This is a genomic window from Algoriphagus kandeliae (assembly GCF_004571135.1).
Lineage (GTDB): Bacteria > Bacteroidota > Bacteroidia > Cytophagales > Cyclobacteriaceae > Algoriphagus > Algoriphagus kandeliae.
In genome coordinates this window covers 1-57671 of the sequence record NZ_SPSB01000003.1, presented here as the reverse complement: position 1 = coordinate 57671, position 57671 = coordinate 1, and the positions used below count along the sequence as shown (strand labels likewise).

Sequence of the window (57671 nt, the reverse complement as noted above, 5' to 3'; positions counted from 1 at the left end):
TCAAGAAGGTATTACGGGTTGGTGGATTTTACTTTACCTTTTGTAAGAACTCCTTATGAAGCACCGAGTCCGCTTTATCGAACAGGAATTGCCGTGGGAGATTATACCATCGATCATCATCATAAAAAGAACCCGGATGCGCCTGAAATAGATTTTATCAAGATTCGCGTCCCTTCTTACAATGTTCCTTTGGGAGCATTGATTCCCAAAAATCATCCTGCATTGATCCTTGCCGAAAAAAGTATTTCTGTTTCCAATATTGTCAACGGAGCTTCTCGCCTCCAACCGGTGGTTTTGGGAATTGGCCAAGCTGCTGGGGTATTAGGGGCATTGGCTTCTCAAAAAGGGATTCGATTAGAATCCATTTCTGTCAGAGATGTACAGCAAGCATTATTGGATCAAAAGGCCTTTATCATGCCCTTTTTAGACACGAATCCCGAGGATATGCACTATCAAGCTATGCAGCGAATAGGCGCATGTGGAATCATTCGGGGCGAGGGGGTTCCTTACCTTTGGGCTAATCAAACATGGTTTTATCCTGACAGAAAAGTTACTGAATACGAATTATTGGTTGGTTTGAGACCATTTTACCCAGACTTGGAAAGCTTTTGGGGAGCAAGTGGAGACTATTTGACAGGAGGGCGTCTTCAAGCTTTACTTAGTAGGGTAGAGAAAATTTCGCTAGACCAAATTTCAGATACATGGAAGGAGGGAGGATTAGAAGGGGATTTTACAATAGAGCGTCAATTGAATCGAAGAGAAGTTTCCGTTTTATTGGATCAGTTGCTTCATCCCTTTTCTCGGTCGGTCCAATGGGACGGCAACTTGAAATAATTTTAGCTGAATTTGTAGCGTTTCAAACAAAGCATCCGTTTCATCCACGTGGATGCTTTTTTTATTGAGGGTTTTTGAAAAAAAATCAAAATAAAGAGGCATCATAGAACCAAAACCTAGGTAAATGGGATATTTATGAGGTCTTATCTTTGGATTGAAATCCGAGTTAAATCAGCCTCTAAATCAAAAATTGAAGATTGAATTGGACTGACGAGGAGTTGATTGACGGTTGCAAACGTCAATCCCCCAAGCATGAAGAGTTATTTTTTAAAAAATACTATGGCTATGTCATGAGTATCAGCTTATCCTATGCCAAAGATTCGGATTTGGCAAAGGAGATAGTCCATGATTCATTTTTAAAATTTTTTGCCTCAATCGAAAGTCTGGATGGATATCAGTCAGTCAAAGCCTGGCTTAGACGTATTACCGTGAATGCAGCAATTGATTGGTATCGGAAAAATAAGAAATACGCCATGCAGCAGGATATAACGGAGCAAAATGAGGTCTATCATGAGGTTCATGCTTTGAGTTCTTTGGCCTATGAAGACTTGGTCAATTTGCTACATCAGTTACCGGAGGACCACAAATTGGTCTTTAATCTATACGAAGTAGAGGGATACAGTCATCGGGAAATAGGAGAAAAACTTGGTATTACAGAAAGCTCCTCACGTGTGTATTTGGCTCGCGCCAAATCCCGACTGCGTCAATTAGTTCACACACATTTGAAAGAATATGCAGGAAGATAAGCTAGCTCAAGAAATAGCAAAATCCCTCAAGAAATATCAGGAGGAAAGCTTTCATCCTTACGAAATTGGGGCATGGGAGGTCTTTGATAAAAAGAGAAAAACAGGAGGGATTCCCTGGTGGAAAATATTTTCTGCAGGGGTCGCAGCCTCTATGGTGATTGGTGCGGCCTGGTGGTGGTTTGCAAGTTTGAATGGTTCCCAAATTGAATTGAATCAAACGCTTTCCGAATTAAACCAAACCGAGTCTGCTTCTTCAGAAACCAATATTTCCAATGATTCAGGAACTGAAATAAAGGGGAATAATTCCATTCAGGAATTTTCTGGAAATAAGGAGAACTCCATAGGGGATCAATTAGCTGATAAGAGTCAAACCAAAGCAAATGGTCCCAGCGAAGATTTTGGTGAAAATAATCAAAATGTCAATTTAGGAATTTCAGAAAGAAAAGGAGATTTGGTTTTCCTCGCTGATACCAAGGAAGATGATTTCTTAAGACCTCAAGATAAATCGTCTTTAGATTTTGCTTTAAAAATTGAAAAACCAGGCTTAAATCTTTTAAATCCAATATTATCTGTAGCAGGTCCTGAGACTGATTTTCCAACGTATGCATTCAATAACTACCCTGTTATCGAACCCTCTAAATCAGAATCCAAATTAGGATGGGAAGTAGGTCTTTCGCCTGCGTTTGGAGGAAGCAATTCTAGCCAAAATGCGGAAGTAACAAGTAATAGTTTGGGATTTGGAATGGCAATGGCTATGGAAGTGTCTGATAAAATTCAGATTGGAACAGGTCTGGCTTTTAATTCACTCAATCAGCAGAGTCAATTTGCGTCTAGTCCAGGAAATATGTTTGCAAGTTCCATGGCTCCAAGTAAGGATAAAATCACTTTAAGCCAGGCCCAGTTGGATCTTCCTGTTTTTGTCCAATATCCTCTCACTCGAAGTCGTTCGGTTTCTCTTAGGGCTGGTTTTTCCAATATCTATTCCTTCAATCAGGAAGTTGACTTAGAATCGACGGTAAATCGCCAAGTGGTGGTTTCTGGAAATGGGATTAATAGTTCTGTTGTTAGACAGGAATCTGTTGTTCAAAAAACTAACTTAGAAAGCTCAAATCAACGATTTTATCCTTTTGCTACTTTAAATCTGGGACTGAATGTAAGGCTGTTTGAAAACCAACGAGTAAATTATGTTTTGATGCCCTTTTATAACTTCCCCATGACGGATTTTTCAGGATTTATGGAGAATCCGGGAATGGTGGGAGCTTCCTTCAAAGTACATTTTCTGTCAGGGAAAAGTAAATAGAGTAAATCAAAAAACAAGAATTTGTCAGACTGAGGGAAGAAAAGTCACCCTGAGCGAAGTTGAAGATTTTCAACTCTGCTCAGGGTGAAAATAATCTGGATTACTCCTTTTTTGCGGTATTTATAATTCGAAATAGTTGGTAATTAATTGCAAGTCTAAAGAGTTTTGATTTGTAGGTTCTTCATACAAACCTCTAAGAAGCAAGGTGTACACATTTTTTTCTTTGATTTTTACATTTTTGATTTCGATGAGGGTTTCACCATTTTCCACAGACTTGATTAGAATATCATAAGTACCTTTTTCTACTTCCCCAAAACCTGTCACATCTTTGAATAAGGTATTCGCAGTAATTGGGGCTTGCAAACCTGAAAGTTCGACGAATACTTCTCCCGCATCGGGGGAAAGATGGGCAAATCGGATTTGAGCGAAATCAGCTTTGGTATCCTCCCAATCATCTTTGACAAGTTTTGCATCAAGGTCCGTGGCATGGTCCAATACAAATACAGAGTAAATTTCATTTACTTCAAGCTGGAAATTTTTCTCCAATAGTGTTCCCCCATTGATAGAATTTAGAAAGCGGAATAATCGCTCACCAGTAAAAAAAGGACTATATGCGATAAACTCAGAAAACCCAAGTGGTTGGGATGTTACGCGATTGGCATCTGCGAAAATTTCCATGTCTGGAGCATCCGGTGAGCTTTGGTAAATGGAGACATAGGCTGCAGGGGTACTAATTGGGGTTTCAATGTCATTCAAACAGGAAGTTCCTAAAATTGCAATTGAAGCGACTGCTGCTAGTCTGATTTTGAATGAATGAAATCTTGATAGTGTGGATTTAAACATAGTTGTGTTAATTAATTTATTCTTCCTGAGGACGAAAAAAAGCCGTGATTCGCTTCAATCACGGCTTATAAATTTTTGATTTGTCTTTTTATTCCTCAGGATAAGGGATATATACAAAACTTGTAAAGGCTCCATCCATCACAAAAAGACAACAGAATTCATCCGGATCCTTGTATGCTTTTTTGAAATCCTCCAAAGCATCTTCTGCAATCAATTTTCGTTGGACGAATTCGTCTATGTATGTGATGTAATAATTCCACTCAAGGTTCTTTTCTTCCTTGCCTAGAAATAACTGACCAATGGGTTGTTTTTCTTTAGAAATAGGAAAAATAGGAAAGTCTGAAAATCCCCTTGACTTGACCTGATAGGCAGCCTCTTTTAATACATCTGAGATTTTGACAAAGTCACTGGAAATAGTCCCCAAATATTTCCCGTTCAATTCGGGATCGTTGAAATCGGAAATCATGATTTGAGTGTTAAGCGTACAACATTTTCTACATGGTAGGTCTGAGGAAACATGTCCACAGGCTGAATTCGTTCCACTTGGTATTTTTCAGCAAGGAAAGCCACATCACGAGCTTGTGTGGCAGGATTACAGGAAACATAGACGATAGTTGGCGCTTCCAGGCGTAAAAGCATATTTACCACGTCCTGATGCATGCCTGCACGTGGAGGATCAGTAATGATGACATCAGGCTTTGCATGATTTGCTATAAAATCTTCATTTAGAATGTCCTTCATGTCTCCAGCGTAGAATAAGGTATTCTCTATTCCATTGATTTTGGAATTTAGCTTAGCATCCTCGATTGCAGCCTCTACATATTCTACCCCAATGACTTGCTTGGCCTTTTTTGCTACAAAATTGGCAATGGTGCCTGTCCCGGTATAGAGGTCATAGACCACTTCATCTCCTTTTAATTCGGCAAAATCCCTTGCAACTTTATATAACTCGTAGGCTTGTTTGGAATTGGTTTGATAAAATGATTTTGGGCCAACTCTGAATTTCAAACCCTCCATTTCTTCCTCTATATAAGGTAAGCCTGCATAGGTTACAAGTTCTAAATCGTGAAAAGTTTCATTGCCTTTTGTATTGATTACGTACAATAGGGAAGTGATTTTAGGGAATTTGGTTTTTAAAAACTCCATCACGAGAGGAATTGATTCAGGATCATTCTCTCCAAACTGCACAATCACCATCGTCTGCCCCGTACTGGTTGTTCGGATGATTAGGTTTCGTAGTAGCCCAACCTGATTACGGATATCATAAAAGCTCAACTGATTAGTCAAAGCAAATTCCCGTAGTGAATTTCGAACATCATTGGAAATTCCACCCTGCAAGTAACAATGTTCGATATCCACGATCTTATCAAACATTTTTGGGATATGGAATCCTAGTGCATTTCGTTCAAACTCTTCCCCAGAATTGATTTCTTCTCTTGTAAGCCACCTAGAATTTGAAAATGTAAAGTCGAGCTTGTTTCGATAATATTTTGTTTCTGATGAGCCTAGAATAGGTGCCACTTCAGGAATGGGAACTTTGGCAATTCGCTGAAATTGATCCACCACCTGCTGTCGCTTGTAGGTTTTTTGAAGGTCGTAATTGATGTGCTGCCACTTGCAACCTCCACAGACCCCAAAATGAGAGCAGAAAGGTTCGATTCGGTCTTTGGAGTATTCATGAAAATTAACGGCTTCTCCTTCCATAAAGGAGCTTTTTCCGCGAGTAATTCGTACATCAACCAGATCTCCCGGGGCCACATTGGAGACAAAAACAACCTTACCTTCATGATGTCCCACACATTTTCCTTCAGAAGCGATTCGCTCGATTAGAAGGTTGGTGATGACCTTATTCTTCATTTTTCTCGACATGGCTGCAAAATTAGGGAAAAAGAGGAGATGAAAAGAGACGAAACAGTTTTGAGTTTAGCTAGATGAGCTTTGAGAAAATTAAATCTTTAATTAATTTTTGAAATTCTTTCCCCTTCTTATAGGTAATGATGCAACACGTTTAAGATATGGCAGATACTTACCATCAGATTTTTGTTCATTTGATTTTTGCGGTAAAGGGTAGGAGAAGTCTATTAAAAAAAGAATTTAGGCAGGACTTTTTTAGGGTTTTATCATCAAAGGTCAAAAATCTCGGGCATTTTCCAATTATCGTGAACGGAATGTCCGATCATGTTCACTGTTTAATAGGTTTAAATCCTAATCAGAAATTATCAGATTTGGTAAGAGATTTGAAAACCAAATCAAACCAATTTTTAAGGGATAAGGATTGGGTGGCTGGAAGATTTGAATGGCAAACTGGATATGGAGCTTTTTCTTACTCAAAATCACAGATAAATACAGTTTATAAATACATTTTGAATCAAGAGGAGCACCATCGTAAATTATCATTTAAGCAAGAATACATTGGGTTTTTGAAAAAGTTTGAAATTGAATTCAAGGAAGACTATTTATTTGAGTTTTACCCTGAGGAATAATTCCAATTCATTTTCTTGATCGAATCGCTTCTCCGAAGCTCTTTTGACCATAACATCATTATTTCTACAATCAAAATGCTTCTCCGAAGCATTTTTTATCGTGCTCATTGAAATCACAATTGATTTTTTAAATCTAAAAAAGCGCCTGTGGCGCGTTCTGATTGTAGGATTTGGTTATAAATAAAAAATTTGAGTCCCGGAAGGGCGATTTGATTCAGATTCATCCTTTCCTTCCTAATCCCTATCTTTACCCAACAAATTTTATCCATGAAATTCAAAGACAAAGTTGTAATCATTACCGGTGCCACATCCGGAATCGGTGAAGCCTGTGCAGAGGTTTTTGGAAGGGAAGGAGCCAAATTGGCTATCACAGGAAGAAATTCAAATAAACTCGAGAAAACAGCCGAGAATCTTAAAGCTAAAGGCTTTGAGGTGCTACCTATCCTTGCTGATGCTTCTTCTGAAGCCGATAATCAGCGAATGGCAGAAGACACATTAAAGCATTACGGAAGGATTGATATTCTCATCAATAATGCAGGGATATCTATGCGCGCTTTGTTTCAGGATTTGGATTTGGAAGTTTTCCGAAAGGTGATGGATACAAATTTTTGGGGAACAGTCTATGCGACTAAGTTTTGCCTTCCAGCGATTTTGGAATCGAAAGGATCAATTATCGGCGTTTCTTCCATCAACGGTTATCGAGGAACTCCTGCCCGAACAGCCTACACGGCAAGTAAATACGCCATGAATGGATTTTTTGAAGCTCTTCGCACAGAGGTGATGAAAAAGGGAGTTCATGTCTTGGTTGTTGCTCCTGGATTTACAGCCTCCAATATTCGTAATACGGCTTTGACTGCCGATGGGACCTCTCAAGGGGAGTCTCCACGAGATGAATCAAAGATGATGACTTCTGAGGAGGTAGCGGAGCATATTTTGAAAGCTACCGTAAAACGAAAGAGAGATATTGTTTTGACTTCTCAGGGAAAATTAGCGGTGTTTTTGAATAAATGGATGCCGGGAATTCTCGACGGAATTGTCTATAATCAGATGGCAAAAGAAAAAGACTCGCCATTTAAATAAATGCCAGAATCGATATTCCAGACTTATCTCCATAGGCTGACAGACCTGTCTACCAAAAATAGGTCCTTGTATTTGCCTAAGCTGGAAGGAGCTGGAATGATCGATTTAATGAGTCTCGATTTTTTGAATGGAGAATCCTCCTTTGAAATTATTAGAAAACTGATTCAGGGGAAAAAGGAAATTCCAATCTTACCCGAATATGATCCTCGATTAGGGGAAGTAAACCAGCTTTCAAAATCATTGTCAAGATTAGCTTTTCGGGATCAAATGACCCAAGAAGAGACGGGAGAGCAAAGCCTTTACATAGCTTGGCTTTTTGCAGAGGGCAAATTGATAAACGGGCAAGTGGTGAGAGCTCCTTTGCTGCTCAAATCAATTCAACTAAAAAAAGACAAAGGCCAATGGAAACTTCAGATTCAAGGGAATTGGCAATGGAATCCAGCTTTTTTTCTTGCTTGGAGACAGGCAACCAAGCAGGACCTCTCCGAATCTTTATCTGATGATTTGCTGGAAAGCCTATCCAATGACTCTTTGGAGTTTCGAACCGCTCTTGCCCGCCTCATTCCAGAAAACCTAGCAATTCAAGTTCAGTCAAATTTATTGGAAGACCGACTGATTCCTTTTCCAAATTCCCAACTATCTCTAGATCAGCAACAGTTTTCAGAAGGGAAAATCAGCTTGAAACCCTACGCGGTTTTGGGTCAATTTGCTCAAAAAGGAAGCTTCCTTTTTTCTGATTATGAAAAGCTCCAAAACCAATTTCCAAGTGCAACTTTAGAGCATCTATTTCAGGACCTTTTTTCAACTGATCAACAAGAACCTGAAATCCGTGAGGAGAATCTTTTTCCTGTTTTTCCATTGGATGCCTCTCAGGAATTGGCTTTGACCAAAGTCCGTCAAGGAAAAAGTTTGGTGGTTCAAGGTCCTCCGGGAACAGGTAAATCACAGTTGATCGCCAATCTGGTTTCGGATTATATTGCTCGAGGGAAAAAGGTTCTGGTTGTATCTCAAAAGCGAGCAGCCTTGGACGTGGTTTATGAGCGGCTTGCGAAAATGGGTTTTGGACCTTTTTTGGCTCTTGTTCATGATTTTAAAGCTGACCAAAAATCCCTTTTTGAAAAAATCCGAACTCAAATTGAATCCATCGAGGAATACCAAAATCAAAATCGAGGAATAGATTCAATCCAATTGGAGCGGGAGCTTTTACAACTTTCTAAGACTATTTCGAGGTTGTCTGAGAAGTTTGAAGACTTGAGAAAAGCTCTTTTCAGCGATGAGGAAGCAGGAATTCCCGTCAAGGCATTGTACCTCGATGCAAGCGTTCAAGAATCGCATTTTTCGCATCAAAGCCTAACTCAAATGAATGCTGAGCAGGCAGGTAAATTTGAGCAGGATTTTAAGGTTTATGAGCAATACCAAGAAAAGTATAAAAAGAGCTTCTGGGGAAAAAGGGTCTCTTTTTCTCAAGTGCAGCCTTCAGATTTTTCTCTAATCGCCGAATCACTTCAAGCCTTGGATCAATTTCGATTGAGAATTCCAGAGATTTTTAAAGGGAAGCCAGTTTTTGAATTGATTTCGATTCAATGGAAGAATAATGATTTTGAAAAAAAGTTTCAGGAGCTTTTAAATACTTTCCAAAATTTACCCAACAAGGAGCATAGCTTCAAGTTGATTTTTGATCTCAAGCAAAAGGAAGTTTTACTCGATATTCGGTCAGTTCTCCTAAAGGCAAAGGAGGCATCAGAATCTTGGAAGTTTCCTTTGACCGAAAACCTTGAAATTCTCCAAAAAGAATTAGACAAAGCTTTACCTCAAAGTCAAAGCCTTTGGGGCAAATTAAAGATTCACTTTTCAAAAAATGATTTTCCGCATCTTTCCCAAATTTTGAATCAAGAGGGAATGAAATTTCAGACTGGAGTTTTAGAAGAAATTCAACAGGAATGTCAGTCAAGAATCGAAATTCAAAAGTCGATTCTGGATTTACCTGAAAGTCCTTTTTTCGAGCCTTCTGGGGATTTTTCCAAGGATTTGGAGCAAGTAGAAAAGTTGGCGAACTGGATTCATGCTTGGACTGAATTAAAAGCTATTCACAATTGGGCGAATTGGTCTTCGATGAGTTTTGCTGAATTTTCAGGGAATTTGAATTCTCTAGAAAACCTCAATCAGTCCATTCATTCTCAGATTGTTTCTTGGAAAACTTGGCTCAGTCTGGAACAAGTGCAAGAGATAATTTACCATGGATTAGTCTCCGTTTTTCCAGAAAATCAACTGAACTGGCCAAAGGTATTTTCGGAATTAAAGGCCTTTGATCAGTTTTTGGAAAATTGGGAATTCAAGGAATTAGGGTGTCAGCTTTACAATGATTTTTCGGATAGTAGTCTGGAAAGCCAACTTCAAGTTTTTTGGAATAGTTGGCGACTTGCTTGGATTGGATTATTAGAAGTAAAATATCCTGAATTAGCACAATTAGGTTCTTTGACCTTGGTTCAAGAAATGCACGAGCTAAAAGAATCCTTGATCAAAAAACGTCAAAATTCACAGCATCTGGCTTTGTTGAAAGTTCGGGAACAAGTCTGCGAACATCTGGAATATAACCGATTGGGTAATCGAATTACCTACCGGGAATTACATCATCAGGTTTCTAAGAAGCGACAAAGATGGCCAATTCGAAAACTGATTGAAGAATTGGGGGAAGAGGTTTTTAGAGTGATGCCCTGTTGGCTAGGAAGTCCTGAAACCATTTCTGCCGTTTTTCCTGATGAGCAGGTAGTGGATTTGGTGATTTTCGATGAGGCTTCCCAATGTCTGGTTGAGCGAGGACTTCCGGCCATGCTGAGAGGGAAGCAAGTGGTGATTGCCGGCGATTCCAAGCAGCTTCGTCCGTCAGATTTTTATCAGATTAAATGGGAAGGAGATGAAGAAGGATTGGAATATGAGGCGGAATCATTATTGGAATTGGCTTCTCATTTCTTTGAAAATCTCAATCTACGGGGACATTATCGATCAGCAGACCCAGGATTAATTTATTTTTCCAATTCTCATTTTTATGGAAATCGGTTGGAAACCTTACCGGATTATGTGACAGTCAAGGCTGGAAAAACTCCATTTTCTTGGGAAAAAGTGGAGGGGATTTGGGAGAATCAGGTGAATAGAATGGAGGCGGATGCAGTTTTGGAGCGAGTGAAAAAAATAAAATCAGAAAAGCCTAATGATAGCATTGGGGTCGTGACAGGGAATTATTTCCAAATGGAATTGATTCGTGAGACTCTTTGGGGTGCAGGAATTCAAGGTGAAGGAATCAAAATCAGGAATATTGAAAATGTACAAGGGGATGAGTTTGATCAGGTGATTTTGTCTTTGGGATATGCGCCGAATCGAGAAGGAAAACTCGTAACCAATTTTGGATTGTTGGGTAAATCCGGAGCTGAAAATCGCTTGAATGTAGCTATCACCCGTTCAAGAAAAATGCTTCATGTGATCAGTTCGATTGAACCTGAAGACTTTAGACCTAACCAATTGAAAAATCCCGGTTTGATTTTATTGCGTGAATTCTTGCATTGGATAAAAACACAAAGTACGGATCCAGATATTCCTACTCCTGAAATTTTTGCAAAAGGTTTTGAAATCGACTGGAGTTTGAAATCCAGGCTTGAAATGGAAGATTCTCATTATTCCCGAAAAATACCTTCAGCAGTCATGGATTTAATTTGGACTGATGAGCAGGGAAATCAAAAGGCTGTTTTGACAGATGATCAGCGATTTTTTGATGCGCCTACGGCAAAGGCGGCCATGGCTTATCATCCAATCTTGTTGGAGCAAAAAGGCTGGAAATGGGAGTGGATCTGGAGTCGAAGGTTCTGATTGTCTCAATTACATGTAGCCAACCAACTTATAAACCACTATCCCAATCCATTCTTTGAACAATTTGGTCCAATATTCCAATGAAAAAGGATCGGGAAATAGCAAGGAAGGGATGTCGTATTTGACATCATGAGAATAATAATCCACGGGAAATGTTTCAGTATTCAGACTGACTTTATCAAAACAGCCCTTCGCTCGGTACATGTGGAAAGCTGATGTAATCAATAGAAATTTCTGATTGGTATCGAATCCCTTTTGCTCTAAAAATTCCTTTGAAAACTGAGCGTTTTGAGCAGTATTTTTCGCTTGATCTTCAATTAGAATATCGGATTCCGGCATTCCTGTCATCATTAAAAATCGTTTGAGTAATTCAGCTTCCGTCTGAGAATTTACAGGATTGAGTCCCTGTCCGCCAGTTATAAGTATTTTTTTGATTTTTCCCATGCGATAGAGCTGGAGCGCATGGGTAATGCGGTCAGCACCTTTGTTGAAAAAAGTCCGATCATAAGCTGTTTTGCTCATGTTGGTGACTCCGGTGAGAACAATGCCTATTTCATGGTTTTCTATTTCTTCAAAAGACTTGAAATCAGGTTCCCAAGCCAATAAAGCCAAATTGGAAAGGAAAGGGTTGGTGAAAAAGAGCAACAAAACAATTCCCGTCCAAAGCATCTTTTTGCCCCATTTTCTTCGGATAAAGATTACACCACCAAGTATCAAAATCAGCACGATGGTCAGTGGCATAGCCAAAAAACTTAAAAACTGGGAGAGGTAGAAGAACATGGGTTTTAGCTTTTGGACAAAGAAAAGCCAGATGGACTTAATTTTCAAACTGGCTTTTTATAAATAGATAAACCTTTTATTTCTATTCACTCCGTTTCTTTATTCTAGTCATAAAGCTATTTTTATCCCATGCTTTCAGACCAGCCTAACCTATTGCCTTTATTGGAAAAACTTGCCGCTCAATTGGAGGGCAGTTTGCATTTTGACCGACTCACTAAAACGCTTTATGCCACCGATGCCTCTGTTTATCGGGAGATGCCTTTAGCAGTCGCTTTTCCGAAGTCTGAGTCGGATATCCAAAAGCTCATTCAATTTGCCACTGAGCACGGTACTTCCCTGATTCCCCGCACAGCGGGCACTTCGCTAGCTGGCCAATGCGTGGGGAACGGCATTGTCGTCGATGTCTCTAAGCATTTCACTCAGATTCTGGAATTCAATAAAGAAGAAAGATGGGTTCGAGTACAGCCTGGGGTTGTTCGGGATGAGTTGAATCGCTTTCTCAAGCCTCATGGTCTCTTTTTTAGCCCGATTACCTCTACGGCCAATAGGGCGATGATCGGAGGAATGGTGGGGAATAATTCTTCAGGGACCACTTCTATTGTCTATGGCGTGACTCGAGATAAGGTGATCTCTTTGAATACCATCCTCAGCGATGGTAAAAAGGTCGTCTTTGGAGAAATTACCCAAGACGATTTTGACCGAAAATGTGGGCAAAAAGACCTCGAAGGAAAGATATATCGTCAGATTTTTGACGAACTCAACAACCCTGAAATCAGGGAGGAAATCCATGCTCAATTCCCCAAAAAGTCCATCCATAGGCGTAATACAGGCTATGCGGTGGATGAACTGTTGAAAGCAGAATTTTTTGAAGGAAATGAGAAGTTCAACTTCTGTAAGCTATTAGCGGGTTCAGAAGGAACTTTGGCTTTCACAACTGAAATCAAAATTAGTTTGGACCCGCTTCCAGATCCAATCGATATTGTAGTGGCTGCTCATTTTGAGACGATTCATGAAAGTATGAAATCCTCTCAGGTTGCCATGAAGCACCCGGCTACAGCCGTGGAATTGATGGATAAAATCATTCTCGATTGCACGAAGGAAAGCATTGAATATTCCAAAAACCGCTATTTCGTAGAGGGAGATCCTGAGGCTATTTTAATGATTGAGTTTCGAGGAAAAACCATAGAGGAAGCGATGGCAAAAGGGGAGGCATTGATTGCTGATTTAAAAAAATCCGGCTTTGGATATGCGTACCCTATCATCGGTCCAGATAAAACCTCCTCGGCTTGGGCACTTCGATCAGCGGGTTTGGGGTTATTGGCAAATATTCCCGGTGATGCCAAAGCCGTGGCCTGTATTGAGGATACTGCAGTGGATATTGAGGACTTGGCAGATTACATAGCCGAAGTCGATGAAATGATGGAGGGCTTTAATCAAAAGCCGGTTCATTATGCGCATGCGGGAGCAGGGGAAATCCACCTTCGACCCATTTTAGATTTGAAAAAAATCGAGGACGTAGAGGACTTTTACAATATCTCACTTGCCTCTGCCAAACTGGTTAAAAAGTATCAAGGTTCCCTTTCCGGAGAACATGGAGACGGGCGAGTACGGGCGGCTTTTATTCCTTTGATGGTGGGAGAAAAGAATTACGAGCTTTTCCGCCGAATCAAGTACACCTGGGATCCGAAAAATATTTTCAACCCAGGAAAAATCGTAGATGCAGCTCCGATGAACAAATTCCTGCGTTATGAGCCTGGTATGAAAACGCCTGAGCAAAAGACGCTGATAGATTTTTCTAGTGTGGGTGGAATCCTCCGAATGGCTGAAAAATGCAATGGATCCGGAGATTGTAGGAAATTACCGGGTTCTGGAGGAACCATGTGTCCTTCTTACATGGCTACCCGAAATGAAAAGGACACAGTTCGAGGCAGGGCAAATACGCTTCGTGAATTCCTGACTTTGGATAAAAAAGAAAATGCTTTTGACCATCCTGAGATCAAAGAGGCTTTGGATTTGTGTTTGAGTTGCAAAGGATGCACGGCCGAATGTCCTTCCAATGTGGACATGGCAAGTATGAAAGCCGAATTCCTATACCAATACCAAAAAACCCATGGAGTTCCCCTTCGCTCAAAAGCATTTGCTTACATCAATGAATTGAATGAACTAGGCTCTAAAATGCCTGGAATCGCCAATTTCTTTCTGAAAAACTCGGTGACAGGTGGTTTGATGAAGTCTGTTTTGAATGTAGCTCCTAGCCGAAATCTTCCGGAAATCAGCCCGATCAGCTTGAGAAAATGGTATAAAAAGCATTATGCTTCTCTGGCTGGGTCAGCAAAAATCATCAAGTCGGTTTACTTTTTTGTAGATGAATTCACCAATCACAACGACACTCAAATAGGGATCAAAGCGATTTCGCTTTTTAAAAAGTTGGGCTATGAGGTCAAGATGGTTGACCATGAGGAAAGTGGCCGTTCTGCACTTTCTAAGGGTCTTTTGCCGAAAGCTAAAAAGCATGCAGAAGCTAATGTTAAGATCTTCGAAAAATTGATTGATGGTAATACGCCGTTGATAGGTTTGGAGCCGTCCGCTATTTTGAGTTTTCGGGATGAATATCCACGAATCGTTAGTCCGGATCTAGTTCCTGCAGCTAAGAAATTAAAATTCCATGTACAATTAATCGATGAGTTTTTGGGAAAAGAAGTGGCTGCTGGAAATATTAAGGCTGAGTCCTTTACCACCCAAGCCCAGCAAATCAAATTGCATGGACATTGTCATCAAAAGGCACTTTCTTCACTGACTTGGACGCAAAAAATACTTTCTCTACCAGTCAATTATTCAGTGGAAACCATTCCAAGTGGCTGCTGTGGAATGGCGGGTTCTTTTGGATATGAAAAAGAACACTTCGAAGTCTCTCAACAAGTGGGGGAATTGGTGCTATTTCCTGCTGTAAGAAATGCTAAAAAAGATACGTTGATTTCCGCGCCTGGGACTTCCTGTCGACATCAAATAGCAGACGGAACGGGACGAAAGGCCATGCATCCGGTAGAGATACTTTGGGAAGCGTTGATTAAATAAGATTGAAGTATTTAGTACCTAGTATCAAGAAGAATAGAGGGTTAACCGAAGTTTTTTCGGAGGACAAATTCTATGCAACGAGCAGCGAGTCTTGCAGTGGCATTGTCTTGATCAAATCTTGGATTGAGTTCCACTACATCCATGGAAATCAGTTTTTTGCTTTTTGCGATTAGATCAATGACTTTAAAAGCCAGTTCTGGGCTAAATCCCATAGGAGCAGGTGCAGATACTCCCGGTGCAAATGCTGAAGAAAATCCATCCAAATCTATGGTTAAGTAAATCTTATTGACTGAATCCATAAAAGCGACTAATTGCTCCTCAATGAACTCCCAGCTTTTGGATTGAATTTCTTCCATGGTGAAAAATTTAGCATGGACTGATTTGGCAGTCTCAAAAAGTGATTTCGGATTAGCGGCTTCCTGAATTCCCCAAGCCAAGTAATGAAAGTTTTGAGGATATTCCTGAGCCAATTGGAAAAAGGGAGAGCCTGAATGTCCCTTTCCCTGTGCCAAAGGTCTAAGGTCAAAATGTGCATCGAGATTGATGATGCCCAATTTTTCACCTTTTGGAATTAAGTATCCGAAAATGCCTTTTCCATGCGCATAGGCTAGATCATGTCCACCCCCTAGGAGAACCGGGAAATGCTGGCTTAGCAATAAAGAATGAACTGATTCGGTGATTTTTTCGTGGGTTAATTCCAAGTCGTTATTGAGGGTCAGGATGTTTCCATAATCAATGGCCGGAACTTCCTTTTGAAGGTGAAAAGCTGAGCTACCCCAGAATTTTCGGATTAAATCCGGTGCATCTTTTGTCCCAGGTCTTCCTTGATTTCTTCGAACTCCCACTTCACCGGGATATCCTAGAATCCCGATCTTTTTTCTCGGCTCATTTCGAAACTTCAAATCCGATTGAAAATCAAGCCATTGATACCAATACTCCTTTTCTTCTGATTTTCTCCCCAACCAATGTTGAGGGTCGGGATTTTGGTGAAGTGGATTCATGCTACAAATTAGAAATTTGATCGATAACCTGCTGTTCTACCAAATTTGGAAGCGTAACTTTTAATCCAGGGCTTCGCTCCATTTCCCGCTGGATTGCCTCCAGAGATCCTGAATTTCTTGCCCATGCCCTTCGTGCGATTCCATTGTTTACGTCATAGAAAAGCATTAATTCCAAACGCTTTTGTGCTTCTGAAGTACCGTCTAGTACCATTCCAAAACCTCCATTGATCACTTCACCCCAGCCAACTCCACCACCATTGTGAATAGAAACCCATGTAGCGCCTCTGAAACTATCTCCAATCACATTTTGGATGGCCATATCAGCAGTAAATCTGCTTCCATCATAAATATTGCTTGTCTCCCGATAAGGAGAATCTGTGCCACTTACATCGTGATGATCTCGTCCCAAAACAATAGGGGCTGAGATTTCTCCTGAGGCAATTGCTTTGTTAAAAGCTTTCGCAATTTTTATTCTTCCCTCTGCATCGGCGTAGAGAATTCTTGCTTGAGACCCTACCACCAATTGGTTTTTCTCTGCCTCTTCAATCCAAGTAATATTGTCTTGCATCTGCTGTTGGATCGAGGAAGGGGAATGGGATTTGATTTTCCGTAGGACATTTGCAGCGATTTGATCTGTTTTTCTTAGATCTTCCGGTTTTCCTGAAGTACATACCCAGCGAAAAGGACCAAAACCAAAATCAAAACACATAGGCCCCAAAATATCCTGCACGTAGCTTGGGTAGCGGAAATCGATTCCATTTTCTGCCATTACATCTGCCCCAGCTCGAGAAGCTTCTAATAGAAAGGCATTTCCGTAATCGAAGAAATAGGTTCCCTTTGCTGTATGGCGATTGATAGCAGCAGCATGACGGCGAAGGGATTCCTGAACAGCTTGTTTAAACTGCTCTGGGTTTTCAGCCATCATCTGATTGGATTCATCAAAGGAAAGACCTACAGGGTAATATCCTCCAGCCCATGGATTGTGTAATGAAGTCTGGTCCGAACCCAATTCTACAAAAATCCCCTCCTCATCAAATCGCTCCCAAACATCCACTATATTTCCCAAGTAGGCTATAGAAACAACTTCCTCCTTGGATTTTGCTTCCTTAACTCGGTTGACTAGGCCGTTTAAATCTTCAATCAATTCGTCTACCCATCCTTGTTGATGTCTTTTCAATGCGGCAGATGGGTTGACTTCTGCGCAGACGGTGATGCAATCTGCAATATTCCCGGCCTTTGGCTGAGCTCCACTCATCCCACCCAATCCAGCTGTCAGAAAAATTTTTCCTTTAGGACTTTCTCCTGGATTCAATTTTTTCCGAAAGGCATTCATGACCGTAATCGTAGTCCCATGAACAATGCCTTGAGGGCCAATATACATATAGGAACCAGCAGTCATTTGTCCATATTGGGTGACTCCAAGGGCATTGAATCGCTCCCAATCATCAGGTTTTGAATAGTTAGGAATCATCATGCCATTGGTGACAATCACTCTTGGCGCAATAGGAGACGATGGGAAAAGCCCCATGGGATGGCCCGAATACATATGGAGCGTTTGTTCCTCAGTCATTTCAGACAAATACTTCATTGTAATTAGATACTGAGCCCAGTTTTGAAATACAGCCCCATTCCCACCATAGGTGATTAATTCTTCAGGGTGTTGGGCCACGGCTGGATCCAAGTTATTTTGGATCATTAGCATAATCGCTGCTGCCTGTTTGGATTTTGCCGGATACTCTTGAATTGGGCGAGCATACATCGAGTAATCCGGTATAAATCGATACATATAGATCCGACCATACGCATGCAATTCGTCTACGAATTCCCTTGCCAATTCTTCATGCCATTTAGCAGGGAAATATCGTAAGGCGTTAATTATTGCCAGTTTTTTCTCCTCAGCAGATAAAATATCTTTTCTCTTAGGGGCATGAGAAAGGTTTGGATTCCGTCCCTTTTTTGGTGGAAGAGTTGATGGTATTCCTTGTATGATTTGGTCTTGAAAAGTCATGCTCGTTTTGTTATTTGACTAGAGTGCTGGCGATTTAGTCTTTCGATTTTCCAGTTACTTTTTTACCTGATTTCCAGACCATTTCCGGTTTCAATTTTCCTTGTTGGTAAAGAATTTCTCGATAATCAGAGGTGGGGAATAACACAAAATCAGCAAGTTGGCCTGCAGCTAATCTTCCTCGATCCTGCAATCCTAAAGCCGCCGCCGCACGGAAGGTGATACCCGCGAAAACTTCTGCAGTGCCGAGCTTTTCAAAAGTTGCCAATATGCTTGCCTGAGTTAATAAATCTCCCATCGGAGCCGAACCCGGATTCCAGTCTGAAGCAATGGCTAAGCTTCCTCCCCGATCCAAGATTTTTCTGGCAGGGGTGAAGCCACATCCCAAACCCAGACTCGCGCCTGGTAAAGCAACTGAAATTGTATTTGATTTGGCCAATAATTCAATTTCTTTTTCTCCCGAAGCTTCCAAATGGTCCGCTGAAATTGCTCCTAGTTTTACAGCAAGTGCTGAGCCCCCAACGGAAAATTGATCGGCATGAACTGTAATATCGAATCCCAATTCCTTAGCTTTTTGGAAATAGGGGATTACCTCCTCCGGTGAAAAAGCAGATTTTTCCACAAAGGCATCCACCCGCTTACAAAGCATTTGTTTCTGTAGAAGAGGTAGAAGTTTTTCTGTAATTTCTTTGATGTATTCCTCTTTGCTGCCTTCCCAGTCTTTCGGAAGAGTGTGGGCGGCCAAACAAGTTGGAATCAAGTCTGCAGCTATTCGATTGTTGGCTTTTTGGATGGCACTGAGCATTTTTATTTCCTCCGAAATAGAAAGTCCATAGCCACTTTTTACCTCAATGGTGGTAACTCCCTCCGCAAGATGTCGCTCTGCCCTAGATTGAGTGACTTTTGCCAAATCGTTTGCCGATAAGGCTCTTGTTTCTTTTACGGTATCCCAAATTCCGCCTCCCGATTCTGCGATTTCCAAATAGCTTTTTCCTTCATTTCGCATAGCAAAATCCTTCGCCCTGCTTCCTCCAAAACAGATGTGGGTATGGCAATCGACCAATCCCGGAAGAGCTACATAATTTCCCTCAATGTATTTTCTGGCGGTTTCATTCCAATCAACTTTCTTTCGAAGGCTCTCATAACTTCCAACTTCCAGGATTTGATCATCCTTAATCCATATTCCTGCATGAGGTATTATTTCCAATTGTTCATCAGAAATAGCTCCTTTTAACGGCAGGTTATTTAAGGTGATTAATTGAGAAATCGGTCCGATTAATTGTTGGTTTTTCATGGCTCAGCTTTAATTAAAAATCAAATTTTTCTGTCCAAGGCGTCTGGTAAGGAAGGTTTTTTTCTTTTGCCAGGCTATTAGCAAGCTTGACCAACTCACCATTTTGAATTAGTTGAATTGCTTCCTCCATATCTTCAGACATGATTCTATCCTCTGTGATAGGTTGGATGCGTGATCTTACAAATTCATAAATTTTTTGAAGAATTGGCCCTGATTTTAAAGGTTGATGAAAATCCATCGCCTGAACAGCATAAAAAAGCTCGATTCCCAGGATTTTCTCTACATTTTCTAATACCCGCAGTGCCTTCCTTCCTCCAATACTCCCCATACTGACATGATCTTCTTGTCCCAAAGAAGTGGGGATAGAGTCTGCTGAAGCTGGAAAACAGAGGCTTTTATTTTCTGATGCCAAAGCTGCGGTGGTGTACTGAGGTATCATCAACCCTGAATTTAGGCCAGTTTCTTTAAGCAATAATTTCGGTACACCCGGGGTATCGCCTTCGATGGATAGATAAATTCGACGGTCTGAAATATTTCCGATTTCAGAAATGGCTAAACAGGCATAGTCAAATGTTAATGCAATGGGCTGTCCGTGGAAATTACCTCCAGAAATCGTGTGATCCTCTGTGAAAACGACAGGGTTATCAGTCACAGAATTGATTTCAATTTCGAGGGTTTCCTTCAAGTGCAGCCAAGCATTCCAACTAGCACCATGTACTTGAGGAATGCATCGAAGGGAATAAGGGTCTTGAACTCGAGTGCAGTTTAAATGAGAAACTACGATTTCAGAACCGACCAATAAATTGGCTATAGTTTGTGCAACGTGCTGGTTTCCTGCAAATGGTCGTAGCTTATGGAGATCGGAGGAGAAAGGTTTGGCAGAGCCCATCAATCCTTCAATCATCAAGGCCCCGGTAAGGGATGCATTATTCAGAAGGTTATGAAACTTTTCTACAATTCGAACACCATGGGCTGCCATAAATTGGGTTCCGTTAATCAAGGCCAATCCTTCCTTGGGCCCCAATGCTAAAGCAGTCTTATTGAATTGGCGAAGTACTTTCTCAGTAGCATGTATTTTTCCTTCAAAATAAACTTTTCCATGTCCGATTAAAGGGAGAAATAAATGGGAGAGTGGAGCCAAATCTCCTGAGGCACCTACGGATCCTTGGCTGGGAACGAGAGGGATGATTTCATGTTCGAGCATCCAATGAATCCGCTCCAAAGTTTCTAATCGAACTCCAGAAAATCCCTGAGCTAATGCATGGATTTTTAAAACCATCATCAACTTACTGATTTCCTGATCAATTGGATCACCTACGCCTACTGCATGACTTTTTAGCAAGTTTTCTTGCAAGGTAGTGGTTTGCTCAGGAGAAATGATGCTAGTACATAGCGGACCAAAGCCAGTATTGATTCCATAAACCGCTTTATCTCCTTGAGCAATTTTAGCTACTGCCTCTGAAGAATTTTTAACCTTTTCTATTGTTTCAGGGCTAAAATCACCCCGTATTTCTTTTCTGGCTAGTTTTAAAGCGATGGATGCAGTTAAATGATCTTGGCCGTAATAAAATGTATTCATCAGTGTATATGGAAGGAAATACTTTTTCTATTTTGTTGATTTTCAAGGATTTGGATTGATCCTCAGTCCTCATCAAAGATAGAGTTTTACATTGATGCTTTTTGATACTATTTTTATCAATAATTAATAATCTGTAGTTATCAATGGAACTTCGACATTTACACTATTTCCAAGCTGTGGCAGAGGAATTGAACTATCGAAAAGCAGCTGAGCGCCTCTTTATTTCCCAACCGGGCCTAAGTCGTCAGATCAAGCAATTAGAGCAAGAATTGGGAGTACAACTTTTTGAGCGGGATAAAAAACATGTGGCATGTACTGCTGCAGGGAACTACTTGAAGGAAGAAGTTGCCTTTGTGCTCAACCATCTTGAAAATGTAAAACATCAACTTCAGGAGATTTCGCAGGGGAAAATCGGAGAATTACGAATTGGATTTTTGGGATCTGCCTCTAATCGAGTGATCCCTGATATTCTGAGTCGGTTGAATGCTGAGCAATCATTGATTTCCACCAGTTTGGAGGAATTGAGCAATCAAGTCCAAGTGGAAATGATTCAGAAGGACAAGTTGGATTTGGGCTTCGTTCGATTAGCGACAGTTCCTCAGGATTTGCAGATGAAGGCGGTTTTCAGGGATAGTTTTTCCTTGGTAGTTCCTTCGGAGCATCCGATTCATCCTGATAAATTTGATTCTTTAAGTCAGTTTGCGGAAGAATCATTTATACTTTTTTCTTCAGATTATTCGAATCACTATTATGAACAAATCATGGGGATTTTCCGGGAAGCTGGTTTTAATCCTCGGGTCAAACATAAATCCGTTCATGCCTTGACAATTTTTCGATTGGTAGAAAATGGATTGGGAGTGGCGATTATACCAACCTCCCTCAAAGAGGGATATAATTTGAATGTTCGATTCATGGAGATTCCCGGGATTCCTCAATTCACAGAGCTATCTGTAATTTGGAAACCAACCAATAGAAATCCAGCTTTGAGAAAAGTGCTAGCCTTGATTTGATTGTTTGGAAAAATTTCAAACCGGTGTATTATTCCCTTATTTTAGCTCAAATCAAAGAATGTCGGGTAAATGTCGGGTTAATTCCGCCTCAATTTCGCCCTTTTGCAAATTCATATCTGAGAAATTGCCATGGTTAAATCAAAAAACTATTACAAAATGAAACAACCAGAATTAGGCAAAAAAATCTCTGAGATGAGAAAGGCCAAAGGAATGACCCAAGAAGAGTTGGTCGAAAAGTGTAATCTAAATGTCCGAACCATTCAAAGAATCGAAGCAGGTGAAGTTACGCCAAGGTCTTACACGGTTAAGGCCTTGTTCGAGGCTTTGGGTTTTCAAGGAACTGAATTAGAATTAGGGGATGAAAAAAGGTTTAAAAGCCATTCTTTCATCTATTTAGGAATTGCTGCCGGATTGGTTTATTTCTTCTCATCCATTTTTGAAATTGGATTTGAATTGGAATTTATCGGGGGCAAAGAGGAAATCAGTAGAAATGCTTTTTCAATGATAAAAGTTTTCACTTATCTGGGTCACATCCTTTTTATGCTGGCCTGGCTAAAGCTCGCTCAGTTTTTTTCAAACTCTTTCCTAAAGATTGGTGCTTGGGTGATGATAGCTGCCAATATCGTGTGGTTTTTAGCAGATATTATTGCTTTGCAGACAGATTTGTTAAGTCTAGGAGACTATTATATGGTCAAATTGAGCTCTTTCGGTCTTTTTTATGTCTTATTAGGGATGGCATTTACGGCTTTTAAAAATCGTTTTTCTACCATTCCATTAATCGTTGGAGTTCTTACCATAATTGGCGGAATGCTCATGTTCACTGGTATTGCAGCTTTTTTGAGTTTGATTCCTCTGACTTTAGCAGAAATTGGGCAGATCGGATTGATGATTTATTTGATTACAAAAATCGGGGGTAAGGATACCCCCGAATCTTCTTCTTCGGCATCAGAATTTTAAGATGAATTCCTGAAGATTTTCTGAGCGTTCCAATTGGATTTTTTTACGCAATCTATATCGAGCAATTTCCACCCCTCGAATAGTAATATTCATCAAATTGGCGATTTCCTTCGAAGAAAGATTCATCCTTAGATAGGCGCTCAGCTTGATCTCTTGAGGACTCAAATCAGGATATGCCGTTTTGAATCTACTCATGAAGTCACCATGAACTTCATCGAAGTGCATTTCAAACTGTTCCCAATCCTTATCACCGGCAATATTTTTTTCTATGCTTTGAATGATCTTATTGATTTCGTTTTTGACCTCTTGGTTTTTGCTCTTTTTGATGATGGTGTTCAAATGAGATTTGGTCTGAACGATAAACCCATTCTTATTGATCAAATGCATGGTAGCAGAAGCAAGCTCCTTGTTTTTGCTTTGAATTTCTGATTTGAGCTTTTCTGTTTTGAGGCGCTCAATTTCCTGTTTTGATGTTTTGAGGTCCTTTTCTTTTTGCTGAATGACCTTCGTCTGAGCAGCTTTGATTTGAGCGGCTTCTTTTTTCATCCGCTTATCGAGATACTTGACAAGTAAGTATAAAAGGAGAATACCAAGAATCGTGTAAAGCAAGTAGGCGATTGTGCTTCTGTACCAAGGTGGAAGAACTTTGAAGGAATAGCGATCTTCTTCAGAAATCTCCCCATAAATATTTTTGCTTCGCACATGGAAGGTGTAATTACCCTCTCTTAAATTGGTGTAGGCCTTATCTCTCTTAGTAGTCCATTCTCCATACCCATCTTCCAGTCCTTCCAGCCAAAACTGAAATTGGGTGGTGTTTTCATTGTTTGGAATGGGATTGCTGGCTTCGAATCTCAAATTAGCATGTTGATACGGTATAACTGGAAAATCTTCCCTTGTTTGGGGGTTTTCAATAGTATCGATTCTAAAATAATTTCCCTGAGAAATCAAAGAATCTGAAGCACCGGTCACGTAAACAGACCGGATCAAAGTCGGGTAGGAGATAGAAGGATTAAAGTTTTTATCTAGTTTGTACCATATAAATCCCTCATTAGCAGCAAATAACACTTCGTTAGCTCGGATGAGAGATATTTTCTGAAGATCATCATTTAGGAAAGGTTTGATCTTATTGAATATTTGATAGTTTTTGGTGTAGGTCCCATTGATTTGCTTTTCCAACACACCTACTTCTTTTTCTCCTAAGTAGAAAATATTTCCCAAAGGATCTTCGATTATGCTTGTAGCTAGAAAATCTGGCTCAAAATACCGTTCAAAATTGGGATCCTTTTCGAATTTATCTTGATCCTGATTATAGCGATACAATCCATATTCGGTGGAAAAGACTAGTTCATTATTTAGCTTCCAAACCGAATTCAAAAGTGTAGTGGGTAACCCAGATTCATTTCCATAGTATTGGTAACTGACAGAGTCCAAAGACTCATTCAGTTTTAATCGATAAATGCCCTTATATCCATGAGCCATCCAAATGTCTCCATTGCTATCCTGTTCGATTAAGCGAGAGGATTCATCAAAACCTTTCAGTTTTCGGAGAAACCGAACCGAATTATTTTTGATTTCAAAAAGTAAAATGCCGCTATAACTTCCACTGATGATGAGTTCTGGATGATCTTTTAGAGGCTGGAAATTCCAGATTCCAGTGGGGCCTCCTATGAAGCTTGCCTTTCCGTTTTCGATTAAGAATGCCCCATCATTTTGAGCGGAAAGAAGCTTATTTTGAATTTGGGTGATTTGGTAAACTTGGCCCGTTCCTCCTTCTAAAGGCGTGATTTCGTTGGTGGTATTTGGATCAAATTCTTCTACAAAAAGACCATAATTCGTTCCATAATATATTTTCTGATCTTTCAAGAATGCATCATATCCTGTTCCCGGAAGTCCTGAAAATTGATCTATAAGGCGGAAAGGAAGGCTAAGTTCTAGAAGGGTGATTCCATTATTGTGCCCGATCCAGAGATTTCCCGAAATGTCTTCAAATAGGGATAAAATGGAATTGTTCCTCAACCCATTTTCCTTATTCATTTCTAATAAATTCTCCCCGTTTTGATTAAAAATAAATAGTCCGTGTCGCTGTGTACCAATCGCGATATTTCCATTTTTTAGAAGCTTGGCTTCATTGATTTGAACTCCTTGAGGAAGTTTGGCCAGCCAAGGTCTTATTTCGTTTCCTGCGATTTCGAAAATGCCTTGATTGCGGGAAAAGGCTAGGTGACTGTTATTTGAAAGAGAAATAAATCCCGCCAAAAGCTTATCAGCAAAGAAATCCCCACTCTTTAGAGAAAGGAGATCCTGATTTTCTAAAAAGAGCAACCCGTTTTCTTTTTGGTTTACATAGAGATTGTTATTTGCGAGGTGGAAACTTTCAAAATCCTCCTCTCGATCGATAATTGAAACAAGTTCCTGATTTTTATCAAAAAGAAATAGTTCATCAAAAGTACAGAAGATTACGAGGTCTCTTATAAAATAGATTTTCCATATCTCTTCTAGGTTTTTGCTTGTTTCGGGAAGTTTTTGAGACAAGGAATGGTAGGTGAGATATCCCTTTTGATCAGGCTTAAAAAATCCAAATTCTGCTTGGCCGGACACATAAATGTTGCCAGTTTCATCTATAGCTACGTCTCGAATTTTAGTACTATTCGGTAAGGAATAGCGTCTCCATTCCGATCCATCATATTCCAAAAGTCCAAAATTGTTGGCGACATAAATTAAACCGGAGGTGCTTTGGGTGAAAGCAAAATTTTGAATCCCACCTTGATATTCAATGGTGGAGTAGAATTTTGAAAATGGGAGTCCGGGGGCTTGCGCTACAACTTGCCAGCTATAAACAAAAAATAGAAAACTGATGAGCCATTGTCTCATAGATCAATCAAATTGGGTTCAGGTATTAAATATAATCAGCTTGATGTGGGTCCTATAATTATAAGCAGTGTTTTTTTGAAATAGAAGGGAGGTCTATTTGCTCATGGAGGCCATTTTTTATTTTTCTGATAATTTTTTGTGAAATTGTTTCGGAGTACTTGATGTAGTTTTCTGTAGCTAGATGTTTTGATAGTTTTAAGAATAGATGCATTATGAATTGTATCTTTCTAAGAATGGATTATTAAAAATCGTCTAGTTAAAATTAAAATAGAATTCTCTCGGTGAAATCGGGATGTATAAATTAGACCTAAATGCCTAACCCAAAATACTATGACAAACAGGCAATCCTACACGGTTAGAATTTCTCTAATCGTAGCCCTTGGTGGATTTCTAATGGGCTTTGATGCCTCCGTTATCTCAGGAGTAGTCAAGTTTATTGAGACAGAATTTGACTTGACTAAGTTGGAATTGGGATGGTCTGTGGCCTCCCTTACTTTGACAGCTACTTTAGCTATGATCGTATCCGGGCCTTTGAGTGATCGCTATGGTAGGCGAAAAGTTCTACAGTTAGCCGCTATTCTGTATGCGGTAAGTGCGTTTGGTTCTGCCATAGCTCCGGATTTTTTGACTTTAGTGATTGCACGTATGATAGGAGGCTTCGGTGTGGGAGCATCCTTGATTTTGGCTCCTATGTATATTGCTGAAATCGCCCCGCCTGCCATGAGAGGAAGGTTGGTTTCCTTCAATCAATTGAATATTGTGATCGGTATCTCTGTCGCATTTTTCACCAATTATCTGATTTTGCAATTAGGAGATTCTCAATCTGATTGGGCTTTAGCTTTGGGTTTTGAAAAGTGGAACTGGAGATGGATGCTAGGGCTAGAATTTTTACCTGCCGTCTTGTTTTATATAGGATTATTTTTTGTCCCCAAAAGTCCGCGTTGGTTGGTAATGAAAGGTCAGACCGATCAAGCTTTGTTGATAATGAATCAATTCACTGATTTGGAAGATTCTCAAAAACAAATCAACGATGCGATTCGAAGCATTCATGAGGAAAAGGATAAGGAAAAGGTCAAACTGACCGAATTTTTCAAACCTGCCTATCGATTGGTGCTGATTATCGGGGTAGTGGTCGCAATCCTTCAGCAAATCACCGGAATCAATTCTGTCTTTTTTTATGCTCCTATGATTTTTGAGCAATCGGGAATCGGGACAGATGCTTCCTTTATTCAAGCAATTCTGGTTGGTCTGACCAATTTGGTATTTACGGTATTGGCCATTTTGTTCATTGATAGATTAGGGAGGAAACCTTTGTTATTGTTCGGCCTCGCAGGGATCGCTGTTTGTATGGGATTATTGGCTTATGGCTTTGGCGATGCGACCTATCAACTTACTGCCGATTCTGTGAAAAACCTTCCTCAAGAGATTAATCAAGAAAGCTTGGTGCCAATGATCGGAAATGTATTCGATGACGATGTAAGTTTCAAGGAAGCGATTAGAGAAAGCTTGGGAGAAAAAGATGCCCTGACCTTTGAATCGAATTTGATCACGGCAGCTATACAAATGAATCCAACACTGATCCTTGTAGGGATATTAGGTTTTGTAGCCTCTTTTGCCATTTCAATAGGTCCTGTGATGTGGGTGTTGTTTTCTGAACTTTTCCCAATCAAAATCAAAGGAGCGGCTATTTCCTTTGTGGGCTTTATCAATTCATTGATCAGTTATTTGGTTCAGCAGTTTTTCCCTTGGCAATTGGATACAATGGGGATAAGCAACACCTTCATGATCTATGGACTCTTTGCAGCGGTAGGATTCTTCTTTGTGATATGGATGGTGCCCGAAACCAAAAACAAGTCTTTGGAAGAACTTGAGGCAATTTTGATTAAAAAATAATTCAAGTAGGATATAAGGAATGCCTTAATCAATGAAAAGCAAAGTAGTTTGGATTGATTTCCCTAAGATCAATTCAGCCCAAAGAAAAGAATTACTCAATATTCTCAAAAAGAATAGAGATTATTGGTTTTTCAGATAATTCAAAATCTCTGCCTTTACAGATTTTAGGATTTCGGCATTTTTGGAACTTTCGGTTTCGATTTCCAGAATTTTTGGTTTGCTACTTGGCTCATAAAAGTCTTTTAATGCTCGTTCCAATTCAGGAAAGCTTTTGGCAAAGGAATACTGAAACTCATGTTCCTCTGCCAAAAACTTAGCAGTCAGAGCCTGATGAGTTTCAAAATATTCTTCAAGCTCTGGCTGTTCTTTTGGACCTTCGATTAATCTGAAAATACCGCCTGCATGATTGTTTAGAAGGATAATTCTAAGATTTGGCGTTTCGTAATTATTCCAAAAAGCATTTCTATCATAAAAGAATGCCAAATCCCCGGTTATAATCGTGACAAATTCAGAAGTGGTCAGGGCGCAACCAACTGCCGTGCTATTAGTTCCATCTATCCCACTCGTACCTCTGTTGCAGATGATTTCTTGACTTCGCTTGCCTAAAAAATTTACATACCTCACTGCCATGGAATTGGCAAGGTGAATTTTTGACGAAGTAGGAATTAAGGGAAGAATTTTATGTAAAACAGGATATTCTCCAAAGTCTGTAGATTCCAATGTTGTTGGTAGCTTTTCTTGAACTTTCTTCTCAAAATTCTGCCAGCTTTCCAAGTAGTCTTTATTTTGAGAGGGTAGATTTTCCACCAACCAATTCAAGAAATAAGCTGGCTCACAATCCAATATTTTATTCAAGTGCTGAAATGTGTCCTTGACTCCTTCGTGAGCTTGGATATGCCAATGAGATACCTGCTGATTTCGAAGAAATAGTTTCAGAGACTTTGAAATCAATGATTTCCCAAAAGTGATTACCAGATCTGGTTTGAGCTTTTCATTTATGCTTGAATTTCCTAACCAATGATCATGGAAAGTAATGCTTCCTTCCACCTGAAGGTTTGAAATGCAATCCGAAACAACTACGGTATTTTTCTTCTGAATCAGTTGTTCCAATGCAAATTGATAAGATGGATTTGGTTTTTGTTGGCCGGGAACGATTAAGATTCTACTGAAATCAGTCAGACTCTTTTGAAGCCTTTGAAGTGAATTTTCAGAAAGTTGTTTTATCCCTCTTTCTTGATCAAATACATGTAATTCGGAAGATGGAATTAATCCCTCGCCTTTCTTCGGATAAAAAGGTTCGCGTAGGGGAATATTGATATGTATAGGTCCTTGAGGACCACTCTTGGAGAGATTAATTGCCTCATTGACGATGCGATGTGCGTACCACAATTGGTCATTTGTCTCGAAACTGTCCGGGAATTGGAAAAACTTTTTAACATGTTTGCCATATACCTCTGGCTGGAAAATCGTCTGACCATCCCATTGGTCTATCCACTCCGGCGGTCTGTCTGCTGTTAGAATTAGAAGAGGTGCCTCCTGAAAATAAGCTTCAGCGATTGCCGGAAAATAATTCAATGCTGCCGAACCTGAGGTACAAACCAATACAACGGGTTCCTCCAACTGTTGAGCCATTCCCAAGGCAACAAATGCCGCTGAGCGTTCATCTGAAATTGTTCGAGTTGTAATTTCCGGATGCCTTGCAAAGGCGATGGTCAATGGGGCACAACGGGAGCCAGGTGATAAAATGGCATTTTTGACACCCTTTTTTGCACAAATGGCAACTAAATCAACGATTGCTTGAATGCTCACAGTTGTGGCTTTTGAATAAACTTACCGATAATATTGCATTTCAGCTCAGTTTCTTCCCATTCCTTTTCTGGGTCGGAATCTTCTGTAACTCCTGCCCCTGCATAGAGAGTGATAAACTGATCTGAAAAAGAGGCGGTACGCAGATTAACAAAAATGGATGTTTTCTTCTCGATGTTTACCGGACCAATAAACCCTGCAAAAAACTTCCTATCAAAGCCTTCATAATTTTTGAGGAAATCGTGGGCTTCCTTTCTTGGCATACCGCATACTGCGGAAGTTGGGTGAAGCAGCTGGAGCATTACAGATCCAAGCTGTGGAAAATTAGTTTCCTTCATATTCACCCGAAAATCCGAACGTAGGTGTAGAAGATTTCCTGCCAAGACAGTTTTTGGACCATGCTCCTCGTATTCCCGCAGTCGAATTTTCTTAAAGCAGTCCACAATATAGCGGCTTACTAATGCCTGCTCCTCGATTTCTTTTTGGGTCCAAGCGGCTGCTTTCAAAGGATTTTCACCCTTCGCGGCCTGAGTTCCGGCTAAGGACATGGTATAAAACCAATCCTCCTTCGTTTCAATCAAAATTTCTGGACTGGCACCCATCCAAGTTCCGATGCCTGGAAGATGGAAGAAATTCACAAATGAGTTAGGGTAAGACTTGAGAAGGCTTAATAGGCTTTTGGCTAGATCAAAATCCTCCGGAATAGGAAGAATTTTGGTTCGTGCTGGTACCACCTTTTCCAAATAACCTTCTTGGATAGCAGAAATGCTTTTTTCGACTAAGTCCAGGAAATTTGACTTGGATGTTCCGTCATGTTCTGATGAACTTGTTTGTGGATTTTCCAGATTAAATGCTTGAACAATTTCCTTTTTGTCCAAAGTTTGACTGAATTGATGCATCCAATCCGGAAGTTGGATAGGCTCGTCTTTTTGCTCCAAAGGAATTTTGAAATATTCCTTAGCTTCTATGAAAAAGGCTTTTTGATCTTCCTGATCTTCAAAAGGGTGGATGATAAATCCAGCTTTCGATTCCTCTAGGTTTAAGTCAACTCTTCTGACCTCTTTTTGGTCATCAAAGGTCAATTCCAACTCAGAGGAATGCGGTTTCCGCCAAAGGGCAAATGAACCCCCAAACTGGAAGCCTGCAGAGAGAATTCGCTGCAAGGTCTCATATTGTGAAAGTGATTTGGCTTCTAGTGATTCGATCATTTTTTATCCAAAATCGCCATCGTTATTCTGCTGACACAGCAGAGGGATTCATTTTCGTTATAAATTTTAATTTCCCAAACTTGAGTACTTCTTCCTGCATGGACAGGTGAGACTACTCCTTTGACCAAACCTGAGCGCACTGATTTTAGGTGGTTGGCATTAATCTCCAACCCTACACAGGTTTGTTTTGTTGGATCAATTGTCAAAGAAGCCGCAACACTTCCCAAAGTCTCCGCAAGTACTACATTTGCTCCCCCGTGTAACAAGCCCATGGGTTGTTTGGTTCTGTCATCCACTGGCATAGTAGCCGTCAAGGAATCGTCTCCGATATCAGTAAATTTAATTCCAAGATGACTGACCATTGTTCCCTCGCTGCTTTTGTTTAATTGTTCTAGGGAAGGCTTTGATTGAAAAATCATGAATATTTTTGGGAATTGTTTTTATTTGAGCTTGGACAAAAATATAGAAAATGCTTCGAAAAAAAATTTATTTAGTAAGGCACGGACAAACTGACTTTAATCTAAGAGGGGTAGTGCAGGGGAGTGGTATAGATGCCCCAATAAATGAGAAAGGCAGAGCCCAGGCTCAGGCTTTTTTTGAAGCATACCAGCATGTAGAATTTGACCAGATTTACCACACAGCCCTTATTCGGACCCGGCAATCCATTGAAAAATTCATAGCCAAGGGAACACCCACCGAGGCTTTGGCCGAGCTGAATGAGATTTCATGGGGTGAATATGAAGGCACTCCTATGACTCCCCAAGAAAACGAATACTATAAGCACATGCTTCACCAATGGCAAATGGGAAATTTGGACTATGCGATTGCAGGTGGCGAAAGTCCTAATCAAGTGGCTGTTCGGATGAGACGTGGAATAGAGAAGATTTTAAAGGGTCCGGGAGAAACTGTCCTTGTCTGCATGCATGGTAGAGCTATGCGTATTTTTCTCAGCATCATTTTCAAGTATGATTTGAGATACATGGATCAATTCGAACACAGCAACTTGTGTCTGTATCTAATCGAGCAAGTAGGGGATGAAACTTTTGTTTTGCGAAAAGGAAATGATAGAGCCCACCTTAAAGAGCTGTAGATTCTTTTTTCTCTTTTTTGTGATTTTCGGCTTCATGAAGACTCAAGTAGCTATTGAGTAAAGCCTTATTTTCTGTTAGGTCAAAAAGTCGAAATGCGATTTGCTGTAATTGGATGGATTCCTCCTTGTTGATTTGGATTAAAAAATCTCCTAAAAAGCATTCATCAAAATCACAAGCAGGGATCTCAATCAGAAGCGCCAATTCAGAGTTTCCTTCATAGATTTTTGTGTCATAGTAGGAAAATTGAGCTTCAATCGATTTTAAATTTATATTATTTTGCTTTAGCTCCTGGGACTTAAAAAGGATCAAAAAGGTCTTAGCAGTTGGATTTTCAGCAAAAACCTGAAAATTGATCAAGGAAAATAAGATGATTGCCAAAATCCTGCCCATGCATTCAATATAGGAATTATATGCTAGGGAAAACAGGTTTAGATCAAAAAATAAACCCCAACAAAATTGCTGGGGTTTGTATTTGTTTAAGCTTTCGCTGTTCGCTTCTTTTTTGGCTTTTCTTCTACTACTTCATCTTCCACACCTGCCAAGATTCTACCACAGTGTTCGCAGACGATTAGTTTTTTCTTCTCTCGAATATCTGCTTGTCTTTGTGGTGGTACTGTGTTGAAACATCCGCCACACGCTCCTCTTTTAACCATTACAACTGCCAAACCGTTTCTGGCATTTGCTCTGATCTTTTCATAGGACTTATACAAGCGCTCTTCCACCTTCTTGATGGCCTTTTCACGATCAGCTCTTAGTTTTGCTTCTTCAGCTTCACTTTCAGCTACGATGGTAGAAAGTTCATCTTTTTTAAGATCCAGATCCTTTTGGCGGTCGTCCATTACTGCCTTCAAGTCATCCAAGTCCAACTTCTTCTGGTCAATTTTTGCACCAGCTTCAGCGATTTTCTTTTTGGCAACTTGGATTTCTAAATCCTGAAGTTCCAATTCTTTAGTGATCGCGTCATATTCCCGATTGTTCCGAACATTCATTTGCTGATCTTGATACTTCTTGATCAGTTTTTCGGAATCTTTGATGCTTTCTTTTAGGTTTTTGATATCCTCTTCGTAGGATTCAATTTCCTTTTGAAATTTATCAAGACGGGTTTCGTAGCCAGCTATTTCATCTTCAAGGTCTTGAACTTCCTCAGGAAGGGCTCCTCTGACTTTGACGATGGCGTCAAGCTTAGAATCTATCTGCTGTAAATTGAAAATAGCGTCGAGTTTTTGTGCTACTGTACTTTCCATGTACTATCTGTAGGATGTGGGATTTGTAACTACTTTTGTCAAATAGAGTGCAATATTAGGAAAATTTTGCGACAATAAATCCGCTAGCAATTCTTTTGTGAAAATTTCACTTTCATAATGCCCAATATCGCATAAAATCAATCTTCCTTCTGCATCAAAAAACTCATGGTATTTCACATCGGCTGTGACAAAGGCATCTGCCCCTTGACGTTTGGCATCATTCAGTAAAAAAATCCCTGCACCTCCACACACGGCGACTTTTTGGACTTTTTTACCTCTCAAAGCAGTATGCTTCACGATGTGGAGATTCATTTTCTCTTTCAAATAATCCAAGAAGTCCAGTTCATCAATAGAATCAGGCAATTCACCAATCATACCGGCACCGACCTCTTGATTTTCATTTTCTAGTTCTTGTAGGTAATAAGCTACTTCCTCGTAAGGATGAACTTTTTTCATGGCCTGTAAAATTGCACCGCTCAAGTGCTTGGGCAAAATCACTTCGGCTCTAACCTCAGATTCATAGGAAGGAACGCCTCGTTGTCCCAAATGAGGGTTGGAAGATTCAGAAGGGGTAAAAGTTCCCATGCCCTTGATTTGAAATGAACAGTCTTTGTATTCTCCGATTTGACCTGCTCCTGCTGAATAAACAGCATCAAGGACATCTTGCTTATTTTCCTCAGGAACAAAAAATGTCAACTTGTTTAAAAGCCCTTTTTTGGGTTGTAAAATTCGGGTATTTGTAAGACCAAGTCGATCACAAATCTGCTTATTTACCCCATGAGCTACATGATCGAGATTGGTGTGAATAGCGAAAATAGCAATATCATGTTTGATAGCTTTGATTACCGTTCGTTCGACATAATTTTTACCAGTTAGGCTTTTTAGACCACGGAATACGATCGGATGGTGAGCCACAATCAAATTAGCTCCCAAATGAATTGCTTCTTCTACAACTTCCTCCGTACAATCCAGAGAGCAGAGAACGCCTTTTACCTCCAAATTAGGATCTCCTGTGATTAATGTGGCGTTATCATAGGATTCTTGGTAAGCAGGTGGAGCGATTTGGTTTAAGTATGAAATGATATCCCGAATCTTGTATTCCATAGTTTTTTAGTTTCTTTGATCAAAAATAAGAATTCTGGCGTATGCGCTTTCTGCTTTTTCTTCTCTTTCCTTTTGCCGGGCTATATGATCTGGTGACTTGGGTGCGGAATGTGCTGTTTGATCTCAGAATTCTTCCAAGCCAAAAATCAGAAATCCCCACGATTTCTGTCGGAAACCTGCGAGTAGGGGGAACAGGAAAAACTCCCATGGTTGAATATCTAATACGACTTTTAAAAATTGATTATTCCTTAGCAACCCTTTCTAGAGGATATGGGAGAAAAACAAAGGGGTATTTGAAGGCAGGTTCTTCAAGTTCAGCTAGCCAAATTGGAGATGAACCCTTTCAGATTTATGAGAAATTTGGTGAGGAAGTCGGAGTTTATGTGTCTGAAAAAAGAGTTTTGGGTATAGAGAAAATTAGAGAGAATGCTCAAAAACCTGACTTGATTATTTTGGATGATGCTTTTCAGCATCGGTATTTAACTCCGGATTTTTCTATTCTTTTGACCACTTGGCAACAGCCGTTTTTTAGGGATTATGTACTTCCTGTGGGTCGATTACGGGAAAATAGAAAGGGAGCCAAAAGAGCGGATTTAGTGATTGTGACAAAATCACCATCTAGGAGATCAAAGCAGGAAGAAGAAAACTATATCCATCAAATTCGAAAATACACCCAACCAAATACTTCTGTTTTTTTCGCTAGTCTGAAATACGGAGTTCCCAAATCCCTTTCTGACAAATCAGATTTTCAAAAAAACGTGATCCTGTTTACTGGCTTAGCGGATCCAAGTAGTATGATTGAGTATTGTCAGGAGAAATTTACTCTTTTGACTTCCCGTCATTTTCCAGATCATCATGAATACACAGATCGGGATTTTCAAAGTCTTCAAGAATTGGCAAGGAGCTACAGTTCCGAGAATCCGGTTTTTTTGACTACGGAGAAAGATGGGGTAAAAGTTAAATCCCTACTTCCCAAAGGATTTTTGGGAGAATTTCCGATTTTTGTCCTCCCGATAGAGGCAAAGCTGAATCCTGAAAACGAGGAAGAATTAAAAAATCTTATCCAGCGTAAAATCTTTGGGAAAAGTACTGAGCGGTGAATAAATATCTGATTGGAATTTGTGTATTGATTTTTTTGGGGATTGGTCATCAATCCTTTGCGCAGCGTCCCTTACCGCAAAACGGCCGACAGGTTCAAAACCCTAATCAGCGTGTTCAGCGTGAGGCCTTGCAGCAAGCTTCAGAAGAAGAATTGGAAAATGGGGGAAGGAGAACCTTGTTGGATGACTCCACCAGAATGGTTTTTGGACCTACAACAGCCCTATTTTTCTTTGAGAAAGACATCAAGCGAAATAGTTTGACCCTTTATCCGCAGGATACGTCTTTGACTAATTTTCATAATTACGATCCTGTAGCAAAAGGAGGTTGGAAATACCAGGATTTGGGTAATATAGGGTCAGCTGCTCAACCGATTTTTTATGAAATCCCAGATATAATTGGGACAAGGTCTGGATTTCATGCGTATGATATTTATTACCATTCTCCAGAGACGAGGAAGTACTTCGATACCAAGTCTCCTTTTACCAATATGTCCGCATTTTTTGGTGGAGGAAACCGAAATATGCTGGATATCGAATTTGCACGAAATGTGAATTCCAGATGGAATGTGGGATTTGAATTTCATACCATAAAGGCTCGAAAAACTTTGAATCCGAATGCTCGGGATGACAATATGGTGGAGCAAACCTCTTATTCCTTTCACACCAATTATCGCTCGGAAAATGGGAGGTATTGGCTTCTGGGCAATTTTTCACGGATGAAACATCTCGTCAATGAAATTGGCGGAATTATTCCCCCAGAGGTAGATTCCAATTCGGTTTATTTCACCTATGAAGATGCTAAGGTTTGGCTTCGGAATAGCCAAGTGCGGGATTTAAGACAGGATTATCATGTCTACCACGAATATAAAGTGAAGGATGGTCTTCAGATTTACCATGTCTTTGATCGGAAGAAGCAAGAGGTGAATTTTGATGCTTTGCTTAATACCACGGATTCACTTTTCTACCCTTCCACTCGTTTTGTAAATCCTGATACCACAACCAATTCCAACAATTTTGCGGAATGGCGAAATGAGTTTGGTTTCAAGGGGACTTTTGGAGGTTTTTATTACAATGTTTTTGCAAAGCTTCGAAACGGGAGGATGAGAAACCCGAATTTTGAAGAAAATGCTGCGTTTAATGAAGTATTTGTTGGTGGGGAGCTGATTGGGAAAATATCCGAAAAATGGTCCATCAGTGCTGAAGGAGAATATTTGCTTCCCGGGGCTTTTAAAATCCATGGAGTTTTTCAATCCCCATGGCTAGATGCCGAGTACACCAAAGCCCTGTATAAGCCCACTTCTGTTCAGCAGCAGTTTTTTGGAAACCATTTCATTTGGAACAATGATTTTAACAATACCGGAGTAGATCAGATCAAGGGAACGTTAAAAATTGATTTTGGTAAAATCAAAATTCGTCCTTCACTGACTATAAATCGGGTAAATAATTATGTGTTTTTCAATGAAGAGCGCATTCCTGAGCAGGCAGAGGGAGAAGCCTACATGCTGATGCCTGGAATTCTTTCATCTATACGAATTGGAAAAAAATTCCAGTGGGATGCGGAGGTGACTTTTACTTCAGTTTCAGGAGATGCGGCAGATGCGTTTCGAATTCCTGAAGTTTTTGCAAATACCCGTTTTTATTTTGACAGTCCAGCCTTTAATGACAATGTGTTTGTGCAATTAGGCCTGGATGTGAGGTACCATTCCAGCTTTTTTGCGGATGCCTATTGGCCATCCCATCAGCAGTTTTATTTGCAAAACAGATTCGATGTATACGCCTATCCGGTGGTAGATGTATTTTTGAATTTTCGTATCAACCGAACTCGGGTTTTGCTGAAATACAACCACTTGAATGCTGGTCTGATGAATCAGGAGGGATACTTTGTAACTCCTGATTATACAGGAGTAAAATCATTCATTGATCTTGGAATTACTTGGTATTTATTTGATTAAATATGAGTTGGGAAGAAAGTACAAGACAGAAAATGCTACACCTCAAATTGCCGACCGACCCAAGATGGGTTGGGATTGCCGAGATGCAAATTGAGGATATCTTGGTAGACCATGCATATTGCGAGCAGAAAGCGGCTTCATCCTGTATCAGCTTGATTGTGCGATATAGTGATTTAGATTACTTGGTTGATACTTTGACTCCGATAGTAGCTGAAGAGTGGGGGCACTTTGAAAGGGTCATGGATCAGCTGCGAAAGCGTGGGATGAAGTTTGGCAAGCAGCGGAAGGATGAGTATGTAGCCAAACTCAATGATTTTGTAAAAAAAGGCGGAAGTAGAATGGAGCAATTGACAGAGTATCTGCTCATGAATGCCTTAATCGAAGCGAGAAGTTGTGAACGCTTCAAACTTCTTTCTAAAAATATTCAGGATGAGGAGCTACAAAAGTTCTACTATGAATTAATGATTTCTGAAGCGGGACATTATGTGACCTTTATTGATATGGCCCGTAAATATCATGATCCAGAGAAAGTAAATAAAAGATGGCAGGAATGGCTCGAATATGAAGCTGAAGTACTGAAGAATATGGAGTTACGGGGAGATCGTATGCATTGATTTTGATTGATGTATCTGGTTTTCTTCAAACAGGATTATTTTGATTATACTTATGGTTTGGGAATCGATGATTTCCTTAAATCTGTTTTAAAAACGGACATTTTATGAATTTGATCGAAAATATGCGGGAGGCCGTGAAGTCCATTCAGGTCAATATCCTGCGAACTATTTTAACTGGTGCGATTATCGCCATTGGAATTTCCTCGCTGGTTGGAATGCTTACTGCTATTGATGGGATAAAGGCTCAAATAGCTGAAAGTTTCTCCGGCTTGGGGGCTAATTCTTTTGATATCCGAAGTAGAGGTTTTTCAGGAGGGCGAGCTATTCAGGAAGGGAAAGAAGAAAAATCTTACCCTCCGATCAAATACAAAGAACTTCAGGATTTTAAGAGTGAGTTTGGAGCTTTTGGAATATCAACAGTTTTTGTCCGTGTAACGGGTTCAGCAGAAGTGAAGCGAGGTTCGAAAACAAGTGATCCTAATGTTCGGGTTTTGGGAGGAGATGATAATTATATGGGAATCAAGGCAATAGACTTGAAGGCTGGAAGAAATTTTTCAAGTACAGAGGTTCGCTATGGCAATAATGTCTGCATCATCGGCGAGGAAATTCAGGAAATATTATTTGAATCCAATGAAGATCCCCTTTCCCAAAAAATCACCATTTATGGAAGACCTTACACGGTTGTAGGCATTTTGGAAGAGCAAGGTGGGGTCGGAGCTGATCAGGGGGCAGATAGACAAATTATTATCCCGGTTGAAAATGCAGCTAGATTGGATACCCGGGGAACTTTCCGCTATCAGGCAACAGCCGTTGCATCAGGTCCTGATCGAATAGATTATGAAATGGGGCAGGCAATTGGAATCATGCGCAAAATCCGCCAAGATCGAGTTACAGAAGAGGATTCCTTTGAATTAACAAAAAGTGAGTCAGTTGCAGAAAGCTTGGAAGAAGTGGCAGGTTACTTACGAATTGGAGGCTTTGGAATTGGCTTTATTACCCTTCTTGGTGCTTCTATCGGCTTGATGAATATTATGCTGGTTTCTGTGACGGAGCGTACTAGAGAGATTGGAATCCGAAAAGCATTGGGCGCAACTCCTTTGAGAATACGTCAGCAGTTTTTAATGGAAGCCATCATGATCTGTATTCTAGGAGGACTTTTTGGAGTGATCTTGGGAATTGCAATAGGAAACGTAATCGCCAACATCATAGGTCCAGGAGGGTTCTTGGTTCCTTGGTTATGGATGTTTATCGCCTTTATAATTTGTGTGGTTGTTGGATTGCTTTCAGGTTATTTCCCGGCATTTAAAGCCAGTAAATTAGATCCTATCGAATCCTTGAGATATGAATAAAAAAAAGCGCTGAATTTAATTTCAGCGCTTTTTTTTTAATTAGGCTTTTTTACCCAATCCAAGAAGACCAAGGAATTCGGCTTAAAATCAAAACCAAGCCAACTGCATAGAGCATATAAATACTTCGGAATTTAGCTCTTGAAGTGGAAGCTTTTTTAGCTCGGCTATATCCGATCGTAATCAATACAATGGCAATGATATTTATAAACGGATGTTCTAAAGCTGTCAATCTGAGTGTTGAATCTGACATTGCATTACCAGATTGAAAAAGCTCTAAGCCCAATGGACTGACAAAATAAAGAATCAAGCCAAGCAATAGCTGAACATGAGAAAGAATAAAAGCTACTAAAGCAATCTTGCGATCTTTCTCGGTAAACTCTCGACCACTCAAGGCGCCGATAAGCATCAATACAATTACGACGATCAAAGCGATGAGGACTAAATAGGCAAGTCCAGAGTGAGCATGTTGTAATCCTGTATACATGGTTTTATTTGTTTTTGTGAAAATAGCTGAAAAGCCAAAAAGGTTTTAGAATTTTTAATTTTAATCTACATAAAGCACCAAGCCTTTGAGATACTCAGTTTCTGGATGAAAGACATTAATCGGGTGATCTGCTGGCTGAGAAAGCTGATGGATAATTCTGGTTTTTCGCTTAGCCTCCATAGCAGCGGCAGTTATGGTATGGTTGAATAATGCTTTATCCACAACTTGGGAACAGGAAAACGTGAATAGAATTCCTCCTTTTTTAATCCGTTTCAAAGCTTCTGCATTTAAGCGTTTGTAAGCCTGAACAGCATTGTGTCTCGCTTTGATATTTTTTGCAAAAGCAGGAGGGTCCAATACGATAATGTCATAATCATCTCCGATTTCTCGAATGTATTTGACCACATCGGCAACCTTGGATTCATGTTTTGAATCAATTTGGGGATTGAGGGAGACATTTTCCTCCGTCAATTCGATGGCTTTGGGAGAGATATCGACCGAATGAACTTCCTTTGCACCTGAAAGAAGTGCTAAAACGGAGAATCCTCCTGAATAGCAAAAGGTATTCAATACTTTTTTTTCTTTGGAATAATCCGCTAAGAGTTTACGGTTCTCTCGTTGATCAATGAAAAAACCTGTTTTTTGACCTTTTTCCCAATCGATTCGATAGGTTGCTCCATATTCCTGGACTAGGTCTGTTTGGGGCTCCCCAAATACCCATTGATTTTCAGTTAGTCCAAAATTTTTGGGAAGAGTCTCAGAGCTTTTATCAAAAACGGCCGTAAGTTTATTTCCATAGCATTCCTTCAAAGCTTCGGCTATTTCAGAAACATGTTGATGCATTCCGATTTGATGGCATTGTATGACAGCGGTTCCGTTATAAAAGTCAATAATCAATCCAGGAAGCAAGTCTCCTTCTCCATGAACTAGTCGGTAGACATTGGTTTCAGGGTTATTGGTCAATCCTAGCTTTTCTCGAAGCGAGAAAGCATTGGATATCATCTCATTCCAAAATTCTTGATCAATGTTTCGGTTTTCAAAACTGATAATTCGAACCATAATCGAACCCGGAGCAAAATGTCCGATACCCAAAAACTCATTTTGAGAGGAATAAGCGGCGACAAGTTGTCCATTCTCCAAATTTGCAGGCATATCCGCAATGGCACCTGAAAAGACCCAATGATGCCTTCGTTTTAATGAAATCTCTTTTCCTTTTTTGAGGATAATTTTAGGGTATTCCATGTGTGTGTTTTTGACGGTCAGGGAAATTATAACTTCCGATTACCATGAAAATAATACTGGCTCCAAGGCCATATAAATGAGCTTCGATTTCAGTTTCAAAATTCAAAACGGCTAAGTAGCAGATCATTCCGAAGACCATGGACATCAAAGCTCCCATGCTAGATGCTTTTTTCCAATAGAGCCCTGCAGTAAGCGGTACAAAAAGCGAAACCAGCATCAATATGGAGGCGCCTGCCACCAAATCATAAATATTGGACTCCAAACTAGCCATCAAAGTAGCCACTAGTGCCACAAAGACAACATTGAATCTCAGAATCCACAAAAAATGACTATCCTTCAATTTTTTTCCAAAATAGGGGCGGATGATATTTTCGGAAATGATTGCCGCAGGAGCTAGCAAGCCAGAACTTGTTGTACTCATAATGGCAGATATCAGAGCTCCAAAGAAAACGATCTGAACAGGAAGTCCTCCATGCGCTAAAATCATCCGAGGGAGAAGCATTTGATTGTTTTCCAATGACAACTCAGGATACAATACCTGTGCTCCTAAAGCGATAAACAGAGGTAAAAGCCCAAATGATAGATAAAAGATGCCTGCGAGGTAGGTGGATTGAACGGCTACTTTTTGGGATTTGGCGGACATTACCCGCTGATAAATATCTTGGCTTGGGATAGAGCCCAAACCCAAAATAATCCAGGCTCCTAAGTAATTCATCCAGGAGTTAAAATTTCCTTCAGGGAAAAATTGAAAACTGTTTTCTGGTGCTTGGTTTAAAATTTCCATTACACCACCAGCTTCATTGGCAATCATAGTCGCTACCCATAGCAATCCAATGACGATCATGGTGGTTTGAATAAAATCTGTAATCGAGATTGCCCACATGCCTCCGAGGAAAGTATAAAACACCACGATCCCAGCCGAAATTAGAATACCCTGAAGAAGGGTAATATCGCTTACAGCGCCCAAGACTAAGCTAAGAGCAACCAATTGAGCAGCCACGTAGCCGAAGTAGGCGGGAATCATAAAGACAGAAGCGAAGAATTCGATTCGATTCCCAAATAGTTTTTTAAATACATCCCCAATCGTAAGAACCTCCATTTTGTACATGGGGCGGAGGTAAAACATACCGAATAAAATGAGGCACAAAGCCCCTCCGAAAGGATCTTCGATTACCCCAATTAAACCTTCTTCCAAATAGACAGAGGAGGCTCCAAAAATGGTTTCTGATCCAAACCAAGTCGCAAATAGGGCTGATGCTGAAAGAAAAAGAGGAAGTGATCTTCCCGCCAAAACAAAGTCACCGGAGTTTTTGACTAGGCGGGAAGACCAAGCTCCAATGCCCACCGTAAGGGCCAAATAGGCAATAATGGCAGTGAGCAACAAGGAAATTATCAGTTAGCGTACATGGACTCACGAAGCGCTTTGATTTCCTCACTTTCCAAATAGTCATCGTAGGAAATACGTCGGTCGATTACTCCTTTTGGAGTTAATTCAATCACGCGATTGACAGTTGATTGTACAAACGCATGGTCATAGGAGGAAATAAATACTGTTCCTGTAAAATCTACTACAGCGTTGTTAAAGGCAGTGATAGATTCCAAATCCAGGTGGTTGGTAGGTTCATCCAAAACCAAGAGGTTGGGATTTTGCAACATCATCTTGGAAATCATACAGCGCACCTTTTCTCCACCGGAAAGGACAGTACATTTCTTGAGGGTTTCCTCACCTGTAAAAAGCATTCTTCCCAAAAAGGTACGAACATATGCTTCTTCTTGGTTGCTGGAGAATTGTCTTAGCCAATCGATTAAGTTAAGGTCCGAATTGAAATACTTGGAATTGTCGTTTGGCAAATAGGCTTTATTAATGGTTACTCCCCATTTGAAATTTCCTTTGGATGGTTGAATTTCACCCATAATGGTTTCAAAGAATTTATTTACCGCCTGCTTTGTCTTTGAAATGAATGCGATTTTATCTCCTTTATCCACCATTAAATTTACATCGGTGAAATAGGTGGTTCCATCTTGTACCAATTCTAGATTTTCAGACATAAAAATCTGATCTCCTGCTTCTCTTTCAGGCTTGAATATGATACCCGGATATTTTCTTGAGCTTGGCTCAATGTCATCCACGTTCAATTTTTCAAGCATCTTCTTTCTAGCAGTAGCTTGCTTGGATTTGGCTACGTTAGCAGAGAATCGAGCAATAAATTCTTGAAGTTCTTTTCGCTTTTCCTCGGCCTTTTTATTCTGATCTGCTCGTTGTTTTAGAGCCAATTGAGAAGATTCGTACCAGAAAGTATAATTACCGGAGTAGATTTTGATCTTTCCGAAGTCAATATCCACGATATGGGTGGAAACAGAATCCAAGAAGTGACGGTCGTGAGATACTACAATCACAAGGTTCTTGAAATTCACTAAGAAATCTTCCAACCATACGATGGTCTCTGCATCCAAGTCGTTGGTAGGTTCGTCCAGAATCAAGATATCTGGATTTCCAAAAAGAGCCTGCGCCAATAATACCCTCACTTTTTGATTTCCAGCCAGATTTTTCATAGGCTGATAGTGAAGATCTTCGGAAATACCCAAACCTGAAAGAAGGGCAGCTGCATCGGATTCAGCATTCCAGCCGTCCATTTCTGCAAATTCGGCCTCTAATTCTGAAGCTCTGATCCCGTCTTCTTCTGAGAAGTCCGGTTTCATGTAGATAGCATCTTTTTCTTCCATGATGGCAAACAACTTTTTGTGTCCCATCAAAACAGTCTTTAGCACTTCCACCTCATCAAACTCAAAGTGATTTTGCTTTAGGACTGCCATCCGTTGTCCTGGAGTAATATTGATACTTCCAGTCGTGCTTTCAATTTCTCCAGAGAGAATCTTGAGGAAGGTGGATTTACCGGCACCATTTGCACCGATCACCCCATAGCAATTTCCGGGAGTAAATTTCAGATTGACATCTTCGAAAAGAGTACGCTTACCAAATTTGAGAGATAAATTATCTACTGAGATCATTCGAAATTGAGCTTTTTAGAAGGCGCAAAGATAGGAATAAAAATTTCCTTTGGCTTGACTCCTTAGACTAATCCCCAAGGAACCGCTCCAAAAACTTATTCAACAAATTCCTGATAGGTTGCTTATATTAAAAGCAAAATTTTGAAATGTAGTTGGATGAGGAGATTTTACCTGATTTGCCTGACGTTTTTCCTGGTTTTTCTATCGATCACAGTTCATGCTCAAGTATCTACTGTAGGTACTGAGTTTTGGGTTGGATTTATGGATAATAATAGAATTCCACCCAATAATGGAGGGCAAGGAGCACCTGATTATGCCAATATCATTGTGACAGCCAATGAAGATGCTCAAGGTACAATCGAATACAGAGGTCAGACGGCAAGCTTTAGTCTCGGTGCTGGTCAACAATATACGCTGCGAGTGCCTTCTGAGGATTTAGATTTATTACATCGTAGTTCTGGAGCGACAGAAAATAAAGGTGTCTACATTTCCAGTACGGGAAAAATTGCCGTTCACGCATATAATGAGCGATTTCGAAGCGCAGATGGAACCGTGATATTGCCGGTTTCGGCTTTGGGGACAGATTATTACATCACCTCCCATTTTGAGACACTTACTACCAATAATACTTACAACGGCAATATCAATGATGAAAGTACGCTATTGGTAATTGCTACCGAAGATGATACAGAAATTGAAATCACTACAAAAGCTACTACCATAGGAGGAGGTCAAGCGGGAGTGCCTTATACAATCAGATTGAATAGAGGTCAAAGTTATCAACTGAAAGCGAAAGCTGACTTGACTGGATCACGTGTCCGAGTGATCGGGGCTGATGCAAGCGAGTGTAAAAAAATTGCGGTTTTTGGAGGAAATAAGTGGACTTCGGTAGGAAACTGCGGGGCTGCGAATGACCATTTATTCCAGCAAGCCTATCCAGTAAATACTTGGGGGAACTCCTTCGTCCATGTAGCAATGTCTGGTAGAACTTCAGGTGAATTGGTTAAGGTTTTAGCTTCCGAAGATGGAACCGAGGTGAGAGTGAATGGGGCTTTGGAGGGAATTATCAATCGTGGAGAGTGGATTCCGATTGAATTTGGGATCAATGAGCATGGAAAAATCGAAACGAGTAAGCCGTCGTCAGTTACCGTTTTTTCTAAAAGTCAGGAATGTAATCAGCCCAATTCACCGGAAGCTTTGACTGGGGACCCATTTATGATTACTTACAGTCCAAGTGAGCAATTTTTGAAGCAATTGACTTTTGTTTCCTTGAATTTGCCTTCCATTGTAAATCACTATGTCAATATCGTTGTGAAAACTGGAACTCAAAACGGGACGGTGTTGGATGGTAGCAATGTCGGTGGACGTTTTTTTCCTTTGCCTGGGGATCCTAGTTTCATGTATGCGCGAATAAATATTTCCCAAGGAGTTCATCGACTTAGTAATCCAGATGGCTTTGCTGCTTATGCCTATGGTTTTGGGGAATTAGAATCCTATGGATATGCAGCAGGAGCAGCCTTGGATAATTTAAATTTTGAGACAGAGGCTAGCTATGAATTTGAAGTGGATGGGGAGAATGTGGCTTGTTTAAATCAGCCTGGAGATTGGATGATTAATCCTGAAAATCCTGATTTCACCTATTTTGTTTGGGATTTTGGAGATGGGAGTCCTCTACAAGAAGGGAAAGAAGTAAGTCATACATTCTCTCAAGCAGGGGAATTTGAAGTAAGTGTATTGGCAGCATTAAGCCCAAATTCCTGTGATCAACAAGAGGAAGTGACCTTTATGGTCAATGTACTTGAATCATCTGCAGAAATTATCGGCTCCTCTTCTGCTTGTCCTGAAGTTGAAGAGCTTCTCTATACCCTAGAGAATTTGGAAAATGTAAGTCGAGTGGAATTTGAAGTGGAAGGTGGAGAGCTGATTCAGATTGATGATTTATCTACTGTGGTTCGATGGGGCGCTGCAAATGATAATGCTTCCCTTACGGCGGTTCCATACAATTTAAATGGTTGTCCTGGGGAACCGATATCCCTCCCTGTTACTGTGAATCAAAGAATTGTTGCTGAACTTCCAGAGGGAACCGAAGAAGTTTGTTTTGACCCTTCGGTTTCACATTTTTATTCCATTCCTGGGGGTACAGATGGCAGGAAATATGAATGGACCGTCGTTGGAGGAGAGATTCTTTCAGGTCAGGGGAGTCCAGAAGTGGAGGTTAGTTGGGATCAGCCTGGAATCACTGGGGAAGTATTTTATACGGCTACTAGTTTGGTAGATGCGCAATGTGAAGGGACTTCAGATCCGATTCTAGTTTCTGTAAAAGAGGAGTTTTTGGTTTCTATCCAAGAAATCATCCCTATAGGATGTTCGGGAGAAGGAAGTGGAGGTGTCGAACTAAGTATTTTAGGAGGAGTTCCTCCTTTTCAATTTGAATGGTCACATGATTCCAACCTTCAGGAAAAACGAGCTGATGGCTTAACTGCCGGAGTTTATTCAGTGAAGGTTATTGATCAATTGGGCTGTGAACAAATTTTGGAAAACCTAGAGGTAATTGAGCCCGCTCCTTTGGAACTGGTGGATGTAATTCCGCAAGCCGTTTCCTGCTATGGAAAACCTGATGGAATTGTAACATTACAGGTCACAGGAGGAATTCCACCTTATTCGTTTGAATACAATGGCCCGCAATCTTTTTCCACTTCAATTCAATTGAATGATTTATCTCAGGGAATTTACGATTGGACGGTGATGGACTCCAATGGCTGTTTTATTCCTGTTTCCTTTGAAATCACTTCTCCTCCAGCATTAGAGGTAGATGTTAGGCTCGAAAAGCCAGCTTGTCCGGGCGGAAGTAACGGGGAATTGTTTGCTTTCCCAGCTGGGGGTATTAATCCTTTTGTGTATACTTGGGAGTTCAATTCCACTGCAGGAAATCAACTTGTTGGAGTTCCTAAAGGGACTTACGCTGTTTCGGTGAGGGACGCTTCTGGATGTGTAAGTTTGGGTGAAGGAGAGGTGATAGAGGCGGCACCTGAGGTTCGAATGCCAACTGGATTTTACCCTGAAAGAGATAAGGATCTTTTTCAGGCAGTTTCCAATTGTGAATTGAATATGGAAATCTGGATTTTTGACAGATGGGGACAAATTATTTATTCCGGAAATGAAGGTTGGGATGGCATGATTTCTGGGGTAGATGCTCCGTCTGGAACTTATACATACCGAATTCAGTATTCCTTTTCGATCAATGATCAGTTCCAAGTAGAAAACAAATCGGGGGCTTTTGCTCTTATAAGATAAATATTCAGAATCAGCTCAATTACCCAAATTGATCAAAATGTTGGACTTGTAAATGGTACACTCAAAAAGACTATTTTTTGTCTTTTTCGTGTGTATTTTGTTTTTGCTGAGTGGAAACGTATATGCTCAGTTAAGCACGTTTGGTAGGGAATTCTATTTCGGGTTGATGGAAAACAACCTGAAGGAGAATAATATTGATAAGGCAGTTATTACTATTACTGCTAGAGAAGAGGCTATTGGTTCTATCCAATATCTTGGCCAAACAGTTAATTTTTCGATTGGTCCTAATGATGTTTTTACCCACGAAATCCTATCTTCCGACTTTGATGTTCTCCATCGAGGATCCGGTGTAATTCGGGAAAAGGGTATCGTAATTTCTTCTTCTGGAGAAATCTCGGTTCATGCGTTTAATATTAGAAGTACAAGTTCTGATGCTTCTGTAATTCTACCGGTAAAAACTTTGGGACAAGAATACCTTGTTACTGCCCATTACACAGATGTAAATCTGGGAGAAAATAATTTCGAAAGTACCCTTCTGATTGTTGCAGTAGAAGATCAAACTAGAGTCGAAATTACTCCTACGAAAACCACAGTAAATGGCAATCCTGCTGGAGTACCTTTTGAAATTGTTCTGAATTCCCGCCAAAGTTTCCAGTTAAAAGCTTTTGGAGATCTTACAGGTTCAAGGGTTCGTGTTTTAGATGCTGAAGGAAATGAGTGTAAAAAGGTTGCTGTTTTTGGAGGAAATAAAATGACCCAAGCAGGAACCTGCGGAAGTACAGCTGATCATTTATTTCAACAAACCTATCCACTTTTTGCTTGGGGGAAATCCTTTATACATATTCCATTGCTAGACAGAACCTCGGGTGACTTGGTTAAAGTACTTGCGGCAGAAAATGGAACTCAGGTCAGGGTCAATGGACAACTAGAATTGACCCTGAATGCAGGCCAATTTCATGTTTTTGATTTTAACGCTACCGAAACAAAGTTTATTGAAGGTTCTAATCCAATCAGTGTAACAGCTATAGCGAAAAGCTCTGATTGTGATGCTGCCGCTGTTGCTACCTTGGGTGATCCAAGTATGATCACCTACAATCCGAATAATCATAGAATCAAGTCGATTGTATTTAATTCCCTTCAGTCCTTTGGGTTTGTACGGCATTATGTCAATATCATTGTGTCCACCGCTTCAATTGATAAAACTCTACTAAATGGGAAAAACATCAGTTCTGAATTTTCTCAAGTACCTGGCAATCCAGAATTTAGTTTTGCCAGAGTTGCTGTAGGTGGGGGAGTTAACTCGCTTTCTAATCCAGATGGATTAATCGCCTATGCTTATGGTTATGGAAACAAGAGTTCTTACGGATTCTCCGCTGGAGCAAATTTTGAGGATACTGAATTTAAAATCGAAAGTGATTTTGGGTTTGATGATGAGCATCTCGCTTGTTTAGGTCAGGATGCTATTTGGGAAGTCTCAGCAAATAATCCCCAATACACTCAGTTTATTTGGGATTTTGGGGATGGAACTTCGCCAGTTAGCGGCAAAGTTGTAAATCACTCCTTTGAGGAACCGGGGACTTTTTTGGTAAAGGTAAGTGCCTCAAATGGTGTTGTAGGTTGTCCCGTTGAAAATGAATTCGAATTCGAGGTAGTGGTGAAGGAGGTTGAGTTTGAAATCTTGGGTGCGGAGCAAGTTTGCCCGGGTTCAGAAGAAACCTACGAATTGGGGACATCCTCAAATTTGGAAAAGCTAGATTGGCTGGAGGTAATTGGTGGGGTTATTATCGATGAAGATGATAGTTCTGTCACCATTGAATGGCAAGAAAATATTGAAGGAGCTGGGATTCAGGTAGTCGGATTTTCTCCTGAAGGATGTGAAAGCGAACCGTTATTTTTTCCTGTAACATTTGGTGAGCAATCCATTGATGCTATTCCTGATGGGGAAGTTTCTGTCTGCATAACTGGTAATGATGAGTTTGCCTATAATCTTCCTGCTGATTTCCAACAGGGATCTTTTGAAATTGAGTGGTTTGTTGTCGGTGGAGAAATCATCTCAGGTCAGTCTGAGTCAACTGTTTTTGTCCAGTGGGAAAAAGGTGCTGAAGAAAAATCAATCTATTTCTCAGTTTTAGAGGAAGGCCAGGCTTGTGGGAAAGTTTCGGACAAGTTAGAAGTTAGTGAAGTTGCCGAGGTTCCATTTAGCAATCCTGAAATCGCAGGAGCAAAAGAAATATGTATTGGAACAGAAATAACCTACACTTTTACCTCAACAACTCCATATTCTTCCTTGGATTGGATAGATATTAAAGGTGGAGAGATAGATGGCCAAAGCGGAAATGAAGTCGTAATTAGATGGGTGGCAGAGGTAGAGAATATGGGATTCTCTTTGATTCCATATCATGAGAATGGCTGTCCTGGTACTTTAATTTCCTTCAATGTTACTGTGAAAGAATCTGAAGTTGTGGATGCTCCTGAAGGAAATCGGTTTTTATGCGGACCCGAGTTCATGGAAATGACTTATTCTATTCCTCAACAAACTATTGAAGGAAGCATTTCTTGGGTGATCAATGGAGGTGAAATCATTGGTTCTTCCGAAGGAGAGACTGTAAATGTGATTTGGAGTTCTGATGAGTCAGAAAGATGGATTGGATATTTGATTGATCCTGTTGATGCCAGTCAATGCCCTGCTGTTTCAGAACGTCTTGAAATTGAGTTGAGCAATCCAATTGAGATTAATGAAGTAATCGAGACAACTCCTTCTTGTCCCGGTTCATCTGATGGTAAATTGAATATTGAAATTGAAGGAGGATCTGGTGAATATATTTTTGAGTGGGAAGGATACCCTGATACTAATAGTTCACAATTGGAAAATATTCCTTCAGGTGAGTATCGAGTAACTGTTTACGATATAAATAGCTGTGGTTTTGGAGAATTCACTGTTTCATTAACAGATCCGCAACCATTAAAATTGGTGGAAGAATTAAAGCTTCTACCGACTACCTGCAATGAATCATCAGATGGTGGGTTTGTTGCCAATATTTCTGGTGGGGAGCCACCATACATTGTCCCGGGATTTGAATTCACCTCTGATGGTCAAGTTATTTCTGTAAAGGGCTTGTCGCAAGGAAGTTTCAAGCTATTTATTGAGGATTCCAAAGGATGTTCAATTCCAATTGAAGGTGAAATTCCCGGTCCACAGGCTTTGCAAGTAAGGTTTTCAGAGGTGAGTGAAAGTTGTCCTGGTGGAAATTTTGGAAGACTCGCCGTTGAGGTGGAAGGTGGAGTTGGCCCCTACACTTATTCTTGGAGTTTGGGTGAAGGAATTGCAGGAATAAGTCGTTCCAGTCAAGAAGCTTTCACTAATAATTTTATCAGTGAAATGCCATCTGGGGATTATGAGGTTACTGTTACTGATGGAAATGGTTGCCAAGTAAGAGCCTACGGTAGAATTCCAGAAACTCAGCCTCAGGTGAGAATGCCAACTGGTTACTTGCCAACAGATGGTCTTTATTACCCTGTTTCCAACTGTACTTTAGAATATTCTTTAACTGTTTTTGACCGTTGGGGAAAAGTAATCTACAATGGTTCTGAAGGCTGGGATGGATTGATTAATGGAAAAGAAGCACCCACAGGAACATATACATATCAAATCAGTTACCAATTTAGATTAGGTGATCAGCTAGAAAATGAAAAAAAATCAGGTGTTTTCGTCCTAATCAGGTAAATTTCAATTTGTACAAATTAGGAGTATATCCATGAATTGGCGGCTGTGGGTTTCTGTACTTTTTTTCATCAAAGCATTTTTGTTGGATTCATTTTTTGTCCAAGCCCAAATCAGTACCATCGGAAGGGATTTTTACATAGGGTTCATGGATAATAACCGACGCAATACTCAGCCCGATCGGGTTGTGGTGATTATCACTGCTGTAGAAAAAGCGGCCGGCACGATTCAGACACCAAAACAGTCGATTCCTTTTACTTTGGAACCAGGTGAACAGCTGATGCGGGAATTTGATGGAGACAATGAAGGAGTAATTCATCGGGAAAGCGGCCGAGTTGACTATAAGCCTTTTCGGATTACCTCTTCAGGTGATTTGACAGTTCACGCTATTAATGGCAGGGAATACAGCACGGATGGGACGGTGATTTTGCCTACCTCTGCTTTAAGTACAGAATATCTGGTGATGGCCCATTATGATACCTTCGGGCCAGGTCAGGAACCAGGAAGTAACCAGAATTTTGAAAGTACGCTTTTGGTTGTTGCGACTGAAAATGACACTCAGGTGGAAGTAATTCCTGCAGCTCCTACTGTCAATACTATTCCCGCAGGAGCACCAATCCAATTCACCTTAGATGCGGGTGAAAGCTACCAAATAAAGGCAAATGGAGATTTAACAGGCTCAAGAGTTAGGGTGCTCAATCCATCTGCCGATTCCTGTAAATTATTGGCTGTATTTGGTGGGAATAAGACTAGTAGTGCTGGTGATTGTGGTACGAGTGGAGATCATATTTTTCAGCAAGCCTATCCGTTAGAAAGTTGGGATAAAGAATACATACATGTTCCATTAGCTGGTCGGACATCAGGGGAAATCATTAAGGTTTTGGCTTCTCAGGACGGAACAGAAGTTCGAATAAACGGTACGGTCAGAGCGACCTTGGATGCCCGGGAATATGTCCGTTTTGAATTTGGGAAAAATGAACTGGCTTTAATCGAAACATCCAAGCCAAGTAGCGTTGCAGTAATAGCAAAAAGTGGGGCTTGTAATGAATTTGGAGTTGCTCCCCTTGGGGATCCAAGCTTGTTTTTATTGAGCCCAAATTCCCAACGGTTAAAGAACATAACTTTTTCTACCGGAAAGCTGATTGGATCATTTAATCAGAGCATAGAGCATTTTTTGACCATATTAGTGCCAAGCGGTTCGGAGGGTGAAACGCTATTGAATAGAGTTAATGTTGGTGGTCAATTTCAGCCCGCTTTAGCTACTGGCTTTTCATATGCAAGAATTAAAGTTCCTTTTGGGGTCAATACTCTTTCCAATCCAGAGGGTTTTATCGCCTATGTTTATGGTTCAGGTTCCATCGAATCCTACGGTTTCGCTGTAGGGGCTAGTTTGGAAAATGTCCAATATGAGACTGAGACTACGTACGATTTTGATGTGGTTGGGGAAAAAGTGGCATGCCTCAACCAAGAAGGGACTTGGGAAATATTCCCGGATGATTCTCGATTTAAGGATTTTACTTGGGATTTTGGTGATGGCTCTGAGCTAAAGGATGGAAAATCCGTCAGTCACACCTACACCTCTTCAGGTTCATATGAAGTGCTAGTTTTTGCGTCTACAGGAGAAGGATCTTGTGATAGCGAAACAAAGTTTAGTTTTGAGATTGATGTAACGGTAGTCGAAGCTGAATTGGAAGGGCCAAGTTCGCTTTGTCCTGATAGTGGTGGGATTCCTTACCGCCTTGAAAATATGGAGGGGGTTTCTGAGGTGATTTGGGAAGTGAGTGGAGGAATTTATTCTGAGGTGAATGATTTTGAAATTTTGGTAGACTGGGGAGCAGCAAATCCAGATGCCTTGGTGAGGGCTATTCCAGTTGCCGAAAATGGATGCTTGGGACCTGTATTGGAAATTTTTGTAGCTCTGGAGGATGATTTTTCTCCTGAAAAACCGGAAGGCCAATTGGGAATTTGTGGTACTGACACTGGACCTTTTACCTATTCTATTCCATTTCCTCAATCTGGAAAAGAATACCAATGGTATGTAGTGGGGGGAGATTTTGTCAGTTCTAATGAGGGGGAATTGGTGGAGGTGAATTGGGACCTAAATGCACCTGTAAGAAGCGTATTTTATGAAGAAAGAATACCGGGTGGAGGTTCTTGTTTTGGAACCTCTGAGGTTTTGGAAATCGGCTTTTTCCCTGTGTTAGATGCAAAAGAAGGTGAATTGATATCTCCTTCATGTTCTGGGAATGCCGATGGAAAAATTGCCTTGGATGTTCAAGGAGGTTCGGGTGAATTTAGTTTTTCCTGGAGTCATGATCCAAACTTAGACGAAGCGATTGCTACAGGTTTATCTCCCGGGAATTATGAAGTTACCGTAACGGATTTGTTGGGCTGTGGTCAGCAAACTTTAAATTTTATAATTACAGACCCAGAGCCAATTTCTATTGTTTCCGAGTCAATAGTTCAGCCTTCATGCAATGAAAATAATGATGGAGAAATTGTTTTAGAGGTACAGGGAGGATCGCCTCCTTTCCAAGTTCCTGGATATGATACGGATTGGGATGGGGAGTTTTTGACAGTTTTTGGGATAGGATTGGGTGATTATGAGCTATTTGTGGCTGACCAGAATGATTGTGGGATTACCTACAGTGGCCAAATGGATGCACCGGCAACTTTGGAAATTGAATTTGAGGAAATAACGCCAGGATGTCCAGGAGGAATTGACGGTTCAATTCGAGTTTTGATTCAGGGAGGAACACCTCCCTATCAAATTCTGTGGGAAAATGGATTTACTGGAGATTTACTGACCAATTTATCCTCAGGCATATATGAAGTTAGCATCACGGATGCAAATGGCTGTAAAGTAAGTGGGGCAGGTAGAGTTTCAGAAGCTAGGCCATCAGTAAGAATGCCAAATGGATTTCTTCCATCAGATGGTCCTTATCAGCCGATTTCGAATTGTAGCATTTCCTACGAATTGTTTGTTTTTGATCGTTGGGGTCAAATGATTTTTTCTGGTTCGGAGGGATGGAATGGTTTATTTAAAGGAGAATCCATGCCAACTGGAGTTTACACCTATTTGCTTCGCTATCAGTATTCTTTGGATACTGGGATCCAAAATGATCAATTGACTGGTGCATTTACACTGATAGATTAAATTTACTTTTTCAAGGTTCTGAAAAATACTTTGATAGTTTTGTGCAAAATTTTTGTGATTCATGAAAAACATTTTGATTACTGGAGGGGCAGGGTATATCGGTTCCCATACGGCAGTTGAATTAATCAAGGCAGGTTACCGACCCATCATTATTGACGACTTGTCCAATTCTCAAGAAAAGGTTTTGGAAAGGCTAGAGGAAATTACCGGAATGAAAATCCCTTTTTATTTGGGTGATTGTGCCGATCGTTCTCTTTTGGATCAAATCGCTAAAGACCATAAGTTGTCCGGAGTTATTCATTTCGCAGCTTTCAAAGCGGTAGGAGAGAGTACTCAAAAACCATTGAAATACTATAAAAATAATGTGGGATCCCTAGTCGCTTTACTGGAATTTATGGAGGCTCATTCTATTCTTGATTTGGTTTTTTCTTCCTCTTGCACAGTTTATGGACAACCTGACACTTTGCCTGTAACTGAAGATACACCTCGAAAAGAAGCTGAAAGTCCTTATGGAAACACCAAAAAAGTTTGCGAGGATATTTTGGTGGATTTAATCAAAAGTAAGTCTGATTTAAAGATTATTTCTCTTCGGTATTTTAACCCGATTGGAGCTCACCCTAGCGGGAAAATTGGGGAACTGCCGAGTGGTGTTCCGAATAATTTGGTTCCTTTTGTTACTCAAACAGCCGCTGGGATTAGAGAAAAACTGACTGTTTTTGGAGATGATTATTACACACCAGATGGATCCTGTGTTAGAGATTTCATTCATGTAATGGACTTAGCAGATGCCCATGTGAAAGCCTTATCCTTCTTAGAAAATAAGAATACCAACTTTTATGATGTTTTTAATGTGGGGACCGGAAACGGAAATACCGTGCTGGAAGTCATTCATACTTTTGAGGAGGTGAATGACCTCAAATTGAACTATGAAATCGGTCCTAGAAGACCAGGAGATGTAGTAAAAATTTGGGCTGATACCACTAAGATCAATCAAGTCTTGGGTTGGTATCCTAAAAATTCACTGGCAGACTCTCTTCGTGATAGTTGGAATTGGGAGAAAAAATTGAATGAATAAATGAAAGCCCTTTGAAATTAATCAAAGGGCTTTATTGATTAATATCCTGCAGCTTGTCCGTCCTTTCGGGATTCTGAAGCGCCGTAATAGACTTTTCTTATTGGATCATATTTTATGGCCTGATAGCCTCCATAGGGGCCTACGCTAAATTCCACTCGATGTCCCAATTCTTCCAGTTTTCGAATGACTTCATAAGAAAATCCACTTTCAAGATTAAGTGAGCCGCCTGATGTCATCCTTGAACCAGTAGGTTGGGATGAACCGGTATGTCTCATTCTAGGAGCATCACCAGCCTCTTGAATATTCATTCCAAAGTCAATAATGTTTACTAGAATTTGAGTATGACCTTGAGGTTGTACAGCGCCTCCCATCAGTCCAAAACTCATAAACGGTTCTCCATCCTTGGTCACGAAGGCGGGGATAATAGTATGGAAAGGCCGTTTCCCTCTTGCCAAGGAATTCCAGTGATTTTCATCTTGGACATTGAACATTTGTCCTCGATTTTGAAGGACAAATCCAAGTCCATCAGGAACCATTCCTGATCCAAATTCATCATAAATGCTTTGGATAAATGAGACCATATTTCCTTCTGAATCGGCAACTGTCAAATAGGTGGTGTTTCCCTTTTCAATTTCTCCAGCCGGATATTCCCGTGCGGCCTTGTTCATATCTATAAGTTTTCGTCGCTCAGCAGCATATTCTTTTGAAATCAAATAATCTACTGGGATTTCATTGAAAGCAGGGTCAGCATAATATTTAGCACGATCTTCATAAGCAAGCTTCTTGGCCTCAGTAAGGACATGAAGATACTCTGCACTACCAAAGCCCATGGATTTCAAATCAAATCCTTCCAAAATATTGAGCATTTGAAGTGCCGCAATTCCTTGACCATTAGGTGGAAGCTCCCATACATCATAGCCTCTATAGTTGGTGCTAACTGGTTCCACCCACTCTGAGCTATGGTTTTTCAGGTCCTCATAACTCAAATAACCGCCATGCTCTTTCATAAACTGATCAATGGTCTGTGCAATTTCACCTTCGTAAAATGCCTTTCTTCCACCTTGAGCAATTAATTCATAGGTTCTGGCTAAGTCAGGATTTTTAAATACATCACCTTTTTGAGGGGTGGTTTTTCCATTTGGCATGTAAGTTTTTTTGAAGCCAGGAAGATCCTGCATTCTTGGCCAGTCATCATTCATTTGCCAGGCAATTACCTCTGAGACAGGGAAACCATTTTTCCCATAATCGATTGCTGGCTGCAAGATTTCCTGCATGGAAAGCTTTCCGAATTTTTCATGCAGCTCAAACCAACCATCAACTGCTCCAGGAACGGAAACCGGAAGAGGACCAAGGAAAGGAACATACTGAAGGCCTTTTTCTTTAAAAACATCCATGGTTAGATTTTCAGGTGCTCTACCACTTCCGTTCAAACCATATAGCTTCTTTTCTTTTGCGCTCCAAACTATCGCAAATACATCTCCTCCAATTCCACAAGCATGAGGTTCCACAAGACCCAACATCGCATTAGCTGCAATAGCCGCATCTACGGCACTTCCTCCTTTTTTCAAAATATCCAAAGCAGCTTGTGTAGCTAGGGGTTGGCTTGTAGCAGCCATACCATTTTGGGCTAGGATTTCGGATCGCGTGGCAAAATTTTTCCCAGTCACTCTATCTTGAGCGGATGAAGCGATTGAAATGAATAAGCAAAAGATTAATAGAATATGATTTTTCATGTTAGGTGAATTTTGACGGCATTTTAGAGTTTGAAAGCTTGGAATACAAATAGACTTTCGTGAATGGATTAATTCCTTCGCCGAATGGAAATTTGAAAATCTAAAGGATTCTGGAGAAGTGTTGAAAAAAATTATTTTCCTGAATAAGAATGAAATACAAATTTCCTGAAGAAATTTTCACTTGCAGTTTTTGCAAAAAGAAAGCAAAACAATACATTTGCATCACTTTAAACCAAGGGCGTAAGGAACTTGGTCTTAAAATAAAAAAGGAGCGGTAGTTCAGCTGGTTAGAATGCCTGCCTGTCACGCAGGAGGTCGCGGGTTCGAGTCCCGTCCGTTCCGCATATTTCTTGTCACTCTGCCATTAAGGGTGGAGTTTTTGAAGATAAACAGAAAGTTGTTTATTCACCTTTATTTAAGTCATTAGGAGCGGTAGTTCAGCTGGTTAGAATGCCTGCCTGTCACGCAGGAGGTCGCGGGTTCGAGTCCCGTCCGTTCCGCAAAGCCTCAGAGGAATCTGAGGCTTTTTTGTTTTAAGGCAAATTGTTTGAAACCTGTTTCCAGAATACTTATTTCAGGGGATTTATTTCGAGAGCTTCAGCTGGTTAGAATGTCCCGATTCATCGGGAAGGTCGCGGGTTAGAGTCCTCCCGACGGTTTGGGATTCCGCAAAGCCTCAGAGGAATCTGAGGCTTTTTTGTTTTAAGGCAAATTGTTTGAAACCTGCTTTCAGAATACTTATTTCAGGGGATTAATTTCAAGGGGTTCAGCTGGTTAGAATGTCCCGATTCATCGGGAAGGTCGCGGGTTCGAGTCCTCCCGACGGTTCGGGATTCCGGAAATCCTCAGAGAAATCTGAGGCTTTTTTGTTTTAAG

39 protein-coding genes and 3 tRNA genes (1 of these 42 running past the window's edge) are annotated in these 57671 nt (G+C 40.4%); 22 read left to right on the top strand and 20 right to left on the bottom strand.

Features of this window, described 5'->3' with window-relative positions:
* From E4S40_RS08860 to E4S40_RS08850, 3 genes are all read left to right on the top strand, one after another.
* Positions 1-834 carry the final stretch of an FAD-dependent oxidoreductase gene (locus E4S40_RS08860; RefSeq protein ID WP_135073186.1) on the top strand. Its footprint begins 1008 nt before the window's first position, so 834 of the gene's 1842 nt are visible here — the last part of the coding sequence; its start codon lies beyond the left edge, outside the window; it ends in the stop codon at positions 832-834.
* 197 nt (positions 835-1031) lie between these two features.
* Positions 1032-1580 (top strand): RNA polymerase sigma factor, encoded by a 549-nt coding sequence (locus tag E4S40_RS08855; RefSeq protein WP_135073184.1) that lies wholly within the window; start codon positions 1032-1034, stop codon positions 1578-1580.
* Entirely contained in the window at positions 1567-2880 is a 1314-nt protein-coding gene (locus E4S40_RS08850; RefSeq protein ID WP_135073182.1) for a hypothetical protein, read from the top strand. The genes E4S40_RS08855 and E4S40_RS08850 overlap by 14 nt, the downstream gene beginning before the upstream one ends.
* 120 nt (positions 2881-3000) lie before the next feature.
* On the opposite strand, the gene E4S40_RS08845 is transcribed toward E4S40_RS08850, so the two are convergent.
* The 3 genes from E4S40_RS08845 to rlmD all read right to left on the bottom strand — a co-directional run bounded on the left by E4S40_RS08845 (position 3001) and on the right by rlmD (position 5592).
* The gene (locus E4S40_RS08845) at positions 3001-3723 is read right to left on the bottom strand and encodes a DUF4397 domain-containing protein (protein ID WP_135073180.1); all 723 of its coding nucleotides are present in this window, start codon (positions 3721-3723) and stop codon (positions 3001-3003) included.
* 88 nt (positions 3724-3811) lie between these two features.
* Entirely contained in the window at positions 3812-4189 is a 378-nt protein-coding gene (locus tag E4S40_RS08840) for a hypothetical protein (protein ID WP_135073178.1), read from the bottom strand.
* Complete coding sequence (gene rlmD / locus E4S40_RS08835; protein WP_135073176.1) at positions 4186-5592, bottom strand: 23S rRNA (uracil(1939)-C(5))-methyltransferase RlmD; 1407 nt, start codon at positions 5590-5592, stop codon at positions 4186-4188. Before rlmD ends, E4S40_RS08840 begins: the two co-directional genes overlap by 4 nt.
* 146 nt (positions 5593-5738) lie before the next feature.
* Between rlmD and tnpA the strand changes: the two genes are divergently transcribed.
* The 3 genes from tnpA to E4S40_RS08820 all read left to right on the top strand — a co-directional run bounded on the left by tnpA (position 5739) and on the right by E4S40_RS08820 (position 11147).
* A complete protein-coding gene (gene tnpA, locus E4S40_RS08830; RefSeq protein WP_135073174.1) occupies positions 5739-6206 on the top strand; it encodes an IS200/IS605 family transposase in 468 nt (155 codons plus the stop codon).
* Positions 6207-6473: 267 nt separating this feature from the next.
* Positions 6474-7286 carry an SDR family oxidoreductase gene (locus E4S40_RS08825; RefSeq protein WP_135073172.1) on the top strand — a complete coding sequence of 271 codons (813 nt, stop codon included), beginning with the start codon at positions 6474-6476 and terminating at the stop codon, positions 7284-7286.
* Positions 7287-11147 (top strand): AAA domain-containing protein, encoded by a 3861-nt coding sequence (locus E4S40_RS08820; protein ID WP_135073170.1) that lies wholly within the window; start codon positions 7287-7289, stop codon positions 11145-11147.
* 9 nt (positions 11148-11156) lie between these two features.
* Here the strand turns inward: E4S40_RS08820 and E4S40_RS08815 are convergent, their stop codons facing one another.
* The gene (locus E4S40_RS08815; RefSeq protein ID WP_135073168.1) at positions 11157-11927 is read right to left on the bottom strand and encodes a YdcF family protein; all 771 of its coding nucleotides are present in this window, start codon (positions 11925-11927) and stop codon (positions 11157-11159) included.
* 129 nt (positions 11928-12056) lie between these two features.
* On the opposite strand from E4S40_RS08815, the gene E4S40_RS08810 reads away from it, so the two are divergent.
* The gene (locus E4S40_RS08810; protein ID WP_135073166.1) at positions 12057-15002 is read left to right on the top strand and encodes an FAD-binding and (Fe-S)-binding domain-containing protein; all 2946 of its coding nucleotides are present in this window, start codon (positions 12057-12059) and stop codon (positions 15000-15002) included.
* Positions 15003-15043: 41 nt separating this feature from the next.
* Here E4S40_RS08810 and hutG read toward each other — a convergent pair whose 3' ends face one another.
* The 4 genes from hutG to hutH are packed head-to-tail and all read right to left on the bottom strand — an operon-like array spanning position 15044 to position 20881.
* Entirely contained in the window at positions 15044-16003 is a 960-nt protein-coding gene (gene hutG / locus E4S40_RS08805; RefSeq protein ID WP_135073164.1) for a formimidoylglutamase, read from the bottom strand.
* 1 nt (position 16004) lies between these two features.
* Entirely contained in the window at positions 16005-18011 is a 2007-nt protein-coding gene (locus E4S40_RS08800; protein WP_135073162.1) for a urocanate hydratase, read from the bottom strand.
* Between the two features lie 34 nt (positions 18012-18045).
* Positions 18046-19302, bottom strand: a complete 1257-nt coding sequence (gene hutI, locus E4S40_RS08795; RefSeq protein WP_135073160.1) for an imidazolonepropionase — start codon at positions 19300-19302, stop codon at positions 18046-18048.
* Between the two features lie 13 nt (positions 19303-19315).
* Complete coding sequence (gene hutH, locus E4S40_RS08790) at positions 19316-20881, bottom strand: histidine ammonia-lyase (protein WP_135073158.1); 1566 nt, start codon at positions 20879-20881, stop codon at positions 19316-19318.
* 143 nt (positions 20882-21024) lie between these two features.
* Here hutH and E4S40_RS08785 point away from each other — a divergent pair, with 143 nt between their 5' ends.
* Positions 21025-21891, top strand: coding sequence for a LysR family transcriptional regulator (locus tag E4S40_RS08785; RefSeq protein WP_135073156.1), 867 nt, complete (start codon positions 21025-21027; stop codon positions 21889-21891).
* 156 nt (positions 21892-22047) lie between these two features.
* A complete protein-coding gene (locus tag E4S40_RS08780; RefSeq protein ID WP_161971787.1) occupies positions 22048-22848 on the top strand; it encodes a helix-turn-helix domain-containing protein in 801 nt (266 codons plus the stop codon).
* Here the strand turns inward: E4S40_RS08780 and E4S40_RS08775 are convergent.
* Positions 22837-25719, bottom strand: a complete 2883-nt coding sequence (locus E4S40_RS08775; protein WP_135073152.1) for a ligand-binding sensor domain-containing protein — start codon at positions 25717-25719, stop codon at positions 22837-22839. The two genes, E4S40_RS08780 and E4S40_RS08775, sit on opposite strands and share 12 nt — an antisense overlap.
* Before the next feature lie 330 nt (positions 25720-26049).
* Between E4S40_RS08775 and E4S40_RS08770 the strand changes: the two genes are divergently transcribed.
* Positions 26050-27612, top strand: a complete 1563-nt coding sequence (locus tag E4S40_RS08770) for a sugar porter family MFS transporter (RefSeq protein ID WP_135073150.1) — start codon at positions 26050-26052, stop codon at positions 27610-27612.
* A gap of 120 nt (positions 27613-27732) precedes the next feature.
* Here E4S40_RS08770 and menD read toward each other — a convergent pair whose 3' ends face one another.
* Genes menD through E4S40_RS08755 form a run of 3 tightly spaced genes read right to left on the bottom strand, consistent with a single transcriptional unit; the run spans position 27733 to position 31045 of the window.
* Complete coding sequence (menD, locus tag E4S40_RS08765) at positions 27733-29421, bottom strand: 2-succinyl-5-enolpyruvyl-6-hydroxy-3-cyclohexene-1-carboxylic-acid synthase (protein ID WP_135073148.1); 1689 nt, start codon at positions 29419-29421, stop codon at positions 27733-27735.
* Positions 29418-30626 (bottom strand): chorismate-binding protein, encoded by a 1209-nt coding sequence (locus E4S40_RS08760; protein WP_135073146.1) that lies wholly within the window; start codon positions 30624-30626, stop codon positions 29418-29420. Before E4S40_RS08760 ends, menD begins: the two co-directional genes overlap by 4 nt.
* Positions 30623-31045, bottom strand: coding sequence for a hotdog fold thioesterase (locus E4S40_RS08755; RefSeq protein WP_135073144.1), 423 nt, complete (start codon positions 31043-31045; stop codon positions 30623-30625). Before E4S40_RS08755 ends, E4S40_RS08760 begins: the two co-directional genes overlap by 4 nt.
* A gap of 50 nt (positions 31046-31095) precedes the next feature.
* Between E4S40_RS08755 and E4S40_RS08750 the strand changes: the two genes are divergently transcribed.
* Positions 31096-31716 carry a histidine phosphatase family protein gene (locus E4S40_RS08750; RefSeq protein ID WP_135073142.1) on the top strand — a complete coding sequence of 207 codons (621 nt, stop codon included), beginning with the start codon at positions 31096-31098 and terminating at the stop codon, positions 31714-31716.
* Here E4S40_RS08750 and E4S40_RS08745 read toward each other — a convergent pair.
* The 3 genes from E4S40_RS08745 to E4S40_RS08735 all read right to left on the bottom strand — a co-directional run bounded on the left by E4S40_RS08745 (position 31703) and on the right by E4S40_RS08735 (position 34065).
* A complete protein-coding gene (locus tag E4S40_RS08745; RefSeq protein WP_135073140.1) occupies positions 31703-32107 on the bottom strand; it encodes a hypothetical protein in 405 nt (134 codons plus the stop codon). The two genes, E4S40_RS08750 and E4S40_RS08745, sit on opposite strands and share 14 nt — an antisense overlap.
* An 86-nt stretch (positions 32108-32193) precedes the next feature.
* On the bottom strand, positions 32194-32961 hold the full coding sequence (locus E4S40_RS08740) for a zinc ribbon domain-containing protein (protein WP_135073138.1): 768 nt from the start codon (positions 32959-32961) through the stop codon (positions 32194-32196).
* 3 nt (positions 32962-32964) lie between these two features.
* Positions 32965-34065 carry a Nif3-like dinuclear metal center hexameric protein gene (locus E4S40_RS08735; RefSeq protein ID WP_135073136.1) on the bottom strand — a complete coding sequence of 367 codons (1101 nt, stop codon included), beginning with the start codon at positions 34063-34065 and terminating at the stop codon, positions 32965-32967.
* 41 nt (positions 34066-34106) lie between these two features.
* Between E4S40_RS08735 and lpxK the strand changes: the two genes are divergently transcribed.
* The 4 genes from lpxK (at position 34107) to E4S40_RS08715 (ending at position 39080) form a co-directional block, all read left to right on the top strand.
* Positions 34107-35165 (top strand): tetraacyldisaccharide 4'-kinase, encoded by a 1059-nt coding sequence (gene lpxK, locus E4S40_RS08730; protein ID WP_135073134.1) that lies wholly within the window; start codon positions 34107-34109, stop codon positions 35163-35165.
* A complete protein-coding gene (locus E4S40_RS08725) occupies positions 35162-37117 on the top strand; it encodes a putative porin (protein WP_237563157.1) in 1956 nt (651 codons plus the stop codon). The genes lpxK and E4S40_RS08725 overlap by 4 nt, the downstream gene beginning before the upstream one ends.
* 2 nt (positions 37118-37119) lie before the next feature.
* Complete coding sequence (gene miaE / locus E4S40_RS08720) at positions 37120-37731, top strand: tRNA-(ms[2]io[6]A)-hydroxylase (RefSeq protein ID WP_202615353.1); 612 nt, start codon at positions 37120-37122, stop codon at positions 37729-37731.
* Positions 37732-37835: 104 nt separating this feature from the next.
* Positions 37836-39080, top strand: a complete 1245-nt coding sequence (locus E4S40_RS08715; protein ID WP_135073132.1) for an ABC transporter permease — start codon at positions 37836-37838, stop codon at positions 39078-39080.
* A 49-nt stretch (positions 39081-39129) separates the two neighbouring features.
* Here E4S40_RS08715 and E4S40_RS08710 read toward each other — a convergent pair whose 3' ends face one another.
* The 4 genes from E4S40_RS08710 to E4S40_RS08695 are packed head-to-tail and all read right to left on the bottom strand — an operon-like array spanning position 39130 to position 43815.
* Positions 39130-39564, bottom strand: a complete 435-nt coding sequence (locus E4S40_RS08710; protein ID WP_135073130.1) for a hypothetical protein — start codon at positions 39562-39564, stop codon at positions 39130-39132.
* A gap of 60 nt (positions 39565-39624) precedes the next feature.
* Positions 39625-40806, bottom strand: coding sequence for a class I SAM-dependent rRNA methyltransferase (locus E4S40_RS08705; RefSeq protein ID WP_135073128.1), 1182 nt, complete (start codon positions 40804-40806; stop codon positions 39625-39627).
* Positions 40793-42187, bottom strand: coding sequence for a sodium:solute symporter family protein (locus E4S40_RS08700; RefSeq protein WP_317129222.1), 1395 nt, complete (start codon positions 42185-42187; stop codon positions 40793-40795). Before E4S40_RS08700 ends, E4S40_RS08705 begins: the two co-directional genes overlap by 14 nt.
* 11 nt (positions 42188-42198) lie before the next feature.
* Positions 42199-43815: an ABC-F family ATP-binding cassette domain-containing protein gene (locus E4S40_RS08695; protein WP_135073124.1), complete on the bottom strand. Its 1617-nt coding sequence runs from the start codon at positions 43813-43815 to the stop codon at positions 42199-42201.
* A gap of 156 nt (positions 43816-43971) precedes the next feature.
* On the opposite strand from E4S40_RS08695, the gene E4S40_RS08690 reads away from it, so the two are divergent.
* The 4 genes from E4S40_RS08690 (at position 43972) to galE (ending at position 55062) form a co-directional block, all read left to right on the top strand.
* Entirely contained in the window at positions 43972-47109 is a 3138-nt protein-coding gene (locus E4S40_RS08690; protein WP_135073122.1) for a PKD domain-containing protein, read from the top strand.
* 166 nt (positions 47110-47275) lie between these two features.
* Positions 47276-50833: a PKD domain-containing protein gene (locus tag E4S40_RS08685; RefSeq protein WP_161971786.1), complete on the top strand. Its 3558-nt coding sequence runs from the start codon at positions 47276-47278 to the stop codon at positions 50831-50833.
* Positions 50834-50864: 31 nt separating this feature from the next.
* Positions 50865-53987, top strand: coding sequence for a PKD domain-containing protein (locus tag E4S40_RS08680; RefSeq protein WP_135073118.1), 3123 nt, complete (start codon positions 50865-50867; stop codon positions 53985-53987).
* 61 nt (positions 53988-54048) lie between these two features.
* Complete coding sequence (gene galE, locus E4S40_RS08675) at positions 54049-55062, top strand: UDP-glucose 4-epimerase GalE (protein WP_135073116.1); 1014 nt, start codon at positions 54049-54051, stop codon at positions 55060-55062.
* 38 nt (positions 55063-55100) lie between these two features.
* On the opposite strand, the gene ggt is transcribed toward galE, so the two are convergent.
* Positions 55101-56795 carry a gamma-glutamyltransferase gene (ggt, locus tag E4S40_RS08670; protein ID WP_135073114.1) on the bottom strand — a complete coding sequence of 565 codons (1695 nt, stop codon included), beginning with the start codon at positions 56793-56795 and terminating at the stop codon, positions 55101-55103.
* A gap of 268 nt (positions 56796-57063) precedes the next feature.
* On the opposite strand from ggt, the gene E4S40_RS08665 reads away from it, so the two are divergent.
* From E4S40_RS08665 to E4S40_RS17085, 3 genes are all read left to right on the top strand, one after another.
* Positions 57064-57137: transfer RNA gene (locus E4S40_RS08665), tRNA-Asp, on the top strand.
* Between the two features lie 84 nt (positions 57138-57221).
* Positions 57222-57295: transfer RNA gene (locus E4S40_RS08660), tRNA-Asp, on the top strand.
* A gap of 263 nt (positions 57296-57558) precedes the next feature.
* Positions 57559-57616: transfer RNA gene (locus E4S40_RS17085), tRNA-OTHER, on the top strand.
* The last annotated feature ends 55 nt before the right edge of the window (positions 57617-57671 follow it).

Excerpts from the sequence above, each read along its gene's own strand:
- E4S40_RS08715 (WP_135073132.1), top strand. The coding sequence starts at position 37,836 with ATGAATTTGATCGAAAATATGCGGGAGGCCGTGAAGTCCATTCAGGTC.
- E4S40_RS08740 (WP_135073138.1), bottom strand. The coding sequence starts at position 32,961 with ATGGAAAGTACAGTAGCACAAAAACTCGACGCTATTTTCAATTTACAG.
- E4S40_RS08710 (WP_135073130.1), bottom strand. The coding sequence starts at position 39,564 with ATGTATACAGGATTACAACATGCTCACTCTGGACTTGCCTATTTAGTC.
- E4S40_RS08780 (WP_161971787.1), top strand. The coding sequence starts at position 22,048 with ATGAAACAACCAGAATTAGGCAAAAAAATCTCTGAGATGAGAAAGGCC.
- E4S40_RS08695 (WP_135073124.1), bottom strand. The coding sequence starts at position 43,815 with ATGATCTCAGTAGATAATTTATCTCTCAAATTTGGTAAGCGTACTCTT.
- rlmD (WP_135073176.1), bottom strand. The coding sequence starts at position 5,592 with ATGTCGAGAAAAATGAAGAATAAGGTCATCACCAACCTTCTAATCGAG.
- E4S40_RS08755 (WP_135073144.1), bottom strand. The coding sequence starts at position 31,045 with ATGATTTTTCAATCAAAGCCTTCCCTAGAACAATTAAACAAAAGCAGC.
- E4S40_RS08815 (WP_135073168.1), bottom strand. The coding sequence starts at position 11,927 with ATGTTCTTCTACCTCTCCCAGTTTTTAAGTTTTTTGGCTATGCCACTG.
- E4S40_RS08820 (WP_135073170.1), top strand. The coding sequence starts at position 7,287 with ATGCCAGAATCGATATTCCAGACTTATCTCCATAGGCTGACAGACCTG.
- E4S40_RS08680 (WP_135073118.1), top strand. The coding sequence starts at position 50,865 with ATGAATTGGCGGCTGTGGGTTTCTGTACTTTTTTTCATCAAAGCATTT.
- E4S40_RS08840 (WP_135073178.1), bottom strand. The coding sequence starts at position 4,189 with ATGATTTCCGATTTCAACGATCCCGAATTGAACGGGAAATATTTGGGG.
- E4S40_RS08705 (WP_135073128.1), bottom strand. The coding sequence starts at position 40,806 with ATGGAATACCCTAAAATTATCCTCAAAAAAGGAAAAGAGATTTCATTA.
- E4S40_RS08685 (WP_161971786.1), top strand. The coding sequence starts at position 47,276 with ATGGAAAACAACCTGAAGGAGAATAATATTGATAAGGCAGTTATTACT.
- hutH (WP_135073158.1), bottom strand. The coding sequence starts at position 20,881 with ATGAATACATTTTATTACGGCCAAGATCATTTAACTGCATCCATCGCT.
- E4S40_RS08810 (WP_135073166.1), top strand. The coding sequence starts at position 12,057 with ATGCTTTCAGACCAGCCTAACCTATTGCCTTTATTGGAAAAACTTGCC.
- hutI (WP_135073160.1), bottom strand. The coding sequence starts at position 19,302 with ATGAAAAACCAACAATTAATCGGACCGATTTCTCAATTAATCACCTTA.
- E4S40_RS08750 (WP_135073142.1), top strand. The coding sequence starts at position 31,096 with ATGCTTCGAAAAAAAATTTATTTAGTAAGGCACGGACAAACTGACTTT.
- miaE (WP_202615353.1), top strand. The coding sequence starts at position 37,120 with ATGAGTTGGGAAGAAAGTACAAGACAGAAAATGCTACACCTCAAATTG.
- ggt (WP_135073114.1), bottom strand. The coding sequence starts at position 56,795 with ATGAAAAATCATATTCTATTAATCTTTTGCTTATTCATTTCAATCGCT.
- E4S40_RS08785 (WP_135073156.1), top strand. The coding sequence starts at position 21,025 with ATGGAACTTCGACATTTACACTATTTCCAAGCTGTGGCAGAGGAATTG.
- E4S40_RS08850 (WP_135073182.1), top strand. The coding sequence starts at position 1,567 with ATGCAGGAAGATAAGCTAGCTCAAGAAATAGCAAAATCCCTCAAGAAA.
- E4S40_RS08735 (WP_135073136.1), bottom strand. The coding sequence starts at position 34,065 with ATGGAATACAAGATTCGGGATATCATTTCATACTTAAACCAAATCGCT.
- E4S40_RS08825 (WP_135073172.1), top strand. The coding sequence starts at position 6,474 with ATGAAATTCAAAGACAAAGTTGTAATCATTACCGGTGCCACATCCGGA.
- E4S40_RS08770 (WP_135073150.1), top strand. The coding sequence starts at position 26,050 with ATGACAAACAGGCAATCCTACACGGTTAGAATTTCTCTAATCGTAGCC.
- lpxK (WP_135073134.1), top strand. The coding sequence starts at position 34,107 with ATGCGCTTTCTGCTTTTTCTTCTCTTTCCTTTTGCCGGGCTATATGAT.
- tnpA (WP_135073174.1), top strand. The coding sequence starts at position 5,739 with ATGGCAGATACTTACCATCAGATTTTTGTTCATTTGATTTTTGCGGTA.
- E4S40_RS08745 (WP_135073140.1), bottom strand. The coding sequence starts at position 32,107 with ATGGGCAGGATTTTGGCAATCATCTTATTTTCCTTGATCAATTTTCAG.
- E4S40_RS08845 (WP_135073180.1), bottom strand. The coding sequence starts at position 3,723 with ATGTTTAAATCCACACTATCAAGATTTCATTCATTCAAAATCAGACTA.
- E4S40_RS08775 (WP_135073152.1), bottom strand. The coding sequence starts at position 25,719 with ATGAGACAATGGCTCATCAGTTTTCTATTTTTTGTTTATAGCTGGCAA.
- galE (WP_135073116.1), top strand. The coding sequence starts at position 54,049 with ATGAAAAACATTTTGATTACTGGAGGGGCAGGGTATATCGGTTCCCAT.
- hutG (WP_135073164.1), bottom strand. The coding sequence starts at position 16,003 with ATGAATCCACTTCACCAAAATCCCGACCCTCAACATTGGTTGGGGAGA.
- E4S40_RS08800 (WP_135073162.1), bottom strand. The coding sequence starts at position 18,011 with ATGACTTTTCAAGACCAAATCATACAAGGAATACCATCAACTCTTCCA.
- E4S40_RS08690 (WP_135073122.1), top strand. The coding sequence starts at position 43,972 with ATGAGGAGATTTTACCTGATTTGCCTGACGTTTTTCCTGGTTTTTCTA.
- E4S40_RS08760 (WP_135073146.1), bottom strand. The coding sequence starts at position 30,626 with ATGATCGAATCACTAGAAGCCAAATCACTTTCACAATATGAGACCTTG.